Below are 48128 nucleotides of genomic sequence, written 5' to 3'. Positions count from 1 at the left end.
CAGTGACCAGAGACTCGACCATTTCACTCTTTCACTACAACACAAAGAGCGTGTTGCCGTTCAAGAGTTCCAATGTTTTTCGTCTCTAAACGGTTACTTCAGCTTTTCTCGATCCAGCTTCAACAGGCAGAGTCTCTGTCGATTCACGCTGACACTTCAACACAAAAAGCGTGTTGCTGTGTCACCGCTCCATCGCCTATCGACTCTAAACGCCTGCTTCAGCTTTTCTTGATCCAGCTTCAACCGCCAAAAGCTTGGTCGTTTCACTCTTTCACCACAACACAAAGAACGTGTTGCCGTTCAAGAGTTCCAACGCCTGCCGCTTTTTAACGGCCGTTTCAGCTTTTCTTAACTAAGGGGGGATTTCCATGTGGAAGCGCATGAGGGAGGATATACAGGCAGTTTTTGATAATGATCCGGCAGCACGCAGCAAGCTGGAGGTCATTTTAACGTATTCAGGCGTGCATGCGGTCTGGGCTCACCGGGTGGCTCACAAGTTGTTCAGACACAATTTCTTGTTTCTCGCCCGTCTGGTTTCACAGATCAGCCGCTTTTTTACAGGAATTGAAATTCATCCGGGTGCACAGATCGGGCGCCGGTTGTTTATAGATCATGGAATGGGAGTCGTCATCGGAGAAACGTGTATCATCGGGAATAATGTTACCTTGTATCAGGGTGTAACACTTGGTGGTACCGGTAAGGAAAAAGGAAAACGGCATCCAACACTTGAGGACCATGCGTTGGTTGCTTCGGGCGCCAAAGTATTGGGATCCATCACAATTGGGAAACATTCTAAGATAGGGGCGGGTTCGGTTGTGCTTCGGGATGTGCCGCCGAACTCGACGGTAGTCGGGATTCCGGGTAGGGTCGTTGTACAGGACGGCGTTAAAATCGGCCAGGAGCTGGATCACTGCAATCTTCCGGATCCGGTGGCTGCCCAATTCCGCGAACTGCAGGCGGAAATTGAAAGATTGCAGGCAGATATGGAACGTTTACGAAAGGGAAGTGAAGTGCGATGAGCTTAGTGATTTATAATACGTTAACCCGTCAAAAAGAGGTATTTAAACCCCTTGAGGAAGGGAAAGTAAAAATGTATGTATGCGGACCTACCGTTTACAACTACATTCATATCGGAAATGCCCGTCCGGCCATCGTATTTGATACGGTAAGACGCTACCTTGAATACCGTGGCTATGATGTGAATTTTATTTCCAATTTTACTGATGTGGACGATAAACTCATCAGGGCGGCCAAAGAGCTCGGCACCGATGTTCCCACAGTAGCTGAACGTTTTATCAATTCGTATCATGAGGATGTTTGCGCGTTAGGTGTCCAGGAAGCAGACTATCATCCGAGAGTAACCGAGACCATGCCGGAAATTATTGATTTTATCAGCAAGTTGGTTGAAAAGGGTTATGCATATGAAGCAAAAGGCGATGTGTATTTTAAAACAAGAGCATTTGACGGATACGGTAAGCTTTCCCATCAATCGATTGATGATCTTCGTTCCGGGGCCCGGATTGAAGTAGGCGACATCAAGAAGGATCCTCTAGACTTTGCACTGTGGAAATCAGCCAAAGAGGGAGAAATCTCCTGGGAGAGCCCATGGGGGAAAGGTCGTCCGGGCTGGCACATCGAGTGCTCGGCCATGGCGAAAAAGTACCTTGGGGATTCCATTGACATTCATGGAGGAGGCCAGGATTTAACGTTTCCTCACCACGAGAATGAAATCGCCCAGTCAGAAGCATTAAACGAAGCGCCGATGGCAAAATATTGGATGCATAACGGGTATATTAATATCAATAACGAAAAGATGTCCAAATCACTCGGGAACTTTGTGCTTGTTCACGATATGATTAAAGAGTTCGACCCGCAGGTGATCCGCTTTTTCATGATGGCCGTTCATTACCGCAACCCGATCAACTTCAGTAATGAATTGCTTCAAAGCGCGGAAGTCAGCCTGAACAGGATTCGTACCGCTTACGGAAATTTGAAGCACCGTCTGGAAGTCAGTGCGGATCTCGCTTCTGATGCGGACCAATGGAACGAAAAAATAGAGCAATTCAAACAAAGCTTCATTACTGAAATGGATGATGACTTCAATACCGCAAACGCCATTGCCGTCCTGTTTGATATGGCAAAAGAGGCCAATGTCTACCTGCAGTCGGAAAATACTTCAACCGCGGTGCTTGCCAAATTTATCAACCTTTTCGAAGAGCTGGCCGGAGTGCTTGGCTTGACACTGACAGAGGAGAAAGAACTGCTGGATGAAGACATTGAGGCGCTTATTGAAGAGCGGAACACAGCCAGGAAAGAACGCAATTTCGCCCGGGCGGATGAAATTCGAGACCAGCTGCGCGACATGAATATCGTATTGGAAGATACGCCGCAGGGTGTTCGCTGGAAGAGGCAGTAAATGAGCAAACAAATCACTAATGCTGATGTTAAACAATTAAATGGAATGACCCTTGCGTATATGGGAGATGCCGTGCTGGAAACCTTTGTGCGGCATCACCTCATTCATTCAGGGCAGGTGAAACCGAACAAGCTCCATACGCTTGCCACCAAGTACGTATCCGCAAAATCACAGGCATCCGTGGTTAAACGGCTGCTCGAGGACGGCTTTTTTGACGAAGAGGAAACCGCGGTTATCATGCGGGGCAGAAACGCAAACCAGGGATCAGTTCCAAAAAATACAGATGTCCAAACATACCGGTATGGGACAGGCTTTGAAGCGATTATTGGCTATCACCACCTGCTGGGCCATGAGGAACGCCTGGATATGATTTTTGAAAAAGTAGTGTCTTTCGTTGAGCAGGCGGAAGAGGGAGGAAAACAATGAGCGAAGAATTTATTATCGGAAGAAATCCTGTACTCGAAGTGCTGCGTTCAGGAAGAGATATCAATAAAATTTTTGTGGGGGAGGGCTCCCAAAAAGGGCCGGTGAGCCAAGTCATACACATGGCCAAAGAAAATAATGTGCTGGTTCAGTTCGTTCCGAAAAAAAAGCTGGATTTGCTGAGTGATGGCGGAAACCACCAGGGTGTCATTGCGGCGGTAGCGGCTTATGAATATGCCGAAATCGACGATTTATTTCAAAAAGCGGAAGAAAAGGGAGAAGATCCTTTTTTCATTATTCTGGATGAGATCGAGGATCCTCACAATCTGGGCTCGATCATGAGAACGGCTGACGCGGTCGGAGCCCATGGCATTATTATTCCCAAACGGCGGGCGGTAGGGCTTACGGCGGCTGTTGCCAAAGCCTCCACGGGAGCCATTGAATATATACCGGTTGTTCGTGTGACGAATATTGTTCAAACGATGAAGGAATTGAAGGAGCGCGGCCTTTGGTTTGTGGGAGCCGACATGAAAGGGCAAGAAGACTACAGGGAAGCCAAGCTGGATCTGCCGATCGGCCTTGTCATTGGAAGTGAGGGCAAGGGAATGGGCCGTCTGGTGAAGGATACATGTGACTTTCTTGTACGGCTTCCGATGGAAGGAAAGGTTACTTCCCTTAATGCATCGGTGGCAGCAGGTCTGCTCTTATACGAGGTTTACCGCAAACGCCATCCGCAATCATCCTAATGGAAAACATCCTGATCGTTGACGGATACAATGTGATTGGAGCCTGGCCTGAGCTAAGATCCTTAAAAGACTTGGATTTTGCGAAGGCCAGGGATATTCTCATTGAAAAAATGGCGGAATATCAGGCATTTACCGGCTACAGAGTGATCGTTGTTTTTGACGCCCATATGGTGCCGGGCATTGAAAAGAAATCAAAGAATTTTAAGGTTGAAGTCATTTTTACGAGAGAGAACGAAACCGCAGATGAACGGATTGAGAAACTGGCTTCGGAGTTTAAGAATGTGAATACCCGGATTTTCGTAGCGACTTCAGACTATACCGAACAATGGGTGGTTTTTGCCAAGGGGGCTCTTCGCAAGTCTTCGAGGGAACTGAAAATCGAGATGGAGGATATCGAAAAGCGGATTGACCGAAAAGTAAAGTCGGCAAGGGAACGCAACTTTTCGAATATCTCTTTGTCTGAAGAAATCGCTGAAATATTCGAAAAATGGAGAAGAGGCCAAAAATAAACAATCTTGACGCTTTTTCCTGTCATGCTGTATAATATTGTTATATTTTGCCTTGCATTCAGGCTCTGACCGGGGGGATTGTCGTGAGCATTTACCTCAAAGAAATGACGGTTCTGGATTATGAACAGATCGAAGACGAAAGTCTGGTAGAACATGTCCATGTAGGAGACAGTGCCGCGTTGGAATTTTTGATTAACAAATACAAAAATTTCGTGCGCGCCAAAGCAAGGTCCTATTTTCTAATCGGCGCTGACCGGGAAGATATTATCCAGGAAGGCATGATCGGCCTTTATAAAGCCATCAGAGATTATAAAGAGGACAAGCTTTCATCCTTTAAGGCTTTTGCCGAACTGTGCATCACACGGCAAATGATAACGGCCATCAAAACCGCAACAAGGCAGAAACACATACCGCTGAATTCGTATGTCTCTCTGGACAAGCCGATTTATGATGAAGAATCGGACAGGACATTGATGGATGTGATATGCGGAACGAAGGTGACAGATCCGGAAGAACTCATCATCAACCAGGAAGAGTTCGATGATATTGAACTGAAAATGGGTGAGATATTAAGCGATCTCGAACGGAAGGTACTGATGCTCTACCTGGATGGAAGGTCATATCAGGAAATATCCATTGACCTAGACAGGCATGTCAAGTCGATAGACAATGCACTTCAGCGTGTGAAAAGAAAACTTGAACGATATCTTGAATTACGGGAAATAACATTATAAGCAGGGGGACTACCCCTGTTTTTCTTTTTGTATTCAAATGGCCGGTTGCTGCCGCAAGAGCCGTTCCGACCTTTATTGACAAGCCTTTTGCCCTGTGATAATGTGGTAAAAGTAATATAGATATCGTGGATGAGTGGGTCTAAACAGCACGGAAGGTGTTATTATGCGAAAAAAAGTTATTTTAGCCTGCGGTCAATGCAGCAGCCGAAATTATACCACCATGAAAAACCAGGCAGCAAACCCTGAACGTATCGAGGTTAAGAAATTTTGCAGTCATTGCAATGCACACACTACCCACAAAGAAACGAAATAAGATGCCGGCTTGCCGGCTGTTTGCACATATATTAACTTTTAGCTAATGGGGGTAACATGATGGCTGACATTGCAGAAAAAACAAGAAAGTCTCCTGCAAAGTTTTTATCCGACGTTAAGAAGGAAATGAAGAAAGTTAGCTGGCCGAAGCGAGATGAATTGATTCGCTATACAGCAGTTACGATCGGTACTGTTATAGTGATGGCGCTCTTCTTCTGGGTAGTTGACCTAGGCATTTCAAAACTTGTTGAACTCATTGTTGACTAATTTGTTTATATAGAAAGATAACTGGATACACTGCATAGAGTATATCCGCTTAGGAGGGAAAGGACACGGGTTGTCCCGATAAATATGGAAAAAAACTGGTATGTCGTTCATACGTATTCAGGGTATGAAAACAAAGTGAAAACGAACCTGGAAAAGCGCGTGGAATCAATGGGGATGTCGGACAAGATTTTCCGTGTGCTCGTTCCTGTCGAAGAAGAAACGGAAGTAAAGAACGGCAAAACGAAAACAGCCATGAAAAAGGTCTTCCCCGGTTATGTTTTGACTGAAATGGTCATGACTGACGATTCATGGTATGTGGTTCGAAATACCCCGGGTGTTACAGGATTCGTAGGATCTGCAGGAGCGGGTTCCAAACCAACTCCGCTATTGCCTGAAGAGGTTGAACACATTCTTAAAGGCATGGGTATGGAAGAGCCTCGCATCGAAGTGGACTATGAGCTTAAGGAAGCTGTGAAAGTGAAGGAAGGTCCGTTTGCTGACTTTGTGGGTACGATCGAAGAGATCGATCCGACCAAGCGGAAACTTAAGGTTCATGTCAACATGTTTGGCCGTGAAACGCCGGTTGAACTGGATTTCAACCAGGTCGTCAAACTCTAGTTTCAAAGTAATTTTAAAAACGCTTGAAATCCAACTTAAAAAGTGATAGACTTTTTAATGTTTGATATTTCTAAACAACTGCTTTCTCCTAAGCATGGGGGAAGCGTATTTTTGAGTGGGAGGGTATTACACCCATATACCACATCACGGACTTAAGGAGGTGTGTCGCGTGGCTAAAAAGGTTATTAAAATGGTAAAGCTTCAGATCCCTGCTGGTAAAGCAAATCCGGCACCACCGGTTGGACCTGCACTAGGACAAGCTGGTGTTAACATCATGGGATTCTGTAAAGAGTTTAACGCTCGTACTGCTGATCAAGCTGGTTTAATCATTCCGGTTGAAATCACGGTTTTTGAAGACCGTTCATTTACATTCATTACTAAAACCCCTCCAGCTGCTGTACTTCTAAAAGTAGCTGCTGGTATCGAGTCTGGTTCTGGTGAACCAAACAAGAAAAAGGTTGCAACTGTAAAACGTGATAAAGTTCGCGAAATTGCAGAATCAAAAATGCCTGACCTAAACGCTGCAAACGTTGAGTCTGCAATGCGCATGGTTGAAGGTACAGCACGCAGCATGGGAATTGTTATCGAAGACTAATCCTGATGCGTCAAACGGGTTGCGAGTAAAGGAGACATCCTACCGGTAAAACGGTTCGCAACCTTTATTAATGAAACAAAGCCTGCAGCTCGGGTGTTTAGTGTCGGGGCAAGAAGGCGCAGCGGCCCTCAAAATCTCGGGTGGCCGTTTAAGTGGGAGGTATATCCGCTAAACCACATAAGGGAGGAAATTTTTACAATGGCTAAAAAAAGTAAGAAATACCAAGAAGCGGCTAAACTAGTAGACCGCCAAAAAGCTTATGAAGCTGCTGAAGCGATTGAGCTTGTTAAAAAGACTGCAACAGCTAAGTTTGACGAGTCTGTTGAAGTAGCAGTACGTCTTGGGGTTGACCCTAAGAAAGCGGACCAACAAATCCGTGGTGCTGTCGTGCTTCCGCACGGAACTGGTAAAACTCAACGTGTATTAGTATTCGCTAAAGGCGAAAAAGCAAAAGAAGCAGAAGCTGCTGGAGCTGACTTCGTAGGCGATACTGACTACATCAACAAAATCCAACAAGGATGGTTCGACTTCGACGTGATCGTGGCAACACCTGACATGATGGCTGAAGTTGGTCGTCTTGGACGCGTGTTAGGACCAAAAGGCTTAATGCCAAACCCTAAAACAGGTACTGTAACATTTGAAGTTGAAAAAGCGGTTAATGATATTAAAGCAGGTAAAGTGGAATACCGTGTTGACAAAGCCGGTAATATTCACGTGCCGATCGGGAAAGTTTCTTTCGAAGACAGCAAGTTGTCCGAGAACCTTGGAACAATCATCGATACGCTTATTAAAGTTAAACCAGCTGCTGCAAAGGGTACTTATATCCGCAACGTAGCAATCGCTTCTACAATGGGACCTGGAATTAAAGTTAACCCATCTAACTTTTCTCTTAAAAAATAGTTGACAAACATTTTCTAAGCTGATATAGTTTGAAATGTTGTAAATAAATATCTATGTCATGCCGTAGACAGCGGGGGCCATTTGGCTTAATCATCCTGCCGAGGTGTGTAGCGCAGAATCAATCAATTTATGATTGCTTAATTTCTGAAACCTACGCCTCCATGTCTGTCATGGAGGCTTTTCTTATGGCTACGGTATGAAGATGACAAGACTATTCTACAGGAGGTGTAAGGATGAGCAGCATTATTGAAACTAAGAAGCAGTTGGTTTCTGACATCGCTGGACAATTGCGCGAGAGCAAGTCAACAATTCTTGTTGACTATCGTGGTTTGACTGTAGCGGCAGTAACTGAGCTTCGTAAACAACTTCGTGAAGCTGGAATCGAGTTTAAAGTTTACAAAAACTCAATGACTCGACGTGCAGCTGACGAAACTGGCTTATCTGAGCTTAACGAGCATTTGGTTGGTCCTACAGCAATTGCATTCAGCAATGAAGACGTAGTGGCTCCGGCTAAAATCCTTAACAACTTTGCTAAGGAGCACGAAGCTCTTGAGATCAAAGCTGGTGTAATTGAAGGCCGTATCGCAACACTTGAGGAAGTTAAAGCTCTTGCAGATCTTCCATCACGCGAAGGACTTCTTTCTATGGTACTCAGCGTGCTTCAAGCGCCAATCCGCAACTTTGCGTTGGTTACTAAAGCCGTTGCAGAGCAAAAAGAAGAACAAGGCGCATAAGCCTTTCGTTTTAAATCAAATAAGATTTAACTAACTAAGGAGGAAATTATAATGTCTAAAGAAATCATTGAAAGCCTAAAAAGCATGACAGTTTTAGAACTTAACGACCTAGTTAAGGCAATTGAAGAAGAGTTTGGTGTAACTGCTGCAGCTCCTGTAGCTGTTGCTGGTGGAGCTGCTGGTGCAGACGCTGCTGCTGAGCAAACTGAATTTGATGTAGTTCTTGCAAGCGCTGGCGCTTCTAAGATCAAAGTTATCAAAGTAGTTCGTGAGATCACTGGACTTGGTCTTAAAGAAGCTAAAGAACTAGTTGACGGTGCTCCAAGCAATGTTAAAGAAGGCGTTGCTAAAGAAGAAGCTGAAGAAATTAAAGCTAAACTTGAAGAAGCTGGAGCTTCTGTAGAAGTTAAGTAATCTTAAACCAAAAAAGGGTTCGCCAACAGGCGGACCTTTTTATTTGAAATCATTTGGGTAATACTGATATCAGGAATTCCTTTGGATGAAAGGGAGAAAAACATGAGTGGCCATTATTATTCAGAAAATCCTGATGCGAAAAGCAATCCGAAAACCTGGACGTTTGTTCTGAGAAACCGTGAATTGAAATTCACATCGGACGCCGGTGTGTTCTCCAAAAAAGAAGTCGATTTTGGAAGCAGGCTGCTGATCGAGGAATTTGTCTTCCCGGAAATCAGTGGAGATTGTTTGGATGTGGGCTGTGGGTATGGTCCGATCGGGCTTGCGCTTGCGAAAGAAGATGAAAGCCGTCAATTGCTGATGGTGGATGTGAACGAACGGGCGCTCGAGTTGACCCGGGAAAACGCAAGGAAAAACGGAATATCCAATGTTGAAGTGCGAAAGAGCAATCTTTTTGACAATGTACAGGAGTCGGGATTTGCGGCGATACTCACCAATCCGCCTATCCGGGCAGGAAAGAGGGTTGTCCATCAGCTTTTTGAAGACTCTTATGAAAAATTGCAAAGCAATGGAGAGCTGTGGGTTGTCATTCAAAAGAAGCAGGGAGCTCCTTCCGCCATCGAGAAACTTAAGGCAGTTTTTGATGAGGTAGAGACCGTTTCCAAAAGCAAAGGATATTTTATTATTCGTGCAAAAAAATGTTGACTCCGCCTAGGGTCTATGCTATTATTGTAAAATGCCAATGAATTCACATTTTCTGCCTTTGTGTTCAAATGCAGAAAAAACCTCGATATAACAACTATTTCTAGGTATATCAAGAGAAGAAATTGGACAAAATTATATAATCTGTTGCTCGATTGAAATTGTGGTTTTGAAAGAAAACCCTTTTTCTTTTTGTCTTTCTGGCATTCGATAGTAGAATGTTAGAGTATATAGGAACAAGAAAAAACGCTGGATTTGAGGGGTGAATCAGTTGACAGGTCAACTAGTTCAGTTTGGACGCCACCGCCAACGAAGAAGTTACGCAAGAATTAGCGAAGTGCTTGAATTACCGAATCTAATCGAAATTCAAACCGCTTCCTATCAGTGGTTTCTTGATGAGGGACTGCGTGAAATGTTCCAGGACATTTCGCCAATTGAAGATTTCACAGGAAATCTCGTGCTAGAGTTTATCGACTATAGCTTAGGAGAGCCGAAATATCCTGTGGAAGAATCAAAAGAGCGTGATGTAACTTATGCTGCGCCGCTTCGTGTAAAGGTGCGTCTCATTAATAAAGAGACTGGCGAAGTGAAAGAGCAAGAAGTATTTATGGGAGATTTCCCGTTAATGACAGATACAGGCACGTTTGTGATCAACGGTGCTGAACGTGTAATTGTTTCTCAGCTTGTTCGTTCACCGAGTGTCTACTACAGTGAAAAAATTGATAAAAACGGTAAAAAGGGTTTCACTGCCACTGTTATACCAAACCGGGGTGCCTGGCTGGAGTTTGAAACAGACGCCAAGGACATCGTATATGTGCGCATTGACCGCACAAGGAAAATTCCTATTACCGTATTGCTTCGTGCATTAGGGTTTGGTTCTGATCAAGAAATCATCGACCTTCTTGGCGAAGACGAGTATTTAAGAAACACTCTTGATAAAGACAATACAGAGGGTACGGAAAAAGCACTCCTAGAAATCTATGAGCGCCTTCGCCCCGGCGAACCGCCTACTGTCGATAATGCCAAGAGTTTGTTAGACTCACGCTTCTTTGATCCAAAACGTTATGACCTTGCAAGCGTGGGCCGTTATAAAATCAACAAAAAGCTTCATATCAAAAACCGCTTATTCAACCAAAAGCTGGCTGAATCCCTTGCAGATCCGGAAACAGGAGAAGTGATTGCAGAAGCAGGCACTCTGCTGGACCGACGTACGCTGGACAAGGTGCTTCCTTACCTTGAAAACGGCATTGGGTTCCGTCATGTGACTCCGGCAGGCGGCGTAGCTGAAGATCAGGATATTCCGCTTCAGTCTATTAACATTTATGCTCCGGACGATCCAGACGGTGAGCGCGTCATCAAAGTAATTGGTAATGCGAACGTTGAAAAGTCTGTAAAGAACATTACAGTCTCTGACATCATTGCTTCTATTAATTACTTCTTCAACCTGCTTCACAGTGTGGGCAACACAGATGATATTGACCACCTTGGAAACCGCCGCTTGCGTTCAGTAGGCGAGCTGCTCCAAAACCAATTCCGTATTGGGTTGTCCCGTATGGAGCGTGTCGTTCGTGAGCGTATGTCCATTCAGGATACTAACGCCATCACACCGCAGGCACTGATCAATATCCGTCCAGTGATTGCTGCTATTAAAGAATTCTTTGGAAGCTCTCAGCTTTCTCAATTCATGGACCAGACCAACCCGCTCGCAGAACTTACACATAAGCGCCGTCTATCCGCATTGGGACCAGGTGGACTTACGCGTGAGCGCGCAGGATTTGAGGTGCGTGACGTTCACTATTCCCACTATGGGCGTATGTGTCCGATCGAGACACCTGAGGGACCAAACATTGGTTTGATCAACTCCTTATCCAGCTATGCGAAGGTAAACGAGTATGGATTCATTGAAACTCCATACCGCCGCGTCGATCCTGAAACTGGTAAAGTGACAGGGCGAATCGACTACCTCACAGCCGATGAGGAAGATAACTATGTAGTAGCACAGGCGAACTCACTTCTTGGTGATGATGGTTCGTTCTTGAACGAAGACGTTATTGCCCGTTTCCGTGGTGAAAACACGATTGTCCGACGTGATCGAATTGATTACATGGACGTTTCTCCAAAGCAGGTTGTATCTGCTGCAACGGCGTGTATCCCGTTCCTTGAAAACGATGACTCCAACCGTGCCTTGATGGGTGCGAACATGCAGCGTCAAGCGGTTCCTTTGATGGTTCCGGAAGCTCCGGTTGTTGGAACAGGAATGGAGCACGTGTCTGCAAAAGACTCTGGTGCAGCTGTCATCTGTAAATACGAAGGAATTGTTGAAAAAGTAACGGCGAAACAAGTCCAGGTGCGACGAATTGAAGTCGTGGATGGAAAAGAAGTAGAAGGTCAGCTTGACCGCTACAATTGTCTTAAATTTATCCGTTCCAACCAGGGAACGTGCTATAACCAGCGTCCGATCGTTTCTAAAGGCGACCGTGTAGTAAAGGGAGAAATCCTTGCAGACGGACCATCCATGGAAAAGGGAGAACTTGCGCTTGGCCGTAACGTTCTTGTTGGATTCATGACATGGGAAGGCTACAACTACGAGGATGCCGTTATCATGAGCGAGCGTCTGGTAAAAGATGATGTGTATACATCCATTCACATCGAGGAGTACGAGTCTGAAGCACGTGATACAAAACTCGGGCCTGAGGAGATTACAAGAGACATCCCTAACGTAGGGGAAGAGGCTCTTCGCAATCTGGATGACCGTGGTATTATCCGTGTGGGTGCTGAAGTAAAAGACGGCGACATTCTTGTGGGTAAAGTAACACCTAAAGGGGTTACGGAACTTACAGCCGAAGAACGTCTTCTACACGCCATCTTTGGTGAAAAGGCACGTGAAGTCCGTGATACATCCCTAAGAGTGCCACACGGCGGCGACGGGATTATCCTCGACGTAAAAGTATTTAACCGTGAAGACGGCGATGAGCTGCCTCCTGGTGTGAATCAGCTTGTTCGTGCGTACATCGTGCAAAAGCGTAAGATCCACGAAGGAGATAAAATGGCCGGCCGCCACGGTAACAAAGGTGTTATCTCCCGCATTATGCCGGAAGAAGATATGCCGTACCTTCCAGATGGAACACCAATCGATATCATGTTGAACCCGCTGGGCGTACCTTCCCGTATGAACATCGGGCAAGTGCTTGAACTACACTTGGGAATGGCTGCAAGACAGCTGGGCCTTCATATGGCAACACCGGTATTTGACGGTGCCCGTGAGGAAGATGTTTGGGAAACCATTGAAGAAGCAGGAATGGCCCGTGACGGTAAAACCGTTCTTTATGACGGAAGAACCGGGGTTCCATTCGACAACCGTGTGTCTGTTGGGGTCATGTACATGATCAAACTGGCTCACATGGTTGATGATAAACTTCATGCCCGTTCAACCGGACCATACTCTCTTGTTACCCAGCAGCCGCTTGGTGGTAAGGCACAGTTTGGTGGACAGCGTTTTGGTGAGATGGAGGTATGGGCACTCGAAGCATATGGTGCCGCTTATACACTTCAAGAAATACTTACCGTCAAGTCCGATGACGTGGTCGGCCGTGTGAAAACATACGAAGCGATCGTCAAAGGCGAGAACGTTCCGGAACCAGGAGTTCCTGAATCATTCAAAGTATTGATCAAAGAACTTCAGTCACTCGGAATGGATGTTAAGATCATGTCCGGAGACGACACAGAAATTGAAATGCGCGAGCTTGATGATGAAGAAGATCAGGCGAGCGAAAAGCTTAATTTAAATCTTGAATCTTACACTGTGAGTGAATAAAAACAGGATATCATAAGGGAGGTTTGCTCCTTGATAGACGTAAACAATTTTGAGTATATGAAAATAGGCCTCGCTTCTCCAGACAAGATCCGTTCCTGGTCAAGAGGAGAAGTGAAAAAACCAGAAACGATCAACTATCGTACATTAAAGCCTGAAAAAGACGGTTTGTTCTGTGAGCGTATTTTTGGTCCCCAAAAGGACTGGGAATGTCATTGCGGTAAATACAAACGTGTCCGTTATAAAGGTGTTGTATGTGATCGCTGTGGCGTAGAAGTAACTCGTGCTAAAGTTCGACGTGACCGTATGGGTCACATCGAGCTTGCTGCACCTGTTTCGCACATTTGGTATTTCAAAGGAATACCAAGCCGTATGGGTCTTGTACTTGATATGTCTCCAAGAGCACTGGAAGAAGTCATTTACTTTGCATCTTACGTGGTGACAGATACGGGTGAAACGCCGCTGGAGAAAAAACAGCTGCTTTCTGAAAAAGAATACCGGTCATACCGTGAAAAATACGGTCAAGGCTTTACTGCACAAATGGGAGCGGAGGCGATCCGCCGTCTTCTTGAAGATATCGACCTTGTAAAAGAAGTCGACCAGCTGAAGGAAGAATTGAAAACAGCGCAAGGACAGCGCCGTACCCGTGCGATTAAACGCCTTGAAGTACTGGAAGCGTTCCGTCATTCAGGAAACGAGCCACACTGGATGATCTTGGATGTTCTTCCTGTCATTCCGCCTGAGCTTCGCCCGATGGTGCAGCTTGACGGAGGACGTTTTGCCACATCCGATTTGAACGACTTGTACCGCCGTGTGATTAACCGTAACAACCGTTTGAAGCGTCTTTTGGACTTGGGTGCGCCGAACATTATCGTACAAAACGAAAAACGTATGCTTCAGGAAGCGGTTGATGCGCTAATCGACAACGGACGCCGCGGCCGTCCTGTAACAGGGCCGGGCAACCGTCCGTTAAAATCACTTTCTCATATGCTTAAAGGGAAACAAGGTCGTTTCCGTCAAAACCTTCTTGGTAAGCGTGTTGACTATTCCGGCCGTTCCGTTATCGTGGTAGGTCCTCACCTTAAGATGTACCAATGTGGTCTTCCTAAGGAAATGGCTCTTGAGCTTTTCAAACCATTTGTAATGAAAGAGCTCGTGGCTAAAGGCCTTGCTCATAATATTAAGAGTGCGAAGCGCAAGGTAGAGCGCGTTCAGCCTGAAGTTTGGGATGTTCTTGAAGATGTAATCAAAGAGCACCCGGTACTCTTGAACCGGGCCCCTACGCTTCACAGACTGGGTATCCAGGCATTCGAACCTACACTTGTTGAAGGCCGTGCGATTCGTCTTCACCCGCTCGTATGTACAGCATACAACGCTGACTTCGATGGTGACCAAATGGCGGTTCACGTACCTTTATCTGCTGAAGCACAAGCTGAAGCACGTTTGCTCATGCTGGCTGCACAAAACATCCTAAATCCTAAAGACGGTAAACCGGTTGTTACACCGTCACAGGATATGGTATTGGGTAACTACTACCTTACAATGGAGCGTGCAGGTGCCATTGGTGAAGGATCTGTCTTTAAAGATGCAAACGAAGCAATCGTGGCGTACGAAAATGGTTATGTCCATCTTCATACCCGTATTGCTGTTCCAGTTTCAACTTTAAACAAACCTTCATTTAAGGAACACCAGCAAAACATGATGCTGATGACAACTGTCGGTAAGCTTCTCTTTAACGAGATTCTTCCGGAGTCGTTCCCATACATCAATGAGCCGACAACAACCAACCTGCAAATTGAAACACCAGAGAAATACTTCCTTCCTCAAGCTGCGAATATTAAAGAAGAAATCGCTAAGCATGATGAAGTAGATCCGTTCAAAAAAGGAATTCTCGGAAAAATCATTGCAGAAGTGTTCAAACGATTCAAGATTACCGAAACATCCAAGATGCTTGACCGCATGAAAGAGCTTGGATTTAAGTATTCCACACGAGCTGGTATTACCGTTGGTGTTTCCGACATCGTCGTATTGCCGGAGAAACAGGTTATCCTTGAAAAGGCAGAAGAAAAGGTTACTACTGTAACAAAACAATTCCGCCGTGGTCTGATTACAGAAGACGAGCGTTATGAGCGCGTCATCAACATCTGGAGCCAGGCGAAGGATGAAATCCAGCAAAAACTGATGCTTACCCTTGATAAGAGAAACCCGATCTTCATGATGAGTGACTCTGGTGCCCGTGGTAACGCATCTAACTTTACGCAGCTTGCCGGTATGCGTGGTCTCATGGCCAACCCGGCTGGTAAAATCATTGAGTTGCCGATCAAATCCAGCTTCCGTGAAGGTCTGACGGTACTCGAATACTTTATCTCTACACATGGTGCACGTAAAGGTCTTGCCGATACTGCACTGAAAACAGCTGACTCCGGTTACTTGACACGCCGTCTTGTAGACGTTGCACAGGACGTTATTGTCCGTGAGGATGACTGCGGAACCGACCGCGGCCTTAAAGTGGCAGCGATCAAAGAAGGAAACGAAGTGATCGAGAACCTATACGAGCGTCTTGTTGGCCGTACAGCCTTCAGAACCGTATACCATCCGGAAACGAACGAAGTTCTTGTCAGCAAAAATGAACAAATTACGGAAGATTCCGCTCAAGCTGTTGTCGATGCCGGAGTGGAAGAAGTAACCCTTCGTTCCGTATTTACATGTGATACCCGTCACGGTGTTTGTAAGAAATGTTACGGCCGCAACCTGGCAACAGGCTCTGACGTTGAAGTTGGGGAAGCGGTTGGTATTATCGCTGCACAATCCATCGGGGAGCCGGGAACACAGCTTACGATGCGTACCTTCCATACAGGTGGTGTAGCAGGAGACGATATCACCCAAGGTTTACCGCGTATCCAGGAATTGTTTGAAGCACGTAACCCGAAAGGTCAGGCTTTGATTTCTGAGCTTGAAGGTACAGTCATCAATATCAACGAATCCAAAGAGAAGCGTGAGATCCTTGTTCAAGGTGAAATCGAAACCCGTTCTTACACCGTTCCATATGGTGCCCGCATTAAAGTTGCAGAGGGTGATGTAGTAACTGCCGGTCAGGTACTGACTGAAGGTTCCATCGACCCGAAAGAATTGATCAAAGTCCGTGGAGCAGAAGGTGTTCAGGAATACTTGCTGCGTGAAGTTCAAAAAGTATACCGTATGCAAGGGGTAGAAATTGGCGACAAGCACGTGGAAGTAATGGTCCGCCAGATGCTTCGCAAGGTCCGTATCATCGATGCCGGCCATACCGATGTACTGCCTGGTGCGTTGGTTGATATTCATACCTTTACTGATGCAAACAGAAAGATTCTTCTTGAAGGCGGAATCCCGGCAACAGGACGTCCTGTATTGCTTGGTATTACCAAAGCTTCTCTTGAAACAGAATCCTTCTTGTCAGCAGCATCCTTCCAGGAAACGACTCGTGTCCTGACTGATGCGGCAATCAAAGGTAAACGGGATGAATTACTCGGATTGAAAGAGAACGTAATTATTGGTAAACTGATCCCTGCAGGTACAGGTATGTCCCTATACCGCAACGTCGGAATGGATTCTCCGGTCTCCACTGACGAAGAAACTGTGGGATCAGAAGCAACAGAGCTAGTCTCACAAGATTAACAAGAGAAGTGTTGACATTGGGAGCACATGAGTGATATTATATCTGAGTGCTCCTAAGAAATGTTACTTTGGAGGATATAACGATGTCTTATGAAAAAGTGACACAGGCTTCTGATTTTATCGTAGGAACTAAGCAAACCATTAAGGCTTTGCAAAACGGGGAAGTTAGAGAGCTCGTCGTTGCCGATGATGCTGACCCTCGTGTAACCGGTAAAGTATTGCAGATTGCACAGGAAAGACTTGTCCCGATTACGAGAGTCGATTCCATGAAAAAGCTTGGCAAAGCTTGCGGGATTGATGTTGGAGCCGCAACTGTTGCGATAAAAGGATAAATTAAATGTTTTTGCGACGCCGCTTGCGTGGCCTCTCGCAAAAACTTTCTTTTGTCCAAAGATGAACCACCTGGTTCAGTGGTCTTAGAAAAAAGGATAAGAAGGGAGGAAAAACAAATGCCTACAATTAACCAATTGGTTCGTAAAGGCCGTGAGTCAAAAGGTAAAAAGTCTGACTCTCCAGCACTTAACAAAGGTTACAACAGCTTCAAGAAAGCTCAAACCGATGTTTCATCTCCGCAAAAACGTGGGGTATGTACTCGTGTTGGTACAATGACACCGAAGAAACCGAACTCGGCTCTTCGTAAATACGCTCGTGTACGTTTAACTAACGGAATTGAAGTGACTGCTTACATCCCTGGGATCGGGCACAACCTTCAAGAGCACAGCGTTGTGTTGATCCGTGGCGGACGTGTAAAAGACTTACCGGGGGTACGTTACCACATCGTTCGTGGTGCGCTTGATACTGCTGGTGTAAACAACCGTATGCAAGGTCGTTCCAAATACGGAACTAAGCGTCCTAAAGCTGCTAAAAAGTAAGTTGAAATAAATAAGAAATAAATAGGAGAAAGGAGGGGACACAATGCCTCGTAAAGGACCTGTATCTCGTCGTGATGTGTTACCTGATCCAATTTACAAGTCTAAGCTTGTAACTCGTCTAATCAACAAAATTATGATTGACGGTAAAAGAGGAGTAGCACAAACCATTCTTTATAATGCATTTGACATTATTAGAGAACGCACAAACTCAGAGCCAATGGAAGTTTTCGAACAAGCTCTTAAAAACATCATGCCAGTACTTGAAGTTCGTGCCCGCCGTGTGGGTGGAGCTAACTACCAAGTACCAGTTGAAGTTCGCCCAGAGCGTCGTACGACTCTAGGACTTCGTTGGTTGACTAACTACGCTCGTCTTCGTGGGGAAAAGACAATGGAAGAACGTCTTGCCAACGAAATCATGGATGCCGCCAACAATGCTGGAGCTTCCGTGAAGAAGCGTGAAGATATGCACAAAATGGCAGAAGCAAACAAAGCGTTTGCTCACTACCGCTGGTAAAAAACACAAGAGACAGTTTATTGGCTGTCTCTATCCCACTATAAAAAAATATTTCCTATGTATAGGAAGGAGAGAAATTCATGGCACGAGAATTCTCCTTAAAAAATACGCGTAACATCGGGATCATGGCTCACATCGATGCCGGTAAAACAACAACAACTGAACGTGTACTTTACTATACAGGTCGAATCCACAAAATTGGTGAAACGCACGAAGGTGCTTCCCAAATGGACTGGATGGAGCAGGAACAAGAGCGCGGAATTACAATCACTTCCGCTGCTACAACTGCTCAGTGGAAAGGTCACCGTATCAACATCATTGATACTCCTGGACACGTAGACTTTACAGTAGAAGTAGAACGCTCATTGCGTGTATTAGACGGAGCTGTAGCTGTACTAGATGCACAGTCTGGGGTTGAACCACAAACTGAAACTGTATGGCGTCAAGCAACAACTTACGGGGTACCCCGTGTAGTTTTCGTAAACAAAATGGACAAGATTGGTGCTGATTTCCTTTACTCTGTAAAGACACTTCATGACCGTCTTGGTGCAAACGCACACCCAATTCAGCTTCCTATCGGTGCTGAAGATCAGTTCGAAGCCATCATCGACCTTATTGAGATGAAAGCTGTCTTCTACGGTAACGACCTTGGAACAGATATCACAGTTGGTGAAATTCCTTCTGAATATCAAGAACAAGCGGAAGAGTACCGTGGAAAGCTTATCGAAGCTGTAGCTGAGCTTGATGAAGAATTGATGATGAAATACTTAGAAGGCGAAGAGCTTACTAACGATGAAATCAAAGCCGCAATCCGTCAGGGTACTGTAAACGTTGAGTTCTACCCTGTAATCTGTGGATCTGCTTTCAAAAACAAAGGTGTTCAGCTTATGCTGGATGCAGTTCTTGACTACTTGCCTGCTCCTACAGATGTAGAAGCAATCAAAGGACATCTTCCTGATTCTGAAGAAGAAGTTTCCCGTGTATCTAGCGATGAAGCTCCATTCTCAGCCTTGGCATTTAAAGTTATGACTGACCCTTACGTTGGTAAACTTACTTTCTTCCGTGTGTATTCCGGTACATTGAATTCAGGTTCATACGTACAGAACTCTACAAAAGGTAAGCGTGAGCGCGTAGGACGTATCCTTCAGATGCACGCCAACCACCGTGAAGAGATCTCTACTGTATATGCTGGAGATATCGCGGCAGCTGTAGGTTTGAAAGATACTACAACCGGTGATACTCTTTGTGATGAGAAGGACCAGGTTATCCTTGAATCCATGGTATTCCCTGAGCCGGTAATCCACTTGTCCATTGAGCCTAAGTCTAAGGCTGACCAGGACAAAATGGGTATGGCTCTTGCGAAACTTGCTGAAGAGGATCCAACGTTCCGAACTGAAACTGATGAAGAAACAGGACAAACGATCATCGGTGGTATGGGTGAGCTTCACCTTGATATCCTTGTTGACCGTATGAAACGTGAATTCAAAGTTGAAGCGAACGTAGGTGCTCCACAGGTTGCATACCGTGAAACCATCCGCCAAGCGGCTAAGGTTGAAGGTAAGTTCGTACGTCAGTCCGGTGGTCGTGGTCAATACGGTCACGTTTGGATCGAGTTCGAGCCAGGTGAAGAAGGATCTGGATTCGTATTTGAAAACAAAATCGTCGGTGGTGTTGTTCCTCGTGAATACATCCCAGCGGTACAAGCCGGTATTGAAGAATCAATGAAAAATGGTATGCTTGCTGGATTCCCATTGCTTGATCTTAAAGCAAGAATCGTTGACGGTTCATACCATGACGTTGACTCCAACGAAATGGCGTTTAAGATTGCCGGTTCCATGGCACTTAAGAACGCAAAATCAAAATGTGACCCTGCTATCCTTGAGCCAATCATGAAAGTAGAAGTGGTTGTTCCTGAAGAATACATGGGAGACATTATGGGTGACGTAACCTCCCGACGCGGACGCGTTGAAGGTATGGAAGCTCGAGGTAATGCTCAAGTGGTTAAAGCGATGGTACCACTTGCTGAAATGTTTGGTTATGCAACTTCACTTCGTTCTCGTACACAAGGACGTGGAACTTACTCCATGCACTTTGATCACTACGAAGAAGTACCAAAATCCATTTCAGAAGAAATCATCAAAAAATCAACTGGACAATAATGGTTGCCAGTTGTAACAGGCTTGCTTTTCATGTAAGCTAGAATAGGCAGACAATCCGTCTGTTTATATAAATAAATCAACTAATTTTCACACATATTAAGGAGGAATCTTTCTCATGGCTAAAGAGAAATTTGATCGTTCCAAAACGCATGCCAATATCGGCACAATCGGTCACGTTGACCACGGTAAAACAACTTTAACAGCTGCTATCACATCTGTACTTGCTAAAAGAAGCGGTAAAGGTGCTGCAATGGCTTACGACCAAATCGACGGTGCTCCAGAAGAGCGCGAACGCGGAATCACAATCTCAACTGCACACGTTGAGTATGAAACTGACAAGCGTCACTATGCACACGTTGACTGCCCAGGACACGCTGACTATGTTAAAAACATGATCACTGGTGCTGCACAAATGGACGGAGGGATCCTAGTAGTATCTGCTGCTGACGGCCCAATGCCACAAACTCGTGAGCACATCCTTCTTTCTCGTCAAGTAGGTGTTCCTTACCTAGTTGTATTCTTGAACAAATGTGACATGGTAGATGACGAAGAACTTCTTGAACTAGTTGAAATGGAAGTTCGTGACCTTCTTTCCGAGTACGATTTCCCAGGAGACGATGTTCCTGTAATCAAAGGTTCTGCTCTTAAAGCTCTTGAAGGAGATGCTGAGTGGGAAGAAAAAATCATCGAACTTATGGACGCAGTTGATGAGTACATCCCAACTCCTCCACGTGACACTGACAAGCCATTCATGATGCCTGTTGAGGACGTATTCTCAATCACTGGCCGTGGTACAGTTGCTACTGGACGTGTTGAGCGTGGACAAGTTAAAGTCGGTGACGTTGTTGAGATCCTTGGTCTTACTGAAGAGCCAAAATCAACTACTGTAACTGGTGTTGAAATGTTCCGTAAACTTCTTGACTATGCTGAAGCTGGTGACAACATCGGTGCACTTCTTCGTGGGGTATCCCGTGAGGATGTTGAGCGTGGACAAGTTCTTGCTAAGCCAGGAACTGTTAAAGCTCACACTAAGTTCAAATCTGAAGTTTATGTTCTTTCAAAAGAAGAAGGTGGACGTCACACTCCATTCTTCTCTAACTACCGTCCTCAGTTCTACTTCCGTACAACTGACGTAACTGGTATCATCCAACTTCCAGAAGGAACTGAAATGGTTATGCCTGGAGACAACATCGAAATGACTGTTGAACTAATCGCTCCAATCGCGATCGAAGAAGGAACTAAGTTCTCTATTCGTGAAGGTGGACGTACAGTAGGTGCTGGAGTAGTAGCAACTATCACTGAATAGTCTTTCATATAAAGAAGCATCCCGAATTTCCGGGATGCTTTTTTTGTTCTATTACTATAGAAGAAACACGACAAGATCATTTTTCCAGTTTGTATTTATCCTTGATTTTATGCAGGTTTGCCCCTATAATAGAAAAAGTGTGCGACCGAGAAAAATATTTATAAGAATAGCTTGCATTGGGCAGCTGTTTTTACTATAATAAGTAATGTTGGTCATTCATTTGCGATGATCCGGAAGGTTGCTGACACACCCGGCCCCATTGCCATGGCGGATGTCTGTCAGGTAAATTTCCGTGGGAGTAATGTCTGTTTATCAAAATGGGCGAATAAAGGAGGGAAAATAATGGCAAAGCAAAAGATTCGTATTCGATTAAAAGCGTATGATCACAGAATTCTTGATCAGTCTGCTGAGAAAATTGTTGAGACAGCAAAACGTTCTGGTGCAAAAGTATCCGGACCGATTCCGCTTCCAACTGAGAAAGCTGTTTACACAATCCTACGTGCGGTGCACAAATATAAGGATTCTCGTGAGCAGTTCGAAATGCGCACACATAAGCGCTTGATCGATATCATCGAGCCAACGCCGCAAACTGTTGATTCATTAATGCGTTTGGATCTTCCATCTGGCGTGGACATTGAAATCAAACTTTAATTCGTGTGAATTCACAATATAAAAACAACATTTAACATTTAATAGGAGGTGTGACTAATGGCCAAAGGAATCTTAGGTAAAAAAGTTGGAATGACTCAAGTGTTTGCAGAAAACGGTGATCTTATCCCAGTTACTGTGGTAGAAGTTACTCCAAACGTTGTTCTTCAAAAGAAAACTGCTGAAAACGACGGATACGAAGCAATCCAATTAGGATTTGATGACAAGAAAGAAAGCCGTGTGAACAAGCCTGCAAAAGGGCATGCTGCTAAAGCTAACACAAACCCTAAGCGCTTCGTTAAAGAATTCCGCAATGTAGAAGGCGCGGAATATGAGGTTGGTCAAGAAGTCAAGGTTGATATTTTCGCAGAAGGTGACATCGTGGATGTAACCGGCACATCAAAAGGTAAAGGATTCCAAGGTGTAATCAAGCGTCACGGACAATCCCGCGGACCGATGAGCCATGGTTCTCGTTACCACCGTCGTCCTGGTTCTATGGGTGCAGTTGACCCTAACCGTGTATTCAAAGGTAAAAACCTACCTGGACGTACAGGCGGAGATACAATTACTGTTCAAAACCTAGAAGTAGTAAAAGTTGACGCTGAGCGCAACTTGCTTCTAATCAAAGGTAACGTACCTGGTGCGAAGAAAAGCTACGTTACAATTAATGCTGCTGTAAAAGCAAAAGAAGCTAAATAAGAAGGGAGGATACATCGATGCCTAAAGTAGCTATTTACAAACAAGATGGTTCTCAAGCAGGCGACCTAGAGCTTAATGCTTCCGTTTTCGGTATTGAACCAAACCAAAATGTGTTATTTGATGCTGTTGTTATGCAGCAAGCGTCTCAACGCCAAGGTAACCATGACGTGAAAAACCGTTCTGAAGTTGCTGGTGGTGGACGCAAACCATGGAGACAAAAAGGAACTGGGCGTGCTCGTCAAGGTTCAATCCGCTCTCCACAATGGGTTGGTGGTGGAACTGTATTCGGACCAACACCAAGAAGCTATTCTTACAAATTACCTAAGAAAGTACGCCGTTTAGCAATTAAATCTGCACTTTCTTCCAAGGTTATCGATAATAACCTAGTCGTACTTGATGCTCTTTCTTTTGACGCTCCTAAGACAAAGGACATGAAACAAGTACTAACAAATCTATCCGCAGATCGCAAAGCACTTGTTGTGACAGGTGACTTCAACGAATTTGTTGCGTTATCTGCTCGTAACATCCCTGGTGTAACAGTCGTTACAGCAAGCGGTGTAAACGTGCTTGATGTGCTTAACCACGACAAGCTTGTTATGACAAGAGACGCTGTGGAAAAAGTAGAGGAGGTGCTTGCATAATGGATGCACGAGATATTATTAAGCGCCCCGTAATTACAGAGCGTTCTACTGAAATTATGGCTGATGGTAAATACACTTTTGAAGTTGACACTCGCGCAACAAAGACTCAAATCAAGTCTTCTCTTGAAGAAATCTTTGGGATTAAAGTTGCATCAGTAAATACTGTAAACTCCAAAGGGAAATTCAAGCGTGTAGGTCGTCATTCTGGTTACACCGCAAAGCGTAAGAAGGCGATTGTTACACTAACTCCAGAAAGCAAAGAACTCGATTTCTTTGAGGGAGTATAAACCGAGAAACAGGTAAAGGAGGGAAACACACATGGGTATCAAAAAGTTTAAACCGATCACTAACGGTCGCCGTAATATGACTCAGTTGGACTTCGCTGAGATTACAACAGACCAACCGGAAAAATCATTGCTTGCTCCACTTAGCAAAAAGGCTGGACGTAACAACCAAGGTAAACTTACTGTCCGTCACCAAGGCGGTGGGCACAAGCGTAAATACAGAATTATCGACTTTAAACGTAACAAAGATGGAATACCAGGACGCGTTGCTACGATCGAATACGATCCAAACCGTACGGCTAACATCGCGCTTATCAACTATGTTGATGGTGAAAAACGTTACATTCTTGCTCCTAAAGGACTTAAAGTAGGTCAAGAAATCATGTCGGGCCCTGAGGCTGACATTAAAGTAGGGAATGCACTTCCACTTGCGAACATTCCTGTAGGTTCTACAATCCACAACATCGAGCTTAAACCTGGTAAAGGCGGTCAGCTGGTTCGTTCTGCTGGTGCTGAAGCTCAGCTTCTTGGTAAAGAAGAAAAATACGCTCTTGTTCGTCTAGGTTCTGGCGAAGTTCGTATGATCCTTCTAACTTGCCGTGCAACAATCGGCCAAGTAGGTAACCTTGAGCATGAACTAGTTAACGTAGGTAAAGCTGGTCGTTCTCGCTGGATGGGTATCCGTCCGACAGTTCGTGGTTCTGTAATGAACCCTAATGATCACCCGCACGGTGGTGGTGAAGGTCGCGCTCCAATCGGACGTAAATCACCAATGTCACCATGGGGCAAACCGACTCTTGGTTACAAGACTCGTAAGAAAAACAATCCAACAGACAAGTACATCGTACGTCGTCGTAAAAAATAACGTGTTTGTTCTACGGTTCAATCGAACCGTAGCGCAATCGCGAAGGGAGGTTCACGTATGGGTCGCAGTTTGAAAAAAGGACCTTTTGTTGATGACCACTTAATGAAAAAAGTTGAAGGCTTGAACGAATCTAATGACAAAAAAGTTATTAAAACTTGGTCTCGCCGTTCTACAATTTTCCCGGAATTCATCGGACACACATTAGCAGTATATGATGGCCGTAAGCACGTACCGGTTTATGTTACAGAAGACATGGTCGGACACAAGTTGGGTGAATTCGCACCAACTCGTACTTACAAAGGTCATGCCGCTGATGATAAGAAAACAAGACGTTAATTGAGGGGAGGTACACAAAATGCAAGCAAAAGCTGTTGCTAAACAAGTGCGTATTGCTCCTCGTAAAGCTAGAATTGTTATCGACTTGATTCGAGGTAAGCAAGTAGGCGAAGCACTTGCGATTCTACGCCTTACACCAAAAGCTGCTTCTCCAGTGATTGAAAAGGTGTTAAAATCTGCTATCGCAAACGCGGAACACAACTATGAAATGGAACCAAACAACCTTGTGGTATCATCTGCATTCGTAGATGAAGGCATTACGTTAAAACGTTTCCGTCCTCGTGCTATGGGACGTGCAAGCCGTATTAACAAGCGTACTAGCCACATCACTATCGTTGTTTCTGAAAAGAAGGAGGGATAAGACGTGGGTCAAAAAGTAAATCCGATAGGACTACGTATTGGCGTTATTCGTGACTGGGATTCAAAATGGTACGCTGATAAAGACTATGCTGATCTATTACACGAAGATCTTAAAATTCGTAAATATATCGAAAAACGACTAAAAGACGCGGCTGTATCCGGTGTTGAAATCGAGCGTGCAGCAAACCGCGTGAATATCACAATCAAAACTGCTAAGCCAGGTATGGTTATCGGTAAGGGTGGTACTGAAGTTGAAGCACTTCGTAAAGCACTTAACGAACTTACTGGCAAGCGAGTACATGTGAACATCTTTGAAATTAAGCAAGCAGATGTTGATGCTAAGCTTGTTGCCGAAAATATTGCTCGTCAATTGGAAAACCGTGTGTCTTTCCGCCGTGCAATGAAGCAAGCAATCCAACGTTCTATGCGTGCTGGAGCAAAAGGTATCAAGACTGAAGTATCCGGACGTCTTGGTGGAGCTGATATCGCTCGTTCAGAATCTTACAGTGAAGGAACTGTTCCTCTTCATACCCTTCGTGCAGACATCGACTACGGAACTGCAGAAGCTGACACAACTTACGGTAAACTTGGTGTGAAAATCTGGATCTACCGTGGGGAAGTCCTTCCAACAAGAGGAACGAAAAAAGAGGAAGGAGGCAAATAATATGTTATTGCCAAAACGTGTTAAATACCGCCGTGAACACCGCGGAAAAATGCGCGGACGTGCAAAAGGCGGAGCTGAAGTAGCATTCGGTGAATATGGTTTGCAAGCTGTTGAAGCATCTTGGATCACTAACCGCCAGATCGAAGCAGCTCGTATCGCGATGACTCGTTACATGAAACGTGGCGGTAAAGTATGGATTAAAATTTTCCCGTCAAAGCCTTACACAGCTAAGCCTCTAGAAGTTCGAATGGGTTCCGGTAAAGGGGCACCTGAAGGATGGGTTGCTGTAGTAAAACCAGGAAAAATTATGTTTGAAATCGCTGGTGTATCTGAAGAGGTAGCTCGTGAAGCACTTCGTCTTGCTGCACACAAGCTTCCAATCAAATGTAAATTTGTAAAACGCGAAGAAGTGGGTGGTGACACTAATGAAGGCTAATGATATCCGTAACATGACCACTGCTGAAATCGAACAAAATGCTAAGTCTCTAAAAGAAGAGCTTTTCAATCTTCGTTTTCAACTCGCTACAGGTCAATTAGAAAACCCTGCCCGCATTCGTGAAGTTCGTAAAGCAATTGCCCGTGCAAAAACTGTTTTACGTGAAAGAGAGCTAGGGATTACTAACGCTTAATATTGAGAGGAGGTTCGCACAATGAGTGAACGAAACCAACGTAAAGTTTATCTTGGCCGTGTAGTTTCTGACAAGATGGACAAAACAATCACTGTGCTTGTAGAGACTTACAAAAAACACCCTTTATATAACAAGCGTGTTAAGTACTCTAAGAAGTTTAAAGCTCATGATGAAAACAACACTGCAAAAGTGAATGATTTGGTAAGAATCATGGAAACTCGTCCGCTTTCTAAAGACAAGCGTTTCCGTTTAGTAGAAGTGGTTGAAGAAGCAGTAGTTATTTAATATATGTTCGGATCGAAAATGTATCCGAAAGGAGGTCAATTCGCATGATTCAACAAGAGACTCGTTTAAAAGTAGCTGACAACTCTGGTGCTCGTGAGTTGCTATGCATTAAAGTTCTTGGCGGCTCTGGACGCAAATACGCTAACGTTGGTGACATCATCGTCTGTTCTGTAAAATCTGCAACACCAGGCGGCGTTGTTAAGAAGGGTGACGTTGTTAAAGCGGTAGTTGTTCGTACAAAACGCGGAATGCACCGTAACGACGGATCCACTATCCGTTTTGACGAGAACGCAGCAGTAATCGTTCGTGATGACAAAGGTCCTCGTGGTACTCGTATCTTTGGACCGGTTGCTCGTGAACTTCGTGACAAGCAGTTCATGAAGATCGTTTCACTTGCTCCAGAAGTGCTTTAATTATCAATAGAATGCAAGGCTCAAATCTGCAGGCTTGTAAGGAGGTGCAACACGCTCATGCCAATGCATGTTAAAAAAGGCGATAAAGTACAAGTGATTTCCGGTAAGGATAAAGGCAAACAAGGAGTAATTCTTGAAGCTTATCCGAAACAAAATCGTGTCCTTGTAGAAGGCGTTAATATCGTTAAGAAACACTCGAAACCGTCTCAGGCTAATCCACAAGGTGGAATCGTAAGCCTAGAAGCTCCGGTTCATGTTTCTAACGTAATGCCTCTAGATCCAAAGACAAACGTTCCTACCCGTGTAGGATACAAAGAAGTCGATGGTAAAAAAGTTCGTGTAGCTAAATCAGGTGAAGTTTTAGATAAATAATCGCAGTGAAAGGAGGGCATCTTGATGAACCGTCTACAAGAGCGTTATAAAAGTGAGATTGTTCCTTCTCTAGTAGAGAAGTTTAATTACACTTCTGTAATGGAAGTTCCAAAGATCGAAAAAATCGTAATCAACATGGGTGTTGGTGACGCAGTTTCCAACTCTAAAGTGCTGGATACAGCTGTTGAAGAACTAACTACAATCGCTGGTCAAAAGCCAGTAATTACTCGTGCTAAGAAATCTATCGCAGGCTTCAAGCTTCGTGAAGGGATGCCAATCGGTACAAAAGTTACTCTTCGCGGAGAGCGCATGTATGATTTCTTAGACAAATTAATCGCAGTTGCACTTCCACGTGTACGTGACTTCCGTGGTATTTCAAAGAAAGCTTTTGATGGCCGTGGTAACTACACTCTTGGTGTTAAAGAACAATTGATCTTCCCAGAGATCGATTACGATAAAGTAAATAAAGTTCGCGGTATGGACATCGTTATCGTAACGACTGCCAACACGGACGAAGAGGCTCGTGAGCTATTGACTCAAGTAGGAATGCCTTTCCAAAAATAATCTTTAAGCCAAAGGAGGTAAACCCGTGGCAAAGAAATCTATGATTGCTAAGCAACAACGCCAGCAAAAGTTCAAAGTGCAGGAATACACTCGCTGTGAACGATGCGGGCGTCCTCATTCAGTAATCCGCAAGTTTAAACTCTGCCGTATTTGCTTTAGAGAACTTGCTTATAAAGGTCAAATTCCTGGTGTTAAAAAAGCCAGCTGGTAATACCCTGAACAAAGGGAAGGAGGTAAATATCAATGGTCATGACAGATCCAATTGCAGATATGCTTACTCGTATTCGCAACGCTAACACCGTTCGTCACGATAAATTAGAGGTTCCTGGTTCTACAATTAAAAAAGAGATCGCAGAAATCCTCAAGCGTGAAGGTTTTGTACGCGATGTAGAATACATTGAAGATAATAAACAAGGGATGATTCGCATCTTCCTTAAATACGGTTCTAACAATGAGCGTGTAATTACTGGTCTTAAGAGAATCAGTAAGCCTGGACTTCGTGTATACGCAAAATCAACTGAACTTCCACGAGTACTTGGAGGATTGGGGATTGCGCTTGTATCCACTTCAAAAGGCATTCTAACTGACAAAGAAGCTCGCCAGCAACAAGTCGGCGGCGAAGTATTAGCATACGTTTGGTAAAATTTTAGCAGCGAATGGAGGTGTCATTATGTCTCGCGTAGGTAATAAACCTGTTGAGATCCCAAGCGGCGTAACAGTTGATGTGAAGGATAACTTCGTAACTGTTAAAGGTCCAAAGGGAGAACTAACTCGACAATTCAGCAAAGATATTAAAATTAACGTGGCTGAAAGCACAATCACTTTTGAGCGCCCGAGCGATCACAAAGAGCACCGTGCTTTACACGGAACAACTAGAAGCGTACTTAACAACATGGTTATCGGTGTTACTAACGGCTACGAAAGAGCACTCGAAATCATTGGTGTAGGTTACCGTGCATCTAAATCTGGAAACAAACTGATCCTTAACGTTGGATACTCTCACCCAGTAGAAATCGTTCCTGAAAACGGAATCGACATCGACGTTCCTTCTAACACAAAAGTGATAGTTAAAGGTATCGACAAGCAGCGTGTTGGTGAAGTTGCAGCAAACATCCGTTCAATCCGTTCTCCAGAGCCTTACAAAGGTAAAGGAATTCGTTATGAAGGTGAGTTTGTACGACGTAAAGAAGGTAAGACTGGTAAATAAGACCGGTTAAGAAGTTAGCGGAAAGGAGTGCATAGGATGATCACTAAAGCGGATAAAAATGTCGCTCGTAAAAAAAGACATGCTCGTGTTCGCCGCTCTGTAATCGGAACAGCAGAACGTCCTCGTTTGAACGTATTCCGTTCTAGCAAGCACATTTATGCTCAACTGATCGATGATGTGAACGGAGTAACAATCGCATCTGCCTCTTCTATGGATAAAGAAGTAGGTATCGAAAACGGCGGTAACGTTGAAGCAGCGAAAGCAATCGGCGAAGCTATTGCTAAGCGTGGTTCAGAAAAAGGCGTTAAAGTAGTAGTATTCGACCGTGGCGGTTATTTATATCATGGACGTGTAAAAGCATTAGCTGATGCAGCCCGTGAGGCTGGGTTAGAATTTTAATAGAAGGAGGGAAACTGATGCGTATCGACCCTAATAAACTTGAACTTGAAGAACGTGTCGTAACGGTCAACCGTGTAGCGAAGGTTGTAAAAGGTGGACGTCGTTTCCGCTTTGCTGCAGTTGTTGTCGTTGGTGACAAAAATGGTCATGTCGGATTTGGTACTGGTAAAGCTCAAGAGGTACCAGACGCGATCCGTAAAGCAATTGAAGACGCAAAGAAAAATCTTATTACAGTACCAGTTGTTCGTACAACAATCCCTCACCAAATTACAGGACAATTTGGCGCAGGAAAAGTATTGCTTAAGCCTGCTTCTGAGGGTACTGGAGTTATCGCAGGTGGACCTGTCCGTGCGGTACTAGAACTTGCTGGAGTAGCTGATATTCTTTCTAAATCACTTGGATCTAACAACCCAATCAACATGGTGCGTGCTACGATTGAAGGATTAAGAAATCTTAAACGTGCTGAGGACGTTGCGAAACTTCGCGGCAAATCAGTCGAAGAGCTTTTAGGTTAAGGAGGGAACAGTAGATGGCTAAGAAATTAGAAATCACCCTCACACGCAGTGTTATCGGACGTCCTGAGAATCAGCGTGTAACTGTTAAGACTTTAGGTCTTAGAAAAATGCATCAAACGGTTGTACACGAAGACAACCAAGCTATCCGTGGTATGGTTAACAAGGTATCTCACCTTGTGACTGTAAACGAAATCGACGCGTAAAACGTTAATTAAATCATGAGGAGGTGCTCACATGAAACTTCATGAGTTGAAACCAGCTGAAGGATCCCGTTCAACACGCAACCGCGTAGGACGTGGTATCGGTTCAGGAAATGGTAAAACAAGTGGTCGTGGACACAAAGGTCAAAAAGCACGTTCTGGTGGCGGAGTTCGTCCTGGATTTGAGGGTGGACAAAATCCATTAGCACGTCGTTTGCCTAAACGTGGATTCACAAACCCAACTCGCAAAGAGTACTCAATTGTTAATCTTGAAAAACTTGCACGTTTTGAAGAAGGTACAGAGGTAACTCCGGAACTTCTTATCGAAACTGGTGTGGTAAGCAAAGAAAACAGCGGTATTAAAGTGTTAGGAAATGGCAAGTTAGGAGTTAAGCTTACAGTTAAGGCCCATAAGTTCTCCGCTTCTGCGAAAGAAGCGATTGAAGCGGCCGGCGGAAAAACTGAGGTGATTTAATGTTCCGGACAATCTCCAACATTATGCGTGTGGGTGATCTGAGAAACAAGATTCTATTTACACTTTTGATGCTGATCGTTTTCAGGATCGGAACGTTTATTCCTGTTCCAGGTGTGAATCGCGAGGTTCTTAAGTTTGGTACTGAAAATAACGCAAGTATTTTTGGATTCTTGAACACGTTCGGTGGTGGAGCATTAAAAAACTTCTCCATCTTTGCAATGGGTATCATGCCATACATTACAGCATCAATCATTGTTCAGCTGCTTCAAATGGATGTGGTTCCTAAGTTCACAGAGTGGAGTAAACAAGGGGAAGTGGGCCGACGCAAGCTGGCTCAGTTCACCAGATACGGAACAATTGTCCTTGGCTTTATCCAGGCCATCGGAATGTCCATCGGGTTTAACAACCTGTTCCCTGGACTGATTTCGAACCCGGGAATCATGACGTATTTGTTTATTGCGTTAGTGTTGACTGCCGGAACTGCCTTTTTGATGTGGTTAGGTGAGCAGATTACCCTTAAGGGAATTGGAAATGGGATTTCCGTTCTCATTTTCGCGGGGATTGTCGCAGCTATTCCTACAGCTGTTAACCAGATATATGCAGCGCAATTCAAAGGCGCAAACGATCAGCTGTTTATGCACATTGTAACTGTACTTCTGTTACTGGTCGCTATTATTTTAATCGTTGTCGGTGTTATCTACATTCAACAAGGTTTGCGCAAGATCCCGATTCAGTATGCAAAACGCGTCGTCGGAACAAAGCCTGTTGGCGGCCAATCCACGCATTTGCCGATTAAAGTCAACGCAGCAGGAGTCATCCCGGTTATCTTTGCGATTTCCCTGATTATTACTCCTCGTACTATTGCCGGCTTTTTCGAGCAAAACAATGTAACAAAGTGGATTGTCAGCACGTTTGACTACACCCAGCCAGTCGGAATGATTTTATATGCGCTTTTAATTATTGGATTTTCGTACTTCTACACGTTCATTCAGGTCAATCCAGAACAAATGGCTGATAACTTGAAGAAACAGGGTGGTTATATCCCAGGTATTCGTCCGGGAGCCAACACCCAATCGTATATTACGAAAATTCTATATCGATTAACTTTTGTAGGATCTCTATTCCTTGCGTTTATCGCTATTCTCCCGGTAATCTTTACAGCAATTCCAGGGCTCAACCTTCCGTCTTCGATTCAGATTGGCGGCACGAGCTTACTGATTGTTGTAGGTGTGGCATTAGACACGATGAAGCAAATTGAAAGCCAGTTGATTAAACGGCATTACAAAGGCTTCATTAAGTAGAGGAAAGGGAAGACATCTTCTTCCCTCAAACCCTCGGTCTATTGGCAAGATTAGTGAGTATGGAGGGATTAGATGTATCTTGTATTGATGGGATTGCCTGGTGCCGGAAAAGGGACACAGGCAGAACAAATTGTTGAGCAGTACGGCATTCCCCATATCTCAACAGGAGATATGTTCAGGGCTGCAATTAAGGAAGGCACTCCTCTTGGTCTGAAGGCAAAGTCATATATGGATTCCGGTAACTTGGTTCCGGATGATGTAACGATCGGAATTGTCCGTGAACGTCTTGCCAAAGATGACTGTAAGAAGGGATACCTGCTTGATGGTTTTCCTCGGACTGTTGCTCAGGCCGAAGCGCTTGAGGACATCACGTCTGAGCTGGATCGCCGAATCGATTATGTACTCAACATCTCTGTAGAAAAAGATCAGTTGATGCAGCGATTGACCGGCCGCCGGATTTGTCCGGTATGCGGAACCACTTATCATGTTATTTTCAATCCTCCGAAAGTGGATGGTAAATGTGATAAGGATGGCGCTGACTTAATCCAGCGCGAAGATGACAACGAAGAAACCGTTCGTACTCGCTTGGAAGTAAACATGGAGCAATCCAAACCATTATTAGATTTCTATAAAGATAAAGGCTACCTCAAGAATATTGACGGTGACCAGGAAATCAATAAAGTCTATGCAGACATTAATGAACTAATCGGAGGGCTGGCAAAATGATTATCTGCAAAACGCCGCGGGAGATCGATCTCATGCGGGAAGCAGGGAGAATCGTTGCCCTAACTCACGAGGAGTTAAAGAAACACATTAAACCTGGTGTGACAACAAAAGAGCTGGATAACATTGCTGAAAAGTTTATTCGCAGCCAGGGTGCAATCCCTTCATTCAAGGATTATAATGGATTTACGGGAAGCATCTGTACTTCCGTGAATGAAGAGCTTGTACATGGAATTCCGGGAAAGCGTGTATTGAACCATGGCGACATTATCTCTTTGGATATAGGGGCGAAATACAAAGGCTACCACGGCGATTCTGCCTGGACTTACGGAGTGGGAGAGATCTCGGAAGAGTCTCAAAAGCTTCTTGATGTAACTGAGCAATCTCTTTTCAAAGGATTGGAGAAAGCGAAGGCAGGTGCCAGACTTACAGACATTTCTCATGAGATTCAAGTATATGCAGAAGCTGAAGGGTTTTCTGTTGTACGCGAGTACGTGGGACATGGAGTCGGCCAGGAATTGCATGAAGATCCGCAAATTCCTCATTATGGACCGCCTGGAAAAGGGCCGATCCTGAAAAAAGGAATGGTCTTGGCCATTGAGCCGATGATCAATGCCGGATCTCGTTATGTTAAAACATTATCCGATAACTGGACGGTTGTGACAACGGATGGCAAATGGTGTGCTCATTTTGAACATACTGTGGCCATTACGGAGGAAGGATACGAAATCCTAACAAAGATCTAGGTGAAGGTGATATAATGGTTAGCGATTCTGAATCGATGCCTCAGATAGGACAGATGGTTCGAATCATAAAGGGAAGAGACGCAGAGAAATTGGGTGTCATCGTAAATATCCTGGATGATCGCTTTGTACTAATCGCGGATGGCGATAAGCGCAAATATGATCGCGCCAAACGTAAAAACCTGATTCACTTAGAACTTCTTGATTTTATTTCTCCGGAAGTTGCAAGAAGCATTCTTGAAACAGGCCGTGTAACTAATGGCAAACTACGGTACGCAGTAGCGAAGTTTTCCGACGAGAAAGTCATTGCTCTGAAGAAGGGAGACCATATCGATGGCTAAAGATGATGTAATTGAGGTAGAAGGTACGGTTATCGAACCACTGCCAAACGCCATGTTCCGAGTGGAGCTTGAGAATGGACATAAAATTCTGGCACACGTTTCCGGAAAGATCCGCATGCACTACATTCGGATTTTACCAGGAGATAAAGTTACCGTAGAATTGTCTCCATATGACTTATCACGTGGTCGTATAACATATCGCTTTAAATAAAAATCGTACTCCGTGACATAAGGAGGTTTAAAAAATGAAGGTTCGACCATCAGTCAAACCCATTTGTGAAAAGTGTAAAGTTATTCGTCGTAGAGGAACTGTAATGGTGATCTGCGAAAACCCTAAACACAAGCAAAAACAAGGTTAATCTAAGGAGGTGCTACATTATGGCACGTATTGCAGGAGTCGACGTTCCACGCGATAAGCGAGTTGTCATTTCACTAACTTACATTTTTGGAATCGGCAAAGCCAAAGCTCAACAAGTTCTTGCTGAAGCTGGTGTATCTGAAGAAACTCGTGTTCGTGATCTTACAGAAGATGAATTGAATAAAATCCGTGAAGCAATCGACAAGATTAAAGTTGAAGGTGACCTTCGTCGTGAAGTATCCCTTAACATCAAACGTCTAATCGAGATCGGCAGCTTCCGTGGAATCCGCCACCGTCGTGGTCTTCCAGTTCGCGGTCAAAATACGAAGAACAACTCTCGTACTCGTAAAGGACCTCGTCGTACAGTAGCGAATAAGAAAAAGTAAGTAAAGGAGGTAAACTCTAATGGCGAAGCAACAACGTAAAACAAACACTCGTAAACGTCGTGTAAAAAAGAATGTTGAGTCCGGTATCGCGCATATCCGTTCTACGTTCAACAACACAATCATTACGATCACTGATACACACGGGAACGCAATCTCTTGGGCTACATCTGGCCACCTGGGATTCAAAGGTTCTCGTAAATCAACTCCATTCGCAGCGCAAATGGCAGCTGAAACTGCTGGTAAGACTGCAATGGAAAATGGCATGAAAACACTAGAGGTTTCTGTTAAAGGCCCTGGTGCTGGCCGTGAAGCTGCGATTCGTGCCCTTCAAGCGGTAGGTCTAGAAGTAACAGCTATTCGCGATGTTACACCTGTTCCTCATAACGGATGCCGTCCTCCAAAACGCCGCCGCGTGTAACTTTAGTTACACTCTGCGGTATATTATATGTATAACCTGTCTATAATGGGTATGTATAATATACGTTTTGGTGAAGAACACTAATTAGTTGTTTTAGTCGGAAATGCCATTGGGGAATTTCGGCTGGGTCATCTGGCCCAAGGTCGAGGTTCGACGTTTGAAGGAGGGTTTAGTTGAATGATCGAAATCGAAAAGCCAAGAATTGAAACGGTTGAAATCAGCGACGATGCCACATATGGAAAGTTTGTTGTTGAACCACTTGAACGTGGATATGGTACTACACTGGGCAACTCCTTACGTCGTATCCTATTATCCTCACTGCCTGGTGCAGCTGTTACATCCATTCAGATTAATGGCGTATTGCATGAGTTCTCTACAGTTGAAGGTGTGGTGGAAGATGTAACTACCATCATCCTTAACCTGAAGAAGCTTGCAATGAAGATTTATTCTGATGAAGATAAAACATTGGAAATAGATGTACAGGGTGAGGGAGTCGTTACAGCTGGTGATATTACACATGATAGTGATGTAGAGATTTTGAATCCGGATCTTCACATTGCCACTCTTGCGGAAGGCGCTCATTTCCAAATGAAGCTGAATGCGAGAAGAGGCCGCGGATATGTACAAGCGGAAGGCAATAAGTCAGAAGATCTGCCAATCGGTGTTATTCCGGTTGATTCTATCTACACACCGATCTCCCGTGTAAACTACCAGGTTGAAAATACTCGCGTTGGACAAGTGACAAACTACGATAAACTGACATTTGACATTTGGACAGATGGAAGCATCCGTCCTGAAGAGGCAGTTTCTCTTGGAGCGAAGATCATTACCGAACATTTGAATATCTTTGTCGGACTAACCGATCAAGCGCAAAAAGCAGAAATTATGGTTGAAAAAGAAGAAGACCAAAAGGAAAAAGTTCTTGAAATGACGATTGAAGAACTTGATCTTTCTGTGCGTTCTTACAACTGCCTTAAACGCGCTGGTATTAATACAGTTCAAGAACTTGCTAATAAATCAGAAGAAGACATGATGAAAGTACGCAACCTCGGTAAGAAGTCTCTTGAAGAAGTTCAGGAGAAACTTGACGAGCTTGGACTTTCCTTACGTGCTGACGATTAATCTGACAGACTAGAATTTGCTTTTTCACAGGTGACTGTTACTTGTAACAGCCTCCCTGTCTGCAAAAAGCACAGAAGGAGGGAATAGACATGGCATACCAAAAGTTGGGTCGTGTTTCAGCTGTTCGCCGCGCAATGCTGCGTGACTTGGCAACAGACTTAATTATCAACGATCGTATCGAAACGACAGAAGCGCGTGCTAAGGAAGTACGCAAATTTGTTGAGAAGATGATCACGCTTGGTAAGCGTGGAGACCTTCACGCACGCCGTCAAGCTGCAAGCTTCGTTCGCAACGAAGTAGCTAACGAAGAATCTGGCCAAAAGGCACTTCAAAAACTATTTAGTGACCTTGGACCTCGTTATGCAGAGCGTAATGGTGGTTACACTCGTATCGCTAAGATCGGTCCTCGCCGTGGTGACGGTGCACCAATGGTCATCATTGAATTAGTTTAATAATGAATAAAGGGCGGGACAGGGTCATTACGATCGTTTCTTGCCCTTTTTTTATGTTTTAAAACGGCATTTATCAATAGAGCTGAGCTGAGGGGGAGAAAAACGTGAAGGAACTCATTACAGTTAACAACGTTTCCTTCCAGTACCCGAGTGAGGAAAACCTGACTCTGGCAGATTTGAGCCTCTCGGTGTACAAAGGAGAATGGCTGGCGATCGTTGGCCATAACGGTTCTGGGAAATCTACATTGGCCAAGTTGCTCAATGGACTTCTTCTGCCTACCTCAGGAGAAGTCAAGGTAGAGAATTACACAACCGCAAATGAAAAAGAGCTTTGGGAAATCAGAAGGCGGGTCGGCATCGTTTTTCAGAATCCGGACAACCAGTTTGTCGGGACAAGCGTAAGAGACGATGTGGCATTCGGCCTTGAAAACTTTGGAGTGCCCCGTGATGAAATGATCGAGCGCATTGAAACGAGTATTGCCAGAGTAAACATGCAGGGCTTTATCGAGAGTGAGCCCCATCATCTTTCTGGAGGGCAAAAACAGCGTGTGGCCATAGCTGGTATTATCGCCCAAAAGCCGTCCATCATTATTCTGGACGAAGCAACGTCCATGCTTGATCCAATGGGCCGCAAGGAAGTTATTGATACAGTTAAGCAGCTGAATGAGGAAGAAGGCATTACCGTTATTTCCATCACTCATGACCTGGAAGAAGCGGTACGTGCTGACAGGGTGATTGTGATGAAACAAGGCGCCATTCTGACCACCGGCAGTCCACGGGAAGTGTTTCAGAACGAAGCTTTGCTGCTGGATGCAGGGCTCGATCTTCCGTTTTCGCTTAAACTCGGATTGGCGCTCAGGGACTATGGCGTCAGCCTGAAAGAACAACATTTGACACAGGAAGAATTGGTGGATGCATTATGGACATTAAAATCAGCGGACTAACCCATCGCTACAAAGCAGGAACGCCGTTTGAGCGGCTTGCCCTCCATGATGTCAGCCTGTCCATCTCCTCGGGGACATTCCTTGCTGTCATCGGACACACCGGTTCAGGTAAATCAACCTTAATTCAGCATTTGAATGGTTTATTGAAGCCATCTGAAGGAACCATTACAGTAGGGGACCTCACGATTGCTGCCGGAGGGAAGAAAAAACAGTTGAAAGCACTCCGAAAACGGGTGGGAATCGTCTTTCAATATCCTGAACACCAGCTGTTCGACGAAACGGTGGAAAAAGACGTTATGTTCGGACCTATGAACTTTGGTCAAAGCGAAGAGGCGGCCAGAGCGGCAGCGCATGAGATGATTAAGCTTGTCGGACTTCCTGTCGAGGTGCTTCAGAAGTCACCCTTTGATCTCAGCGGAGGACAGATGCGCCGGGTAGCTATAGCCGGAGTGCTCGCCATGGAGCCTGACGTCTTGATTCTGGATGAACCGACAGCGGGCCTTGATCCGCGGGGGAGAAAAGAAATTATGGATTTGTTCCGTACTCTTCATGATCAAAGGAACATGACGACCATCCTTGTCACCCATTCCATGGAGGATGCGGCGTATTATGCAGACCGGATTCTGGTTATGGAAAAAGGGTCCACCTATCTTGAAGGGGCTCCTGCTGAAATCTTTGCCAAAAGGGAAGAGCTGCAGGCAGTGGGTCTGGATGTTCCTGAAACGGTTCAGTTTCTGCTGAGGTGGCAGGAGAAGACCGGCAAACCGGTACAGATGTCGTCATTTACCATTGAGGACACAGCCAAGGCCATCTCTGCTGACTTTGGCAAAGGAGGGTTCACATGTTAGATAATGTGATCATCGGTCAGTATATACCGGGCACCTCCGTACTTCACAAAATGGATCCGCGGGCAAAGCTACTTGGCATCTTTGTGTTTATCTTTGTCGTCTTTTTGGCCAACAACTGGCTGACCTACGGTATCCTCGGTGTGTTTGCAGTCGCTGCAATCCTGTTGTCGCAAGTCTCACTCCGCTATATGTATAAAGGCCTGAAGCCGATCTTTTTTATTGTTATTTTTACGTTCATCCTGCACATCCTTATGACCAAGCAGGGAGAGGTGGTCTATGACCTGGGATGGCTGAAAATCTACAACGGCGGGGTAAAGCAGGGCGTTTTCATTTCCCTGCGGCTGGTGTATCTTGTCCTTGTCACCTCTCTTTTGACATTGACGACCACGCCAATCGATATCACGGATGGACTTGAATACCTGCTGGCGCCGTTTAAAAGGGTGAAGCTTCCTGTTCATGAGTTTGCGCTTATGATGTCAATCTCCCTCCGTTTTATTCCGACCCTGCTTCAGGAGACAGAGAAGATCATGAAGGCCCAGATGGCCCGTGGTGCTGAATTTACCGCCGGACCTGTCAAAGAGAGAATCAAAGCCTTTGTGCCGCTTCTGGTGCCTTTATTCATTTCTTCATTTAAGCGGGCGGAAGACCTGGCTCTGGCCATGGAAGCCCGAGGCTACCGTGGAGGAGAAGGAAGGACAAGGCTTCGCGTTCTTCACTGGGGATTCAGGGATACAGGAGCGCTTTTGCTGCTGTTGATCCTGGCGGCTGTGCTGATTGTTTTAAGAACGCATGGATAAAGGAGAGTTTGGGGTATGCAGCGCTGGAAAGCGACCGTAAGCTATGATGGCACTCAATTTGCCGGGTATCAGGTGCAGCCAGAAGCCCGCACGGTTCAGGGGGAGATTGAAAAAAACCTGGCCAAAATGCATAAAGGAAACTCTGTAAGGATTTCCGCTTCTGGAAGAACGGATGCAGGGGTACATGCCATCGGGCAGGTGTTCCACTTTGACAGCCCGCTTGCCATTGCCCCGGAACGATGGCAGAAGGCGCTGAATGCCCTGTTGCCGGCCGATATTCGCATCCTGGAAGTGGAGGCAGTGCCTTTGGACTTTCATGCGCGTTTCAGTGCGGTAGAGAAGGAATATCATTACCGGCTGATGACAAACGGCGAACCGGATGTTTTTCGGCGGAACTATGCCTCCCATTTCCCTTATCCACTGGATCATGGGGCGATACAGGAAGCGATGGGGATTTTCATGGGCACCCATGATTTTACGTCGTTTTCCTCGGCTCGTTCGGAAGTGGAAGATAAGGTAAGGACCATTACCATGTTTGAGCTGGAAACAGCAGGAGACGAGCTTATTTTTAAAGTGCGTGGCAGCGGCTTTTTATACAATATGGTCCGGATTATGGCCGGCACGCTTTTGGATGCCGGACAGGGCAAAATACAGCCGGAGGAAATCCGTTCCATGCTGGCGGAAAAGGACAGAAGCGCGGCGGGTAAAACGGCACCGCCGCACGGTTTGTACTTATATCGCGTCACCTATTAATGATGCGAAAAATACTCTCAGAAATTTCACGACACACTTGACATCGTTGTTTATATGTTATAAGATATTCTTTGGTATTTCTAAGATTATCTCCCTGCCCCGGAAGGTAATCCGGTGAAATGTTTAGTAACTAAAAATGTTCAGCTGACTGTAATTTACAGTGAGTGGAACAGCACCCATAAAAAAATTGAGCGATTTAGCGAATGAAGATACAGGAGGGAAAATTCATGCGTACGACATTCATGGCGAAAGCTTCTGAAGTAGAACGTAAGTGGTTGTTGATCGACGCTGAAGGAAAGACTTTAGGTCGTCTTGCAAGTGAAGTTGCAGCAATCCTTCGCGGAAAACACAAACCAACTTTTACACCACACGTTGATACTGGGGATCATGTAATCCTAATCAACGCTGAAAAAATTCATCTAACAGGTAAGAAGTTAAGTGACAAAATTTACTACCGTCACACTGGACACCCAGGTGGACTTCGTACAAGAACTGCATTAGAAATGCGTACAACTCGTTCTGAGCAAATGCTTGAACTAGCGATCAAAGGTATGCTTCCTAAGAACAGCCTTGGCCGTCAAATGATTAAAAAGCTTCACGTATACGCTGGAGCTGAGCACCAACATCAAGCACAAAAGCCAGAAAAATACGAATTACGCGGATAATAAAAGGGAGGTATTCACGTGGCACAAGTACAATATTACGGTACTGGGCGTCGTAAGCACTCCGTTGCTCGCGTACGTTTAGTTCCTGGTGATGGCCGTATCGTAATCAACGGTCGCAGCATTGACGAATATTTCGGTTTGGAAACACTAAAACTTATCGTAAGACAACCACTTAACGAAACAGCAACAGAAGGTAACTACGACGTTCTTGTTACTGTTCAAGGTGGAGGATATACAGGACAAGCAGGAGCGATCCGTCATGGTATCTCTCGCGCTCTTCTACAAGCTGATCCTGAATTCCGCGGCAACCTTAAAGCTGCTGGATTCTTGACTCGTGACGCTCGTATGAAAGAACGTAAGAAATACGGTCTTAAAGGCGCTCGTCGTGCACCTCAGTTCTCAAAACGTTAATCTTTGCGTTTTTAAAAGGCTCTCAGGCATTTTGCTTGGGGGTCTTTTTTATATTTCGCTCATGTTCCCGGCTCGATTCGCAAACAATAGGCATAACACCATTTTCCAACAGGAGGAACAGGATGTCTGAGATCATGGAAGTCTTTTGGCGGACATTACTGGCGTTTACATTGTTTATCGGAATTGCGCGTCTTCTCGGCAAACAGACGATGTCCTATTTAACGCTGAACCATTTTATTGCGGCTGCCACGCTTGGATCCATTACGGCGAACCTTGCCTTTAACCTGAATATCAAAACCTGGCACGCCGTTTTTGCGATGCTGACCTTTTTTGGTACCTCCATACTGGTCCTGGTCTTCACCGTCAAAAGCAGAAAAGCTCGCCGCTGGATATCAGGAGAACCCACCGTGCTGGTTGAAGACGGTCACATTTTGGAAAAGAACATGGGAAAAGCGAAATTCACAATTGATAACTTAAACCAGCTCCTCAGGGAAAAGGGAATCTTTGATATGTATGAAGTGCAATATGCCATTCTTGAAACAAACGGCGGAATCTCCATTCAAAAAAAGCCGCCATTCCGCTCGCTTACCCGCCAGGATTTAAATCTGGCGTTCCAGAAAGACTCACAGTTTCCGGTCGAACTCATCATGGAAAAAGAAATCCTTGGCGATAATCTGAAGGAGAACCAACTTTCCGAAGCCTGGCTGCTGCAGGAGCTCAAAAACAGAGGCCTGGCTCTTGAAGATGTGTATTATGCCGTACAGGGAACAAACGGCAATCTATATTTTGATTCCTACGCCGACCGACTGAAGGCGCCCATTGATAAAGAATAAGTTAAACGATCGTTTAAGTTTGCATGTTTAAACGGTCGTTTAATTTTTGTGGAGTGCTTTTGAAAAAGATTTGGTTGGTGAGTAACGATCGCCAATTCCTTTTTCTTATCCAGCTTCAGCGCGGCCAAAGTCTCGATCGTTTCACTCTCTCTCCAACACAAAAAGCGTGTTGCTCTTCAAGAGTTCCAACGCTTTTCGTCTCTAAGCGGCCGCTTCTGCTTTAGAAATATTCCCATGATTTACGCAGGATGATGCTAGCCTCTTTTGCAAAAAATGTATGTAAGGGTGTACCCATTATATAGATATGTGATTGGCGCATTCGCGCGGGAAGAGGATTAATGATGGCGATTGTAATTACAACATTTAGGGAGAAACAGCGTACGAAAAAGGCGGAGTATGAAAGAAAAGTGCTGAGGGATCTTTCGTTAGGGAAAATTAAAAAGGAAATTCAAACCCTGTACCAGCCTTTTTTTCAGTATTCGCTCTTGTATCAGCAGGACATTGAGGATGCCTGTATTGACCTGGCCATAGACGCTTATTTGCTCGGCGCGGCATACAGCCGGTTCGCCTACCATGGGGAAGCACTGGAAGACATCAAGAAACGGAGCCAGCAGGCAGAAAAAGAATTGACGGAAAGCTTGTTTGATTACTGGCAGTTCTGGTGCTGGGGAACCGAGCAGATGATGGAATCCTTGTATTTGTGCTGTGAGGTGTATATTGAGCACTGGTGGCTTGAAGGATATTGGAATGGCGAGAAAAGATACAGAATGAAGCTCCATTAAGTACTAATTGGTTCCTTGTCCCATATATATAGACGTATACGTCTGTTGATATAGGGGGCAAGGAATGAAACGACGGGTAAAGCAAGTTGCCTTTGCTTTGGGATTTACTCTTTTGCTATTTATTTTTACGTATCAGTTTTCGGAAAAAGGAACTTGGAAACCGTGGAGCCTTCCCTTGTCCGGAAAAGTTATCGTGCTTGATCCCGGGCATGGCGGAATGGATGGTGGAGCGGTAGGCAGAGACGGGGTATTGGAAAAGGATATTTCTTTGGATATCTCCTTAAAGCTCAGGGATTATTTACAGGAAGCCGGCGCGCTTGTCATTATGACCAGAGAGCGGGATATGGATTTAAGCGGCAGGGATAGAGGGAGGATCCGTGCCCGAAAATGGGACGATCTGAGGAAACGAAAAGAAATCATTAATGAATCCAATGGCGATTTATATGTAAGTATTCATCTGAATGCACTGCCTTCTTCGCGCTGGAGGGGAGCGCAAGTGTTTTATTCACCTTCAGATAAAAAAGGCGAGGACGCGTCCAAATTTATTCAAAGTGAACTGAAGCGAAACCTTCAAAATACAGACAGGATCGCCAAATCCATTGAGGGCATTTATCTGCTTCGGACGAGCAAGCTGCCCGGAACACTGGTTGAAGTCGGGTTTCTATCCAATCCGAGTGAAAGGGAACTGCTGAAAACGAAATCGTATCAGCATAAAATATCCGCCTCTGTCTATCAGGGAATTCTGCGCTATTATACAAATGAAAAAGTACCAGACTAAGGTGCGGGCCAAACAGGCTTGCACCTTCAATCGTCTGTAGTCTACGATTAAGCTCAATTGTGCTATACTTGTAAGGAGTGAAATCGAATACATGCAAAGGAAGTGTCTTATCCATGACAGAAGAAAAAGTAATTGAACTTTTATCTCGAATCCAAGACCCTTTTTTACATAAAAGCCTTGTCGAGTCCGGAGCGATTCAAGAACTAAAAGTAAAGGAAGGGTATGTCAGCCTGAAGGTTGCACTTCCCCAGACTGGATCTCAGGAGCAAATGATGCTTCAGCAGGAGATCGTCAATACGCTAAAAGGCGCGGGAGTTGAATCTGTCGGCCTGCGGTTTGAAGAGAGAAAACCTGTTCAGGGAAGCCAGCAGCAGGCTGCAGCACCGGGTGTTCCGCCATTGCTTGCACCAGGCAGCAAAACACAATTCATCTCCATTGCGAGCGGTAAAGGCGGGGTAGGAAAATCAACCGTATCGGTAAACCTTGCGGTGGCCCTAGCCCGTCTCGGCAAAAAAGTCGGATTAATTGATGCCGATATTTACGGATTCAGTGTACCGGATATGATGGGTATTACAGAGCGCCCGAAAGTCGTTGGAGAGACGATCCAGCCGGTGGAGCGGTTTGGAGTGAAAGTGATTTCCATGGCTTTCTTCGTGGAAGATAACGCACCTGTCATCTGGCGCGGGCCCATGCTTGGCAAAATGCTCATGAACTTCTTCAGCGAAGTGAACTGGGGAGACCTTGATTATGTTCTGCTCGACCTGCCGCCTGGAACCGGGGACGTAGCCCTGGATGTTCATAAAATGCTGCCAAAGTCCAAAGAGATCATTGTGACAACGCCTCATGCGACAGCTGCCTTTGTTGCAGCCAGAGCAGGCAGCATGGCGCTAAAGACGGATCATGAGATCCTTGGAGTTATTGAAAATATGGCTTTCTTTGAAAGCAAGATTACAGGCGAGAAAGAATATGTATTCGGCAAAGGCGGAGGAGAACGTCTGTCAGATGAGCTTGGGGTTCCGATGCTCGGACAGCTGCCTCTCGGACAGCCTGATATAAACGAAGAGGATTTTGCGCCAAGCGTTTATGCCCGTGACCATCGTTTGGGACAAGCCTATGAAGACATTGCACAAAACATCATCGACCAGTTAAACTAACCAAAACGAAACCTCGTACCGTTGAAGTACGAGGTTGTTTTATATTTATTGTTGTCCGCCGCCTTGTTGCTGGCCTTGCTGTTGCTGGCCTTGCGATCCTTTTTTAGAGGTCGACTGGTCGATTTCATCATGAGCGGCTTTTTGCAGCATCTCCGCCAATTGCGCACGTACCAGCGGGCTATCGAAGGTTTCCATCATAATTTTCTTTACTTCTTTTCGGTATTGAGGCGAATTGGCAAGGTTCAATACTTGTTTGCCCATTTCCGGGCTTTTCAGGATATTCATCATAAGCTGCTGATACGCCGGATCTTTCATCAGGCCTTTCATCAGCTTTTCATGTTCAGTCTTCATGCTTTTTGCGTAAGCAGCAGCAAACTTCGGATCTTTAAAGGCTTGCTGCCAAAACTTTTCACCTTTTGGTGACAAGAGCTCTTTTTCAATCGTTTGTTTGATAAGCGCCTGATCAAGCAAAAGTTGTTCCTTCATTTTTTCATCAGACAACACATCGGTAATCGCTTTTTTTCCATCATCTGTTTTTAAAATATCCACCAGCATTTTTTTGGTGGCGTCATAATCCATGTTCTGGGGACTGCTTCCTTGTGCTTCATTCTGGGCACAGCCGCTAAGGGCTAAAAGAAGAAAACAGAAGAGGCATGGGATCCACGTTTTTCTCACGTCTGCTCCTTCTCCTTTCTATGAGTTCTTACCATTAGGGTGGGTGTTTTACAGAGATTTATGCAGGACAAATATAGGAAAACAGTATGGCTTTTTTTGGTTAGGATTGATACAATCGATAACGGTTACATTTGGATTGGAGGCAATCATGTGAAGTCAAGAAACTGGGTCTTTTTATTTATCACGACGTTACTTATTGGGATGGGCTGTTCCATTGTCGCAGGTTTAATTTCACAATTTCCCGAAACCGGGGGCGTGAAAGAATTCTTTATCTATATACTCGGTCTTGTTGGCTTTGGCGCTTTGTTTAGTGTGTTCAGCCAGATGGGATTTTTCGCTTACTTGACGGTTCACCGGTTTGGTCTTGGGATTTTTAGATCACAGTCCTTGTGGAACGGTGTTCAGATTGTCCTTATTATCGTTGTTCTTTTTGATTTGTTTTATTTGCGGTATACCGCATTTCATAAAGCGGGGCAAAGCCTTGCTTCCTACAGTTTAATTCCCATCGGAGTTCTCGCTCTTGGTATGCTGGTGGCATATGTTAAGCAGAAACAAACGAACAAGGGAGCATTTGTACCCACATTGTTTTTTATGATTGTGGTGACTACCATGGAATGGGTGCCTGTCTTAAAAACGAATGCACCAAGCGCCATGTGGATGGCATTCGCGTCCCTTGGTGTTTGCAACCTTTATCAGATTCTTATGCTTCACCGACTCATTCAGCCGAAATCCCCTGCCAAATCAAAAACTTCCGCCTAAATGGACGGAAGTTTTTTTACTTATCGTTTAATCGACCTCCTGGCTATGTGCATGCGTGTTGGCAATCATTTCGCCAACACTGACAAACGAAAAGCCTTCGGATTTTAACTTGCTTATAATTTCAGGTAATGCTTTATGGGTTTGCTTCACAGAGTCGGAAGCATGCAGCAGCAGAATATCTCCGGGTTTCACATGATTGGTTGCGTTCGATACAATCTTGTTAACTCCAGGGTTTTTCCAATCTTTCGTATCGACACTCCAGTGTACGACAGAGTGATGAGTGCCTTCTGATACTTCAAGCACCCGTTTATCAAAACTTCCATTCGGCGGCCGGATTAAAGTTGTTGTCTTGCCGGACACTTTTTTGATCTTTTCCTGCGCGGTTAAAATGTCACGGCGAATCTGCGGGTCTTTCCAGTCTGTATAGTCCTTATATTGATAACCAAGGCTCGCCAGTTCATGGCCGTCTTTTACAATGCGCTCCACAATTTCCGGATGGCGCTCTGCCCAGGCGGCTGAGACGAAGAACGTACAGTTTTTGATGCCCTGCTTTTTCAAAATATCCAATATAGGCAGGGCCCGTTTATCTCCCCAACTGATGTCGAACGTTAAGGCGACTTTATTTCCTTTCGCTTCGCCTTTATAAATGGCACGCGGTCCGTCTTTGGATGAAAAAACAGATAATTGCTCTTGTCCCATAAAGGCAAGTGAAGCTGCAAAAAAAGCAGCGAATACAACAACCATGTACTGCTTTGCCTTCCTGCCATTAACCACCATAAAGAATTTCATGCCGTCCCCCCTGATTCAGTGAATTTGGTGATCCTTTCCTCTGCCAATGCTGTCTAAGGAGATGTATATGACAACGGGGGACAAGATATAACTTTATACATAGAAATTCAAGGGAGCGGGAAACATATGGTAAAAAACGGATAAAGGATGTTGCAGTGTCCCATGATAGGCATAATGCTCAATAAAAGAGAAGCGAAGGAAATGGAATATCTGCTTAAGAAAGAACTAGAGGAGCTTTTATCAGATCTTAAAGATGATCAGATCGAACTGATGGTGAAGTCAGTGCTCGAAGAACGGTATCACGTGCTTTTCCGGATTTTCACCCTGCTCGCTTCTCCTGCAGAGTGCACACGCTTCTGCCGAAAGAAACAAGAGTACAAGTAAGAAAAAATCGAAAGCCGAATCTTTTTTTAAAAAAGTGTTGACTCTAAAAACAAATGCGTGGTATAGTATTCCTTGTCGCTGATGAGACAGTGATGGCAACAAAAAATCAACAAAAAAGTTGTTGACATGATGGTTGCTAAGATGTTATGATATGAAAGTCGCCAAAACGAGCGACGCAAAAAAATGTTCTTTGAAAACCAAACAAAAGCCAGGTAAGTCAGGGATTTTACAATCCCATCAATTTCTTATTTAACAAATTTATGAGCTATATCAAACACTTTATTGGAGAGTTTGATCCTGGCTCAGGACGAACGCTGGCGGCGTGCCTAATACATGCAAGTCGAGCGGACAGATGAGGAGCTTGCTCCTCTGATGTTAGCGGCGGACGGGTGAGTAACACGTGGGCAACCTACCTGTAAGACGGGGATAACTCCGGGAAACCGGAGCTAATACCGGATAATAAAGAGAAA

The 48128-nt window shown here is 44.9% G+C and carries 66 protein-coding genes, 1 rRNA gene and 1 other annotated feature; of the genes, 65 read left to right on the top strand and 2 right to left on the bottom strand.

All coding sequences use genetic code 11. From position 1 onward, the window contains the following. The first annotated feature begins 368 nt into the window (after positions 1-368). The 62 genes from epsC to BLT53_RS23535 all read left to right on the top strand — a co-directional run bounded on the left by epsC (position 369) and on the right by BLT53_RS23535 (position 45051). The gene (gene epsC, locus BLT53_RS23840) at positions 369-1019 is read left to right on the top strand and encodes a serine O-acetyltransferase EpsC (RefSeq protein ID WP_090239706.1); all 651 of its coding nucleotides are present in this window, start codon (positions 369-371) and stop codon (positions 1017-1019) included. Beyond that, on the top strand, positions 1016-2416 hold the full coding sequence (gene cysS / locus BLT53_RS23835) for a cysteine--tRNA ligase (RefSeq protein ID WP_090239704.1): 1401 nt from the start codon (positions 1016-1018) through the stop codon (positions 2414-2416). Before epsC ends, cysS begins: the two co-directional genes overlap by 4 nt. Beyond that, on the top strand, positions 2417-2842 hold the full coding sequence (locus tag BLT53_RS23830) for a Mini-ribonuclease 3 (RefSeq protein ID WP_090239701.1): 426 nt from the start codon (positions 2417-2419) through the stop codon (positions 2840-2842). It begins immediately after the preceding gene. Next, a complete protein-coding gene (rlmB, locus tag BLT53_RS23825; protein ID WP_090239699.1) occupies positions 2839-3585 on the top strand; it encodes a 23S rRNA (guanosine(2251)-2'-O)-methyltransferase RlmB in 747 nt (248 codons plus the stop codon). The genes BLT53_RS23830 and rlmB overlap by 4 nt, the downstream gene beginning before the upstream one ends. Further along, a complete protein-coding gene (locus tag BLT53_RS23820) occupies positions 3585-4094 on the top strand; it encodes an NYN domain-containing protein (RefSeq protein WP_090239696.1) in 510 nt (169 codons plus the stop codon). The genes rlmB and BLT53_RS23820 overlap by 1 nt, the downstream gene beginning before the upstream one ends. Before the next feature lie 83 nt (positions 4095-4177). After that, positions 4178-4828 (top strand): RNA polymerase sporulation sigma factor SigH, encoded by a 651-nt coding sequence (gene sigH / locus BLT53_RS23815; protein ID WP_090239693.1) that lies wholly within the window; start codon positions 4178-4180, stop codon positions 4826-4828. 163 nt (positions 4829-4991) lie between these two features. Further along, entirely contained in the window at positions 4992-5141 is a 150-nt protein-coding gene (gene rpmG, locus BLT53_RS23810) for a 50S ribosomal protein L33 (protein WP_090239691.1), read from the top strand. A 59-nt stretch (positions 5142-5200) separates the two neighbouring features. Beyond that, positions 5201-5407: a preprotein translocase subunit SecE gene (gene secE / locus BLT53_RS23805; protein WP_090239688.1), complete on the top strand. Its 207-nt coding sequence runs from the start codon at positions 5201-5203 to the stop codon at positions 5405-5407. 84 nt (positions 5408-5491) lie between these two features. Further along, a complete protein-coding gene (nusG, locus tag BLT53_RS23800) occupies positions 5492-6025 on the top strand; it encodes a transcription termination/antitermination protein NusG (protein ID WP_090239685.1) in 534 nt (177 codons plus the stop codon). Positions 6026-6194: 169 nt separating this feature from the next. Further along, positions 6195-6620 (top strand): 50S ribosomal protein L11, encoded by a 426-nt coding sequence (gene rplK, locus BLT53_RS23795; protein ID WP_053356210.1) that lies wholly within the window; start codon positions 6195-6197, stop codon positions 6618-6620. A gap of 198 nt (positions 6621-6818) precedes the next feature. Then, a complete protein-coding gene (rplA, locus tag BLT53_RS23790; RefSeq protein ID WP_090239681.1) occupies positions 6819-7520 on the top strand; it encodes a 50S ribosomal protein L1 in 702 nt (233 codons plus the stop codon). Between the two features lie 43 nt (positions 7521-7563). Continuing rightward, positions 7564-7713: a sequence feature (ribosomal protein L10 leader region), on the top strand. A gap of 40 nt (positions 7714-7753) precedes the next feature. Next, entirely contained in the window at positions 7754-8254 is a 501-nt protein-coding gene (rplJ, locus tag BLT53_RS23785; protein WP_090239678.1) for a 50S ribosomal protein L10, read from the top strand. A 51-nt stretch (positions 8255-8305) separates the two neighbouring features. Beyond that, complete coding sequence (gene rplL, locus BLT53_RS23780; RefSeq protein WP_090239676.1) at positions 8306-8668, top strand: 50S ribosomal protein L7/L12; 363 nt, start codon at positions 8306-8308, stop codon at positions 8666-8668. A 102-nt stretch (positions 8669-8770) separates the two neighbouring features. Further along, entirely contained in the window at positions 8771-9373 is a 603-nt protein-coding gene (locus tag BLT53_RS23775) for a class I SAM-dependent methyltransferase (protein ID WP_090239673.1), read from the top strand. Between the two features lie 268 nt (positions 9374-9641). Continuing rightward, positions 9642-13184, top strand: a complete 3543-nt coding sequence (gene rpoB, locus BLT53_RS23770) for a DNA-directed RNA polymerase subunit beta (RefSeq protein ID WP_090239671.1) — start codon at positions 9642-9644, stop codon at positions 13182-13184. A gap of 30 nt (positions 13185-13214) precedes the next feature. Beyond that, entirely contained in the window at positions 13215-16835 is a 3621-nt protein-coding gene (gene rpoC / locus BLT53_RS23765) for a DNA-directed RNA polymerase subunit beta' (RefSeq protein ID WP_090239668.1), read from the top strand. Between the two features lie 83 nt (positions 16836-16918). Continuing rightward, positions 16919-17167, top strand: a complete 249-nt coding sequence (locus tag BLT53_RS23760) for a 50S ribosomal protein L7ae-like protein (RefSeq protein ID WP_061975660.1) — start codon at positions 16919-16921, stop codon at positions 17165-17167. 117 nt (positions 17168-17284) lie between these two features. Continuing rightward, positions 17285-17707, top strand: a complete 423-nt coding sequence (gene rpsL / locus BLT53_RS23755) for a 30S ribosomal protein S12 (RefSeq protein WP_090239666.1) — start codon at positions 17285-17287, stop codon at positions 17705-17707. Positions 17708-17750: 43 nt separating this feature from the next. Then, complete coding sequence (gene rpsG, locus BLT53_RS23750; protein ID WP_090239663.1) at positions 17751-18221, top strand: 30S ribosomal protein S7; 471 nt, start codon at positions 17751-17753, stop codon at positions 18219-18221. 80 nt (positions 18222-18301) lie between these two features. Then, positions 18302-20380 (top strand): elongation factor G, encoded by a 2079-nt coding sequence (gene fusA / locus BLT53_RS23745; RefSeq protein WP_090239662.1) that lies wholly within the window; start codon positions 18302-18304, stop codon positions 20378-20380. Between the two features lie 115 nt (positions 20381-20495). Further along, on the top strand, positions 20496-21686 hold the full coding sequence (gene tuf / locus BLT53_RS23740) for an elongation factor Tu (RefSeq protein ID WP_090239659.1): 1191 nt from the start codon (positions 20496-20498) through the stop codon (positions 21684-21686). A 342-nt stretch (positions 21687-22028) separates the two neighbouring features. Further along, positions 22029-22337, top strand: a complete 309-nt coding sequence (gene rpsJ / locus BLT53_RS23735) for a 30S ribosomal protein S10 (protein WP_007203552.1) — start codon at positions 22029-22031, stop codon at positions 22335-22337. 57 nt (positions 22338-22394) lie between these two features. Then, positions 22395-23033 carry a 50S ribosomal protein L3 gene (rplC, locus tag BLT53_RS23730; RefSeq protein ID WP_090239657.1) on the top strand — a complete coding sequence of 213 codons (639 nt, stop codon included), beginning with the start codon at positions 22395-22397 and terminating at the stop codon, positions 23031-23033. A 17-nt stretch (positions 23034-23050) separates the two neighbouring features. After that, on the top strand, positions 23051-23674 hold the full coding sequence (gene rplD, locus BLT53_RS23725) for a 50S ribosomal protein L4 (RefSeq protein WP_090239654.1): 624 nt from the start codon (positions 23051-23053) through the stop codon (positions 23672-23674). Further along, positions 23674-23961 (top strand): 50S ribosomal protein L23, encoded by a 288-nt coding sequence (gene rplW / locus BLT53_RS23720; protein ID WP_090239650.1) that lies wholly within the window; start codon positions 23674-23676, stop codon positions 23959-23961. The genes rplD and rplW overlap by 1 nt, the downstream gene beginning before the upstream one ends. A gap of 31 nt (positions 23962-23992) precedes the next feature. After that, positions 23993-24823, top strand: a complete 831-nt coding sequence (gene rplB, locus BLT53_RS23715) for a 50S ribosomal protein L2 (RefSeq protein WP_090239647.1) — start codon at positions 23993-23995, stop codon at positions 24821-24823. 57 nt (positions 24824-24880) lie between these two features. Next, entirely contained in the window at positions 24881-25159 is a 279-nt protein-coding gene (rpsS, locus tag BLT53_RS23710) for a 30S ribosomal protein S19 (protein WP_061975678.1), read from the top strand. Between the two features lie 19 nt (positions 25160-25178). Further along, positions 25179-25520, top strand: a complete 342-nt coding sequence (gene rplV / locus BLT53_RS23705) for a 50S ribosomal protein L22 (protein WP_007203546.1) — start codon at positions 25179-25181, stop codon at positions 25518-25520. 3 nt (positions 25521-25523) lie between these two features. Further along, the gene (gene rpsC / locus BLT53_RS23700; RefSeq protein ID WP_090239644.1) at positions 25524-26183 is read left to right on the top strand and encodes a 30S ribosomal protein S3; all 660 of its coding nucleotides are present in this window, start codon (positions 25524-25526) and stop codon (positions 26181-26183) included. Between the two features lies 1 nt (position 26184). Beyond that, on the top strand, positions 26185-26619 hold the full coding sequence (gene rplP, locus BLT53_RS23695; protein ID WP_090239642.1) for a 50S ribosomal protein L16: 435 nt from the start codon (positions 26185-26187) through the stop codon (positions 26617-26619). Continuing rightward, complete coding sequence (gene rpmC, locus BLT53_RS23690) at positions 26609-26812, top strand: 50S ribosomal protein L29 (RefSeq protein ID WP_090239639.1); 204 nt, start codon at positions 26609-26611, stop codon at positions 26810-26812. The genes rplP and rpmC overlap by 11 nt, the downstream gene beginning before the upstream one ends. 21 nt (positions 26813-26833) lie before the next feature. Next, positions 26834-27097 carry a 30S ribosomal protein S17 gene (gene rpsQ / locus BLT53_RS23685; RefSeq protein WP_061975687.1) on the top strand — a complete coding sequence of 88 codons (264 nt, stop codon included), beginning with the start codon at positions 26834-26836 and terminating at the stop codon, positions 27095-27097. 44 nt (positions 27098-27141) lie between these two features. After that, the gene (gene rplN / locus BLT53_RS23680) at positions 27142-27510 is read left to right on the top strand and encodes a 50S ribosomal protein L14 (protein ID WP_061975689.1); all 369 of its coding nucleotides are present in this window, start codon (positions 27142-27144) and stop codon (positions 27508-27510) included. 63 nt (positions 27511-27573) lie between these two features. Further along, entirely contained in the window at positions 27574-27882 is a 309-nt protein-coding gene (gene rplX, locus BLT53_RS23675) for a 50S ribosomal protein L24 (RefSeq protein WP_061975769.1), read from the top strand. A gap of 24 nt (positions 27883-27906) precedes the next feature. Then, on the top strand, positions 27907-28446 hold the full coding sequence (gene rplE / locus BLT53_RS23670; protein WP_061975691.1) for a 50S ribosomal protein L5: 540 nt from the start codon (positions 27907-27909) through the stop codon (positions 28444-28446). Between the two features lie 25 nt (positions 28447-28471). Continuing rightward, positions 28472-28657 (top strand): 30S ribosomal protein S14, encoded by a 186-nt coding sequence (gene rpsN, locus BLT53_RS23665; RefSeq protein WP_007203538.1) that lies wholly within the window; start codon positions 28472-28474, stop codon positions 28655-28657. A 32-nt stretch (positions 28658-28689) separates the two neighbouring features. Then, positions 28690-29088: a 30S ribosomal protein S8 gene (gene rpsH, locus BLT53_RS23660; protein WP_061975693.1), complete on the top strand. Its 399-nt coding sequence runs from the start codon at positions 28690-28692 to the stop codon at positions 29086-29088. 28 nt (positions 29089-29116) lie between these two features. Beyond that, complete coding sequence (gene rplF / locus BLT53_RS23655; protein ID WP_090239636.1) at positions 29117-29653, top strand: 50S ribosomal protein L6; 537 nt, start codon at positions 29117-29119, stop codon at positions 29651-29653. A 36-nt stretch (positions 29654-29689) separates the two neighbouring features. Then, positions 29690-30052 (top strand): 50S ribosomal protein L18, encoded by a 363-nt coding sequence (gene rplR / locus BLT53_RS23650; protein ID WP_090239634.1) that lies wholly within the window; start codon positions 29690-29692, stop codon positions 30050-30052. 14 nt (positions 30053-30066) lie between these two features. Next, a complete protein-coding gene (gene rpsE / locus BLT53_RS23645) occupies positions 30067-30567 on the top strand; it encodes a 30S ribosomal protein S5 (RefSeq protein ID WP_074440648.1) in 501 nt (166 codons plus the stop codon). Between the two features lie 14 nt (positions 30568-30581). After that, complete coding sequence (gene rpmD, locus BLT53_RS23640; protein WP_061975703.1) at positions 30582-30770, top strand: 50S ribosomal protein L30; 189 nt, start codon at positions 30582-30584, stop codon at positions 30768-30770. Between the two features lie 31 nt (positions 30771-30801). After that, a complete protein-coding gene (rplO, locus tag BLT53_RS23635) occupies positions 30802-31242 on the top strand; it encodes a 50S ribosomal protein L15 (RefSeq protein ID WP_053356181.1) in 441 nt (146 codons plus the stop codon). Next, positions 31242-32543, top strand: coding sequence for a preprotein translocase subunit SecY (gene secY, locus BLT53_RS23630; protein WP_090239631.1), 1302 nt, complete (start codon positions 31242-31244; stop codon positions 32541-32543). The genes rplO and secY overlap by 1 nt, the downstream gene beginning before the upstream one ends. 72 nt (positions 32544-32615) lie before the next feature. Then, positions 32616-33269 carry an adenylate kinase gene (locus BLT53_RS23625; protein WP_090239629.1) on the top strand — a complete coding sequence of 218 codons (654 nt, stop codon included), beginning with the start codon at positions 32616-32618 and terminating at the stop codon, positions 33267-33269. Further along, on the top strand, positions 33266-34012 hold the full coding sequence (gene map, locus BLT53_RS23620; protein WP_090239626.1) for a type I methionyl aminopeptidase: 747 nt from the start codon (positions 33266-33268) through the stop codon (positions 34010-34012). The genes BLT53_RS23625 and map overlap by 4 nt, the downstream gene beginning before the upstream one ends. A gap of 14 nt (positions 34013-34026) precedes the next feature. Then, complete coding sequence (locus BLT53_RS23615) at positions 34027-34350, top strand: KOW domain-containing RNA-binding protein (RefSeq protein ID WP_090239624.1); 324 nt, start codon at positions 34027-34029, stop codon at positions 34348-34350. Then, on the top strand, positions 34343-34561 hold the full coding sequence (gene infA / locus BLT53_RS23610; protein ID WP_007203527.1) for a translation initiation factor IF-1: 219 nt from the start codon (positions 34343-34345) through the stop codon (positions 34559-34561). Before BLT53_RS23615 ends, infA begins: the two co-directional genes overlap by 8 nt. A 34-nt stretch (positions 34562-34595) precedes the next feature. After that, complete coding sequence (rpmJ, locus tag BLT53_RS23605; protein ID WP_007203526.1) at positions 34596-34709, top strand: 50S ribosomal protein L36; 114 nt, start codon at positions 34596-34598, stop codon at positions 34707-34709. 19 nt (positions 34710-34728) lie between these two features. Continuing rightward, entirely contained in the window at positions 34729-35094 is a 366-nt protein-coding gene (gene rpsM, locus BLT53_RS23600) for a 30S ribosomal protein S13 (protein WP_061975715.1), read from the top strand. 19 nt (positions 35095-35113) lie between these two features. Then, a complete protein-coding gene (gene rpsK / locus BLT53_RS23595; protein ID WP_090239621.1) occupies positions 35114-35512 on the top strand; it encodes a 30S ribosomal protein S11 in 399 nt (132 codons plus the stop codon). 177 nt (positions 35513-35689) lie between these two features. Continuing rightward, positions 35690-36634, top strand: coding sequence for a DNA-directed RNA polymerase subunit alpha (locus BLT53_RS23590; RefSeq protein ID WP_061975719.1), 945 nt, complete (start codon positions 35690-35692; stop codon positions 36632-36634). Positions 36635-36723: 89 nt separating this feature from the next. Next, the gene (rplQ, locus tag BLT53_RS23585) at positions 36724-37086 is read left to right on the top strand and encodes a 50S ribosomal protein L17 (RefSeq protein WP_061975721.1); all 363 of its coding nucleotides are present in this window, start codon (positions 36724-36726) and stop codon (positions 37084-37086) included. Positions 37087-37190: 104 nt separating this feature from the next. After that, positions 37191-38030 carry an energy-coupling factor ABC transporter ATP-binding protein gene (locus tag BLT53_RS23580; protein WP_090239619.1) on the top strand — a complete coding sequence of 280 codons (840 nt, stop codon included), beginning with the start codon at positions 37191-37193 and terminating at the stop codon, positions 38028-38030. Further along, positions 38006-38878, top strand: a complete 873-nt coding sequence (locus tag BLT53_RS23575) for an energy-coupling factor ABC transporter ATP-binding protein (RefSeq protein WP_090239616.1) — start codon at positions 38006-38008, stop codon at positions 38876-38878. The genes BLT53_RS23580 and BLT53_RS23575 overlap by 25 nt, the downstream gene beginning before the upstream one ends. After that, a complete protein-coding gene (locus tag BLT53_RS23570) occupies positions 38872-39675 on the top strand; it encodes an energy-coupling factor transporter transmembrane component T family protein (RefSeq protein WP_090239614.1) in 804 nt (267 codons plus the stop codon). The genes BLT53_RS23575 and BLT53_RS23570 overlap by 7 nt, the downstream gene beginning before the upstream one ends. Positions 39676-39690: 15 nt before the next feature. Next, positions 39691-40428 carry a tRNA pseudouridine(38-40) synthase TruA gene (gene truA / locus BLT53_RS23565; protein ID WP_090239611.1) on the top strand — a complete coding sequence of 246 codons (738 nt, stop codon included), beginning with the start codon at positions 39691-39693 and terminating at the stop codon, positions 40426-40428. A gap of 227 nt (positions 40429-40655) precedes the next feature. Then, on the top strand, positions 40656-41093 hold the full coding sequence (gene rplM / locus BLT53_RS23560; RefSeq protein WP_007203517.1) for a 50S ribosomal protein L13: 438 nt from the start codon (positions 40656-40658) through the stop codon (positions 41091-41093). Between the two features lie 18 nt (positions 41094-41111). Then, a complete protein-coding gene (rpsI, locus tag BLT53_RS23555) occupies positions 41112-41504 on the top strand; it encodes a 30S ribosomal protein S9 (RefSeq protein ID WP_061975732.1) in 393 nt (130 codons plus the stop codon). A gap of 122 nt (positions 41505-41626) precedes the next feature. After that, positions 41627-42337, top strand: a complete 711-nt coding sequence (locus BLT53_RS23550) for a DUF421 domain-containing protein (protein ID WP_090239610.1) — start codon at positions 41627-41629, stop codon at positions 42335-42337. A 341-nt stretch (positions 42338-42678) separates the two neighbouring features. Continuing rightward, positions 42679-43119 (top strand): DUF2521 family protein, encoded by a 441-nt coding sequence (locus BLT53_RS23545; RefSeq protein ID WP_170834487.1) that lies wholly within the window; start codon positions 42679-42681, stop codon positions 43117-43119. A gap of 64 nt (positions 43120-43183) precedes the next feature. Next, a complete protein-coding gene (cwlD, locus tag BLT53_RS23540) occupies positions 43184-43897 on the top strand; it encodes an N-acetylmuramoyl-L-alanine amidase CwlD (RefSeq protein ID WP_090239605.1) in 714 nt (237 codons plus the stop codon). Positions 43898-44010: 113 nt separating this feature from the next. Next, positions 44011-45051, top strand: coding sequence for an Mrp/NBP35 family ATP-binding protein (locus BLT53_RS23535; RefSeq protein WP_090239603.1), 1041 nt, complete (start codon positions 44011-44013; stop codon positions 45049-45051). Positions 45052-45096: 45 nt separating this feature from the next. Here BLT53_RS23535 and gerD read toward each other — a convergent pair whose 3' ends face one another. Continuing rightward, entirely contained in the window at positions 45097-45726 is a 630-nt protein-coding gene (gene gerD, locus BLT53_RS23530) for a spore germination lipoprotein GerD (protein ID WP_090239599.1), read from the bottom strand. A gap of 150 nt (positions 45727-45876) precedes the next feature. On the opposite strand from gerD, the gene BLT53_RS23525 reads away from it, so the two are divergent. Next, positions 45877-46485, top strand: a complete 609-nt coding sequence (locus BLT53_RS23525; protein WP_090239708.1) for a KinB-signaling pathway activation protein — start codon at positions 45877-45879, stop codon at positions 46483-46485. A gap of 27 nt (positions 46486-46512) precedes the next feature. On the opposite strand, the gene pdaB is transcribed toward BLT53_RS23525, so the two are convergent. Continuing rightward, positions 46513-47274, bottom strand: coding sequence for a polysaccharide deacetylase family sporulation protein PdaB (pdaB, locus tag BLT53_RS23520; RefSeq protein ID WP_090239596.1), 762 nt, complete (start codon positions 47272-47274; stop codon positions 46513-46515). 162 nt (positions 47275-47436) lie between these two features. Here pdaB and BLT53_RS23515 point away from each other — a divergent pair, with 162 nt between their 5' ends. Then, positions 47437-47658: a hypothetical protein gene (locus BLT53_RS23515; protein WP_090239593.1), complete on the top strand. Its 222-nt coding sequence runs from the start codon at positions 47437-47439 to the stop codon at positions 47656-47658. A 279-nt stretch (positions 47659-47937) separates the two neighbouring features. Further along, positions 47938-48128 (top strand): 16S ribosomal RNA (locus BLT53_RS23510); the annotation flags it as partial.

Source organism: Fictibacillus solisalsi, from assembly GCF_900103485.1.
Taxonomy (GTDB): domain Bacteria; phylum Bacillota; class Bacilli; order Bacillales; family Fictibacillaceae; genus Fictibacillus_C; species Fictibacillus_C solisalsi.
This window is presented reverse-complemented; position numbering and strand designations above follow the sequence as displayed.

Excerpts from the sequence above, each read along its gene's own strand:
- epsC (WP_090239706.1), top strand. The coding sequence starts at position 369 with ATGTGGAAGCGCATGAGGGAGGATATACAGGCAGTTTTTGATAATGAT.
- cysS (WP_090239704.1), top strand. The coding sequence starts at position 1,016 with ATGAGCTTAGTGATTTATAATACGTTAACCCGTCAAAAAGAGGTATTT.
- BLT53_RS23830 (WP_090239701.1), top strand. The coding sequence starts at position 2,417 with ATGAGCAAACAAATCACTAATGCTGATGTTAAACAATTAAATGGAATG.
- rlmB (WP_090239699.1), top strand. The coding sequence starts at position 2,839 with ATGAGCGAAGAATTTATTATCGGAAGAAATCCTGTACTCGAAGTGCTG.
- BLT53_RS23820 (WP_090239696.1), top strand. The coding sequence starts at position 3,585 with ATGGAAAACATCCTGATCGTTGACGGATACAATGTGATTGGAGCCTGG.
- rpmG (WP_090239691.1), top strand. The coding sequence starts at position 4,992 with ATGCGAAAAAAAGTTATTTTAGCCTGCGGTCAATGCAGCAGCCGAAAT.
- secE (WP_090239688.1), top strand. The coding sequence starts at position 5,201 with ATGGCTGACATTGCAGAAAAAACAAGAAAGTCTCCTGCAAAGTTTTTA.
- nusG (WP_090239685.1), top strand. The coding sequence starts at position 5,492 with ATGGAAAAAAACTGGTATGTCGTTCATACGTATTCAGGGTATGAAAAC.
- rplA (WP_090239681.1), top strand. The coding sequence starts at position 6,819 with ATGGCTAAAAAAAGTAAGAAATACCAAGAAGCGGCTAAACTAGTAGAC.
- rplJ (WP_090239678.1), top strand. The coding sequence starts at position 7,754 with ATGAGCAGCATTATTGAAACTAAGAAGCAGTTGGTTTCTGACATCGCT.
- rplL (WP_090239676.1), top strand. The coding sequence starts at position 8,306 with ATGTCTAAAGAAATCATTGAAAGCCTAAAAAGCATGACAGTTTTAGAA.
- BLT53_RS23775 (WP_090239673.1), top strand. The coding sequence starts at position 8,771 with ATGAGTGGCCATTATTATTCAGAAAATCCTGATGCGAAAAGCAATCCG.
- BLT53_RS23760 (WP_061975660.1), top strand. The coding sequence starts at position 16,919 with ATGTCTTATGAAAAAGTGACACAGGCTTCTGATTTTATCGTAGGAACT.
- rpsL (WP_090239666.1), top strand. The coding sequence starts at position 17,285 with ATGCCTACAATTAACCAATTGGTTCGTAAAGGCCGTGAGTCAAAAGGT.
- rpsG (WP_090239663.1), top strand. The coding sequence starts at position 17,751 with ATGCCTCGTAAAGGACCTGTATCTCGTCGTGATGTGTTACCTGATCCA.
- fusA (WP_090239662.1), top strand. The coding sequence starts at position 18,302 with ATGGCACGAGAATTCTCCTTAAAAAATACGCGTAACATCGGGATCATG.
- tuf (WP_090239659.1), top strand. The coding sequence starts at position 20,496 with ATGGCTAAAGAGAAATTTGATCGTTCCAAAACGCATGCCAATATCGGC.
- rpsJ (WP_007203552.1), top strand. The coding sequence starts at position 22,029 with ATGGCAAAGCAAAAGATTCGTATTCGATTAAAAGCGTATGATCACAGA.
- rplC (WP_090239657.1), top strand. The coding sequence starts at position 22,395 with ATGGCCAAAGGAATCTTAGGTAAAAAAGTTGGAATGACTCAAGTGTTT.
- rplD (WP_090239654.1), top strand. The coding sequence starts at position 23,051 with ATGCCTAAAGTAGCTATTTACAAACAAGATGGTTCTCAAGCAGGCGAC.
- rplW (WP_090239650.1), top strand. The coding sequence starts at position 23,674 with ATGGATGCACGAGATATTATTAAGCGCCCCGTAATTACAGAGCGTTCT.
- rplB (WP_090239647.1), top strand. The coding sequence starts at position 23,993 with ATGGGTATCAAAAAGTTTAAACCGATCACTAACGGTCGCCGTAATATG.
- rpsS (WP_061975678.1), top strand. The coding sequence starts at position 24,881 with ATGGGTCGCAGTTTGAAAAAAGGACCTTTTGTTGATGACCACTTAATG.
- rplV (WP_007203546.1), top strand. The coding sequence starts at position 25,179 with ATGCAAGCAAAAGCTGTTGCTAAACAAGTGCGTATTGCTCCTCGTAAA.
- rplP (WP_090239642.1), top strand. The coding sequence starts at position 26,185 with ATGTTATTGCCAAAACGTGTTAAATACCGCCGTGAACACCGCGGAAAA.
- rpmC (WP_090239639.1), top strand. The coding sequence starts at position 26,609 with ATGAAGGCTAATGATATCCGTAACATGACCACTGCTGAAATCGAACAA.
- rpsQ (WP_061975687.1), top strand. The coding sequence starts at position 26,834 with ATGAGTGAACGAAACCAACGTAAAGTTTATCTTGGCCGTGTAGTTTCT.
- rplN (WP_061975689.1), top strand. The coding sequence starts at position 27,142 with ATGATTCAACAAGAGACTCGTTTAAAAGTAGCTGACAACTCTGGTGCT.
- rplX (WP_061975769.1), top strand. The coding sequence starts at position 27,574 with ATGCATGTTAAAAAAGGCGATAAAGTACAAGTGATTTCCGGTAAGGAT.
- rplE (WP_061975691.1), top strand. The coding sequence starts at position 27,907 with ATGAACCGTCTACAAGAGCGTTATAAAAGTGAGATTGTTCCTTCTCTA.
- rpsH (WP_061975693.1), top strand. The coding sequence starts at position 28,690 with ATGGTCATGACAGATCCAATTGCAGATATGCTTACTCGTATTCGCAAC.
- rplF (WP_090239636.1), top strand. The coding sequence starts at position 29,117 with ATGTCTCGCGTAGGTAATAAACCTGTTGAGATCCCAAGCGGCGTAACA.
- rplR (WP_090239634.1), top strand. The coding sequence starts at position 29,690 with ATGATCACTAAAGCGGATAAAAATGTCGCTCGTAAAAAAAGACATGCT.
- rpmD (WP_061975703.1), top strand. The coding sequence starts at position 30,582 with ATGGCTAAGAAATTAGAAATCACCCTCACACGCAGTGTTATCGGACGT.
- rplO (WP_053356181.1), top strand. The coding sequence starts at position 30,802 with ATGAAACTTCATGAGTTGAAACCAGCTGAAGGATCCCGTTCAACACGC.
- secY (WP_090239631.1), top strand. The coding sequence starts at position 31,242 with ATGTTCCGGACAATCTCCAACATTATGCGTGTGGGTGATCTGAGAAAC.
- BLT53_RS23625 (WP_090239629.1), top strand. The coding sequence starts at position 32,616 with ATGTATCTTGTATTGATGGGATTGCCTGGTGCCGGAAAAGGGACACAG.
- map (WP_090239626.1), top strand. The coding sequence starts at position 33,266 with ATGATTATCTGCAAAACGCCGCGGGAGATCGATCTCATGCGGGAAGCA.
- BLT53_RS23615 (WP_090239624.1), top strand. The coding sequence starts at position 34,027 with ATGGTTAGCGATTCTGAATCGATGCCTCAGATAGGACAGATGGTTCGA.
- infA (WP_007203527.1), top strand. The coding sequence starts at position 34,343 with ATGGCTAAAGATGATGTAATTGAGGTAGAAGGTACGGTTATCGAACCA.
- rpmJ (WP_007203526.1), top strand. The coding sequence starts at position 34,596 with ATGAAGGTTCGACCATCAGTCAAACCCATTTGTGAAAAGTGTAAAGTT.
- rpsM (WP_061975715.1), top strand. The coding sequence starts at position 34,729 with ATGGCACGTATTGCAGGAGTCGACGTTCCACGCGATAAGCGAGTTGTC.
- rpsK (WP_090239621.1), top strand. The coding sequence starts at position 35,114 with ATGGCGAAGCAACAACGTAAAACAAACACTCGTAAACGTCGTGTAAAA.
- BLT53_RS23590 (WP_061975719.1), top strand. The coding sequence starts at position 35,690 with ATGATCGAAATCGAAAAGCCAAGAATTGAAACGGTTGAAATCAGCGAC.
- rplQ (WP_061975721.1), top strand. The coding sequence starts at position 36,724 with ATGGCATACCAAAAGTTGGGTCGTGTTTCAGCTGTTCGCCGCGCAATG.
- BLT53_RS23575 (WP_090239616.1), top strand. The coding sequence starts at position 38,006 with ATGGACATTAAAATCAGCGGACTAACCCATCGCTACAAAGCAGGAACG.
- BLT53_RS23570 (WP_090239614.1), top strand. The coding sequence starts at position 38,872 with ATGTTAGATAATGTGATCATCGGTCAGTATATACCGGGCACCTCCGTA.
- truA (WP_090239611.1), top strand. The coding sequence starts at position 39,691 with ATGCAGCGCTGGAAAGCGACCGTAAGCTATGATGGCACTCAATTTGCC.
- rplM (WP_007203517.1), top strand. The coding sequence starts at position 40,656 with ATGCGTACGACATTCATGGCGAAAGCTTCTGAAGTAGAACGTAAGTGG.
- BLT53_RS23550 (WP_090239610.1), top strand. The coding sequence starts at position 41,627 with ATGTCTGAGATCATGGAAGTCTTTTGGCGGACATTACTGGCGTTTACA.
- BLT53_RS23545 (WP_170834487.1), top strand. The coding sequence starts at position 42,679 with ATGGCGATTGTAATTACAACATTTAGGGAGAAACAGCGTACGAAAAAG.
- cwlD (WP_090239605.1), top strand. The coding sequence starts at position 43,184 with ATGAAACGACGGGTAAAGCAAGTTGCCTTTGCTTTGGGATTTACTCTT.
- BLT53_RS23535 (WP_090239603.1), top strand. The coding sequence starts at position 44,011 with ATGACAGAAGAAAAAGTAATTGAACTTTTATCTCGAATCCAAGACCCT.
- pdaB (WP_090239596.1), bottom strand. The coding sequence starts at position 47,274 with ATGAAATTCTTTATGGTGGTTAATGGCAGGAAGGCAAAGCAGTACATG.
- BLT53_RS23515 (WP_090239593.1), top strand. The coding sequence starts at position 47,437 with ATGATAGGCATAATGCTCAATAAAAGAGAAGCGAAGGAAATGGAATAT.